The sequence below is a fragment of the Rhodococcus sp. PD04 genome (assembly GCF_035918275.1).
Lineage (GTDB): Bacteria > Actinomycetota > Actinomycetes > Mycobacteriales > Mycobacteriaceae > Rhodococcus > Rhodococcus rhodochrous.
Window position 1 is genome coordinate 5,165,465 of sequence record NZ_CP142143.1, and the last position, 56,105, is coordinate 5,221,569.

Annotated in this window: 58 protein-coding genes (2 of these 58 running past the window's edge); 31 read left to right on the plus strand and 27 right to left on the minus strand. The window is 68.0% G+C overall.

Annotation, left to right across the window (positions count from 1 at the left end):
- Positions 1-823, plus strand: the 3' portion of a protein-coding gene (locus U9J23_RS23735; RefSeq protein ID WP_059384392.1) for a zinc-dependent alcohol dehydrogenase. 359 nt of this gene lie to the left of the window's left edge; 823 of the gene's 1,182 nt are visible here — the last part of the coding sequence; the start codon falls outside the window, past its left edge; it ends in the stop codon at positions 821-823.
- A 59-nt stretch (positions 824-882) separates the two neighbouring features.
- On the opposite strand, the gene U9J23_RS23740 is transcribed toward U9J23_RS23735, so the two are convergent.
- Positions 883-1,308 (minus strand): Hsp20/alpha crystallin family protein, encoded by a 426-nt coding sequence (locus U9J23_RS23740; RefSeq protein WP_059384391.1) that lies wholly within the window; start codon positions 1,306-1,308, stop codon positions 883-885.
- Between the two features lie 165 nt (positions 1,309-1,473).
- Here U9J23_RS23740 and U9J23_RS23745 point away from each other — a divergent pair, with 165 nt between their 5' ends.
- From U9J23_RS23745 to U9J23_RS23755, 3 genes are all read left to right on the plus strand, one after another.
- Positions 1,474-1,830, plus strand: a complete 357-nt coding sequence (locus U9J23_RS23745; RefSeq protein WP_059384390.1) for a MerR family transcriptional regulator — start codon at positions 1,474-1,476, stop codon at positions 1,828-1,830.
- 371 nt (positions 1,831-2,201) lie between these two features.
- Positions 2,202-2,414, plus strand: coding sequence for a hypothetical protein (locus U9J23_RS23750; protein ID WP_143533348.1), 213 nt, complete (start codon positions 2,202-2,204; stop codon positions 2,412-2,414).
- Between the two features lie 57 nt (positions 2,415-2,471).
- The gene (locus U9J23_RS23755; RefSeq protein ID WP_272266160.1) at positions 2,472-3,365 is read left to right on the plus strand and encodes an AAA family ATPase; all 894 of its coding nucleotides are present in this window, start codon (positions 2,472-2,474) and stop codon (positions 3,363-3,365) included.
- A gap of 54 nt (positions 3,366-3,419) precedes the next feature.
- Here U9J23_RS23755 and U9J23_RS23760 read toward each other — a convergent pair whose 3' ends face one another.
- The 5 genes from U9J23_RS23760 to U9J23_RS23780 are packed head-to-tail and all read right to left on the minus strand — an operon-like array spanning position 3,420 to position 7,976.
- Positions 3,420-3,851 carry an OsmC family protein gene (locus tag U9J23_RS23760; RefSeq protein WP_272266162.1) on the minus strand — a complete coding sequence of 144 codons (432 nt, stop codon included), beginning with the start codon at positions 3,849-3,851 and terminating at the stop codon, positions 3,420-3,422.
- 26 nt (positions 3,852-3,877) lie between these two features.
- Entirely contained in the window at positions 3,878-5,215 is a 1,338-nt protein-coding gene (locus tag U9J23_RS23765) for an LLM class flavin-dependent oxidoreductase (protein WP_272266351.1), read from the minus strand.
- A 50-nt stretch (positions 5,216-5,265) separates the two neighbouring features.
- A complete protein-coding gene (locus tag U9J23_RS23770; RefSeq protein WP_272266164.1) occupies positions 5,266-6,345 on the minus strand; it encodes an NrtA/SsuA/CpmA family ABC transporter substrate-binding protein in 1,080 nt (359 codons plus the stop codon).
- 42 nt (positions 6,346-6,387) lie between these two features.
- Entirely contained in the window at positions 6,388-7,140 is a 753-nt protein-coding gene (locus U9J23_RS23775; protein WP_272266166.1) for an ABC transporter ATP-binding protein, read from the minus strand.
- Entirely contained in the window at positions 7,137-7,976 is an 840-nt protein-coding gene (locus U9J23_RS23780; RefSeq protein ID WP_272266167.1) for an ABC transporter permease, read from the minus strand. Before U9J23_RS23780 ends, U9J23_RS23775 begins: the two co-directional genes overlap by 4 nt.
- A gap of 220 nt (positions 7,977-8,196) precedes the next feature.
- On the opposite strand from U9J23_RS23780, the gene U9J23_RS23785 reads away from it, so the two are divergent.
- The 3 genes from U9J23_RS23785 (at position 8,197) to U9J23_RS23795 (ending at position 11,236) form a co-directional block, all read left to right on the plus strand.
- Positions 8,197-8,832 carry a GntR family transcriptional regulator gene (locus tag U9J23_RS23785; RefSeq protein ID WP_272266168.1) on the plus strand — a complete coding sequence of 212 codons (636 nt, stop codon included), beginning with the start codon at positions 8,197-8,199 and terminating at the stop codon, positions 8,830-8,832.
- A 126-nt stretch (positions 8,833-8,958) separates the two neighbouring features.
- Entirely contained in the window at positions 8,959-10,101 is a 1,143-nt protein-coding gene (locus U9J23_RS23790) for a vWA domain-containing protein (RefSeq protein WP_272266169.1), read from the plus strand.
- On the plus strand, positions 10,094-11,236 hold the full coding sequence (locus tag U9J23_RS23795; protein WP_272266171.1) for an XdhC family protein: 1,143 nt from the start codon (positions 10,094-10,096) through the stop codon (positions 11,234-11,236). The genes U9J23_RS23790 and U9J23_RS23795 overlap by 8 nt, the downstream gene beginning before the upstream one ends.
- Here the strand turns inward: U9J23_RS23795 and U9J23_RS23800 are convergent.
- Complete coding sequence (locus U9J23_RS23800; protein WP_272266173.1) at positions 11,224-12,039, minus strand: mycofactocin-coupled SDR family oxidoreductase; 816 nt, start codon at positions 12,037-12,039, stop codon at positions 11,224-11,226. The genes U9J23_RS23795 and U9J23_RS23800 overlap by 13 nt on opposite strands.
- A 141-nt stretch (positions 12,040-12,180) precedes the next feature.
- Here U9J23_RS23800 and U9J23_RS23805 point away from each other — a divergent pair, with 141 nt between their 5' ends.
- The 4 genes from U9J23_RS23805 to U9J23_RS23820 are packed head-to-tail and all read left to right on the plus strand — an operon-like array spanning position 12,181 to position 16,836.
- Positions 12,181-12,669: a (2Fe-2S)-binding protein gene (locus U9J23_RS23805; protein ID WP_088899510.1), complete on the plus strand. Its 489-nt coding sequence runs from the start codon at positions 12,181-12,183 to the stop codon at positions 12,667-12,669.
- 2 nt (positions 12,670-12,671) lie between these two features.
- Positions 12,672-15,071: a xanthine dehydrogenase family protein molybdopterin-binding subunit gene (locus U9J23_RS23810; protein ID WP_272266177.1), complete on the plus strand. Its 2,400-nt coding sequence runs from the start codon at positions 12,672-12,674 to the stop codon at positions 15,069-15,071.
- Positions 15,068-15,922 (plus strand): FAD binding domain-containing protein, encoded by an 855-nt coding sequence (locus U9J23_RS23815; protein ID WP_085468609.1) that lies wholly within the window; start codon positions 15,068-15,070, stop codon positions 15,920-15,922. The genes U9J23_RS23810 and U9J23_RS23815 overlap by 4 nt, the downstream gene beginning before the upstream one ends.
- A 53-nt stretch (positions 15,923-15,975) precedes the next feature.
- Complete coding sequence (locus U9J23_RS23820) at positions 15,976-16,836, plus strand: SRPBCC family protein (RefSeq protein WP_272266179.1); 861 nt, start codon at positions 15,976-15,978, stop codon at positions 16,834-16,836.
- A gap of 71 nt (positions 16,837-16,907) precedes the next feature.
- Here U9J23_RS23820 and U9J23_RS23825 read toward each other — a convergent pair whose 3' ends face one another.
- Positions 16,908-17,831, minus strand: coding sequence for a LysR family transcriptional regulator (locus U9J23_RS23825; protein WP_272266181.1), 924 nt, complete (start codon positions 17,829-17,831; stop codon positions 16,908-16,910).
- Positions 17,832-18,116: 285 nt separating this feature from the next.
- Between U9J23_RS23825 and U9J23_RS23830 the strand changes: the two genes are divergently transcribed.
- From U9J23_RS23830 to U9J23_RS23865, 8 genes are all read left to right on the plus strand, one after another.
- Complete coding sequence (locus tag U9J23_RS23830) at positions 18,117-20,192, plus strand: sensor histidine kinase (protein WP_106201636.1); 2,076 nt, start codon at positions 18,117-18,119, stop codon at positions 20,190-20,192.
- Positions 20,193-20,249: 57 nt separating this feature from the next.
- The gene (locus U9J23_RS23835) at positions 20,250-21,143 is read left to right on the plus strand and encodes an amidohydrolase (protein WP_059384374.1); all 894 of its coding nucleotides are present in this window, start codon (positions 20,250-20,252) and stop codon (positions 21,141-21,143) included.
- A gap of 206 nt (positions 21,144-21,349) precedes the next feature.
- Positions 21,350-21,850: a cysteine dioxygenase gene (locus U9J23_RS23840; protein ID WP_059384373.1), complete on the plus strand. Its 501-nt coding sequence runs from the start codon at positions 21,350-21,352 to the stop codon at positions 21,848-21,850.
- Positions 21,851-21,933: 83 nt separating this feature from the next.
- Positions 21,934-22,845: an ABC transporter substrate-binding protein gene (locus tag U9J23_RS23845; protein ID WP_272266185.1), complete on the plus strand. Its 912-nt coding sequence runs from the start codon at positions 21,934-21,936 to the stop codon at positions 22,843-22,845.
- Between the two features lie 16 nt (positions 22,846-22,861).
- On the plus strand, positions 22,862-23,971 hold the full coding sequence (locus U9J23_RS23850; protein WP_272266187.1) for an ABC transporter ATP-binding protein: 1,110 nt from the start codon (positions 22,862-22,864) through the stop codon (positions 23,969-23,971).
- On the plus strand, positions 23,968-24,612 hold the full coding sequence (locus U9J23_RS23855; protein ID WP_272266189.1) for an ABC transporter permease: 645 nt from the start codon (positions 23,968-23,970) through the stop codon (positions 24,610-24,612). Before U9J23_RS23850 ends, U9J23_RS23855 begins: the two co-directional genes overlap by 4 nt.
- Positions 24,613-24,628: 16 nt before the next feature.
- On the plus strand, positions 24,629-25,303 hold the full coding sequence (locus U9J23_RS23860) for an ABC transporter permease (RefSeq protein WP_106200959.1): 675 nt from the start codon (positions 24,629-24,631) through the stop codon (positions 25,301-25,303).
- Positions 25,304-25,407: 104 nt separating this feature from the next.
- The gene (locus tag U9J23_RS23865) at positions 25,408-25,881 is read left to right on the plus strand and encodes a hypothetical protein (RefSeq protein WP_085468617.1); all 474 of its coding nucleotides are present in this window, start codon (positions 25,408-25,410) and stop codon (positions 25,879-25,881) included.
- Between the two features lie 301 nt (positions 25,882-26,182).
- Here U9J23_RS23865 and U9J23_RS23870 read toward each other — a convergent pair whose 3' ends face one another.
- Complete coding sequence (locus U9J23_RS23870; RefSeq protein ID WP_059381861.1) at positions 26,183-27,055, minus strand: alpha/beta fold hydrolase; 873 nt, start codon at positions 27,053-27,055, stop codon at positions 26,183-26,185.
- 211 nt (positions 27,056-27,266) lie between these two features.
- Positions 27,267-28,541: a glutaminase gene (locus tag U9J23_RS23875; protein WP_272266193.1), complete on the minus strand. Its 1,275-nt coding sequence runs from the start codon at positions 28,539-28,541 to the stop codon at positions 27,267-27,269.
- An 87-nt stretch (positions 28,542-28,628) separates the two neighbouring features.
- Between U9J23_RS23875 and U9J23_RS23880 the strand changes: the two genes are divergently transcribed.
- Positions 28,629-29,312, plus strand: a complete 684-nt coding sequence (locus tag U9J23_RS23880; protein WP_106200958.1) for a phosphodiesterase — start codon at positions 28,629-28,631, stop codon at positions 29,310-29,312.
- On the opposite strand, the gene U9J23_RS23885 is transcribed toward U9J23_RS23880, so the two are convergent.
- Both U9J23_RS23885 and U9J23_RS23890 read right to left on the minus strand, forming a co-directional pair.
- On the minus strand, positions 29,305-29,799 hold the full coding sequence (locus U9J23_RS23885; protein WP_085468620.1) for a hemerythrin domain-containing protein: 495 nt from the start codon (positions 29,797-29,799) through the stop codon (positions 29,305-29,307). The two genes, U9J23_RS23880 and U9J23_RS23885, sit on opposite strands and share 8 nt — an antisense overlap.
- A 70-nt stretch (positions 29,800-29,869) precedes the next feature.
- Positions 29,870-30,736 carry a LysR family transcriptional regulator gene (locus U9J23_RS23890; RefSeq protein ID WP_189637487.1) on the minus strand — a complete coding sequence of 289 codons (867 nt, stop codon included), beginning with the start codon at positions 30,734-30,736 and terminating at the stop codon, positions 29,870-29,872.
- A 76-nt stretch (positions 30,737-30,812) separates the two neighbouring features.
- On the opposite strand from U9J23_RS23890, the gene U9J23_RS23895 reads away from it, so the two are divergent.
- Together U9J23_RS23895 and U9J23_RS23900 are read left to right on the plus strand one after the other, a co-directional pair.
- On the plus strand, positions 30,813-31,802 hold the full coding sequence (locus U9J23_RS23895) for a bile acid:sodium symporter family protein (protein WP_059381865.1): 990 nt from the start codon (positions 30,813-30,815) through the stop codon (positions 31,800-31,802).
- A 134-nt stretch (positions 31,803-31,936) separates the two neighbouring features.
- The gene (locus tag U9J23_RS23900; RefSeq protein ID WP_326600828.1) at positions 31,937-33,154 is read left to right on the plus strand and encodes an alpha/beta hydrolase; all 1,218 of its coding nucleotides are present in this window, start codon (positions 31,937-31,939) and stop codon (positions 33,152-33,154) included.
- 3 nt (positions 33,155-33,157) lie between these two features.
- Here U9J23_RS23900 and U9J23_RS23905 read toward each other — a convergent pair whose 3' ends face one another.
- Positions 33,158-34,354, minus strand: coding sequence for a 4-hydroxybenzoate 3-monooxygenase (locus tag U9J23_RS23905; protein ID WP_326600829.1), 1,197 nt, complete (start codon positions 34,352-34,354; stop codon positions 33,158-33,160).
- Between the two features lie 103 nt (positions 34,355-34,457).
- Positions 34,458-35,216 carry an IclR family transcriptional regulator gene (locus U9J23_RS23910; protein ID WP_326600830.1) on the minus strand — a complete coding sequence of 253 codons (759 nt, stop codon included), beginning with the start codon at positions 35,214-35,216 and terminating at the stop codon, positions 34,458-34,460.
- An 82-nt stretch (positions 35,217-35,298) separates the two neighbouring features.
- On the opposite strand from U9J23_RS23910, the gene U9J23_RS23915 reads away from it, so the two are divergent.
- The 4 genes from U9J23_RS23915 (at position 35,299) to U9J23_RS23930 (ending at position 38,294) form a co-directional block, all read left to right on the plus strand.
- Entirely contained in the window at positions 35,299-35,658 is a 360-nt protein-coding gene (locus tag U9J23_RS23915; protein WP_326600831.1) for an ArsR/SmtB family transcription factor, read from the plus strand.
- Positions 35,655-36,734, plus strand: a complete 1,080-nt coding sequence (gene arsB / locus U9J23_RS23920) for an ACR3 family arsenite efflux transporter (RefSeq protein ID WP_326600832.1) — start codon at positions 35,655-35,657, stop codon at positions 36,732-36,734. The genes U9J23_RS23915 and arsB overlap by 4 nt, the downstream gene beginning before the upstream one ends.
- The gene (locus U9J23_RS23925) at positions 36,731-37,138 is read left to right on the plus strand and encodes an arsenate reductase ArsC (RefSeq protein WP_326600833.1); all 408 of its coding nucleotides are present in this window, start codon (positions 36,731-36,733) and stop codon (positions 37,136-37,138) included. Before arsB ends, U9J23_RS23925 begins: the two co-directional genes overlap by 4 nt.
- A gap of 205 nt (positions 37,139-37,343) precedes the next feature.
- Complete coding sequence (locus U9J23_RS23930; protein ID WP_174479605.1) at positions 37,344-38,294, plus strand: DUF808 domain-containing protein; 951 nt, start codon at positions 37,344-37,346, stop codon at positions 38,292-38,294.
- Positions 38,295-38,317: 23 nt separating this feature from the next.
- Here the strand turns inward: U9J23_RS23930 and U9J23_RS23935 are convergent, their stop codons facing one another.
- The gene (locus U9J23_RS23935) at positions 38,318-38,923 is read right to left on the minus strand and encodes a phosphoribosylanthranilate isomerase (protein ID WP_016692166.1); all 606 of its coding nucleotides are present in this window, start codon (positions 38,921-38,923) and stop codon (positions 38,318-38,320) included.
- 48 nt (positions 38,924-38,971) lie between these two features.
- Positions 38,972-39,331, minus strand: a complete 360-nt coding sequence (locus U9J23_RS23940) for an Rv2640c family ArsR-like transcriptional regulator (RefSeq protein WP_059381873.1) — start codon at positions 39,329-39,331, stop codon at positions 38,972-38,974.
- Positions 39,332-39,421: 90 nt separating this feature from the next.
- On the opposite strand from U9J23_RS23940, the gene U9J23_RS23945 reads away from it, so the two are divergent.
- Entirely contained in the window at positions 39,422-39,919 is a 498-nt protein-coding gene (locus tag U9J23_RS23945) for an ArsI/CadI family heavy metal resistance metalloenzyme (protein ID WP_272266208.1), read from the plus strand.
- Between the two features lie 75 nt (positions 39,920-39,994).
- Here U9J23_RS23945 and dnaB read toward each other — a convergent pair whose 3' ends face one another.
- The 5 genes from dnaB to rpsF all read right to left on the minus strand — a co-directional run bounded on the left by dnaB (position 39,995) and on the right by rpsF (position 45,316).
- Positions 39,995-43,219: a replicative DNA helicase gene (dnaB, locus tag U9J23_RS23950; RefSeq protein WP_272266210.1), complete on the minus strand. Its 3,225-nt coding sequence runs from the start codon at positions 43,217-43,219 to the stop codon at positions 39,995-39,997.
- Between the two features lie 469 nt (positions 43,220-43,688).
- Positions 43,689-44,144 (minus strand): 50S ribosomal protein L9, encoded by a 456-nt coding sequence (gene rplI, locus U9J23_RS23955; protein WP_026061132.1) that lies wholly within the window; start codon positions 44,142-44,144, stop codon positions 43,689-43,691.
- A 17-nt stretch (positions 44,145-44,161) separates the two neighbouring features.
- Entirely contained in the window at positions 44,162-44,404 is a 243-nt protein-coding gene (gene rpsR / locus U9J23_RS23960) for a 30S ribosomal protein S18 (protein WP_006550800.1), read from the minus strand.
- Between the two features lie 41 nt (positions 44,405-44,445).
- Positions 44,446-44,964, minus strand: coding sequence for a single-stranded DNA-binding protein (locus U9J23_RS23965; RefSeq protein ID WP_006550801.1), 519 nt, complete (start codon positions 44,962-44,964; stop codon positions 44,446-44,448).
- Between the two features lie 64 nt (positions 44,965-45,028).
- Positions 45,029-45,316: a 30S ribosomal protein S6 gene (gene rpsF, locus U9J23_RS23970; RefSeq protein ID WP_006550802.1), complete on the minus strand. Its 288-nt coding sequence runs from the start codon at positions 45,314-45,316 to the stop codon at positions 45,029-45,031.
- Between the two features lie 154 nt (positions 45,317-45,470).
- On the opposite strand from rpsF, the gene U9J23_RS23975 reads away from it, so the two are divergent.
- Genes U9J23_RS23975 through U9J23_RS23985 form a run of 3 tightly spaced genes read left to right on the plus strand, consistent with a single transcriptional unit; the run spans position 45,471 to position 47,805 of the window.
- Positions 45,471-46,814: a glycosyltransferase 87 family protein gene (locus U9J23_RS23975; protein ID WP_059381876.1), complete on the plus strand. Its 1,344-nt coding sequence runs from the start codon at positions 45,471-45,473 to the stop codon at positions 46,812-46,814.
- Positions 46,811-47,398 (plus strand): GNAT family N-acetyltransferase, encoded by a 588-nt coding sequence (locus tag U9J23_RS23980; RefSeq protein WP_059381877.1) that lies wholly within the window; start codon positions 46,811-46,813, stop codon positions 47,396-47,398. The genes U9J23_RS23975 and U9J23_RS23980 overlap by 4 nt, the downstream gene beginning before the upstream one ends.
- 26 nt (positions 47,399-47,424) lie before the next feature.
- Positions 47,425-47,805 (plus strand): DUF2752 domain-containing protein, encoded by a 381-nt coding sequence (locus U9J23_RS23985; protein WP_085468626.1) that lies wholly within the window; start codon positions 47,425-47,427, stop codon positions 47,803-47,805.
- Between the two features lie 3 nt (positions 47,806-47,808).
- Here U9J23_RS23985 and U9J23_RS23990 read toward each other — a convergent pair whose 3' ends face one another.
- The 3 genes from U9J23_RS23990 to U9J23_RS24000 all read right to left on the minus strand — a co-directional run bounded on the left by U9J23_RS23990 (position 47,809) and on the right by U9J23_RS24000 (position 52,303).
- Positions 47,809-48,366, minus strand: a complete 558-nt coding sequence (locus U9J23_RS23990; protein WP_272266217.1) for a hypothetical protein — start codon at positions 48,364-48,366, stop codon at positions 47,809-47,811.
- A gap of 120 nt (positions 48,367-48,486) precedes the next feature.
- A complete protein-coding gene (locus U9J23_RS23995) occupies positions 48,487-50,466 on the minus strand; it encodes a WD40 repeat domain-containing protein (protein ID WP_326603013.1) in 1,980 nt (659 codons plus the stop codon).
- Complete coding sequence (locus U9J23_RS24000; RefSeq protein ID WP_228525957.1) at positions 50,357-52,303, minus strand: nSTAND1 domain-containing NTPase; 1,947 nt, start codon at positions 52,301-52,303, stop codon at positions 50,357-50,359. Before U9J23_RS24000 ends, U9J23_RS23995 begins: the two co-directional genes overlap by 110 nt.
- A gap of 173 nt (positions 52,304-52,476) precedes the next feature.
- Between U9J23_RS24000 and U9J23_RS24005 the strand changes: the two genes are divergently transcribed.
- Complete coding sequence (locus U9J23_RS24005) at positions 52,477-52,758, plus strand: response regulator transcription factor (protein ID WP_085468627.1); 282 nt, start codon at positions 52,477-52,479, stop codon at positions 52,756-52,758.
- Between the two features lie 215 nt (positions 52,759-52,973).
- Here the strand turns inward: U9J23_RS24005 and U9J23_RS24010 are convergent, their stop codons facing one another.
- The 3 genes in view from U9J23_RS24010 to U9J23_RS24020 are tightly spaced (at most 27 nt apart) and all read right to left on the minus strand, a layout consistent with a single transcriptional unit that may run on beyond the window.
- Positions 52,974-53,456, minus strand: a complete 483-nt coding sequence (locus U9J23_RS24010) for an RNA polymerase subunit sigma-24 (RefSeq protein ID WP_106200951.1) — start codon at positions 53,454-53,456, stop codon at positions 52,974-52,976.
- Between the two features lie 27 nt (positions 53,457-53,483).
- Positions 53,484-55,076 (minus strand): glycosyltransferase family 87 protein, encoded by a 1,593-nt coding sequence (locus U9J23_RS24015; RefSeq protein ID WP_059381881.1) that lies wholly within the window; start codon positions 55,074-55,076, stop codon positions 53,484-53,486.
- 9 nt (positions 55,077-55,085) lie between these two features.
- Positions 55,086-56,105, minus strand: partial view of a transglycosylase domain-containing protein gene (locus U9J23_RS24020; protein ID WP_272266354.1) — the 3' portion only. The gene runs 1,554 nt beyond the window's last position; the window shows 1,020 of its 2,574 coding nt (coding positions 1,555-2,574); the start codon falls outside the window, past its right edge; it ends in the stop codon at positions 55,086-55,088.

The window sequence follows — 56,105 nt, forward strand, 5'->3', positions numbered from 1 at the left end:
CTACTCGAAGCTCTACGGCAGCGTGCCCGGCGGGCAGGCCGAATATCTGCGCGTCCCCCATGCCGACGCCACCCACATCAAGGTCCCGGAAGGGCCGGCCGACGACCGTTTCGTCTACCTCTCCGACGTGCTGCCCACCGCGTGGCAGGCCGTCGAGTACGCGGAGATCCCCGACGGCGGCAGTGTCACGGTGCTCGGCCTCGGCCCCATCGGTGAGATGGCCGCGCGCATCGCGGCGCACAAGGGTGCTCGCGTGATCGGCGTGGACATGGTTCCCGAGCGACTGGCCCGCGCGGCGTCCCGCGGTATCGAGGTCGTCGATCTGCGCGAGGTCGACAACAACCCCGGCGACATGATCCGTGACATGACGAACGGGCGCGGCACCGATTCTGTGATCGACGCCGTGGGTATGGAGGCGCACGGCTCGCCCGTCGCGAAGCTCGCCCAGAGTGCCGCCGGTTTCCTGCCGTCGGCGATCGCCGAGCCGTTCATGGAGAAGGCCGGAGTGGACCGTCTCCACGCGCTGTACACCGCGATCGACGTCGTGCGGCGTGGTGGCGCGATCTCGTTGAGCGGTGTGTACGGCGGGGCGGCGGACCCGATGCCGATGCTCACCCTGTTCGACAAGCAGATCCGTCTCCACATGGGTCAGGCCAACGTGTTGAACTGGGTCCCGGAGATCCTGCCGCTGCTGACCGACGAGGATCCGTTGGGGGTCGACGACTTCGCGACCCACCGCCTCCCGCTCGACGACGCGCCTCACGCGTACGAGATCTTCCAGAAGAAGCAGGACGGCGCCATCAAGATCGGCCTGAAGCCGTAGGAGCCGCGAAGAAACCGGGCCCGGGGGGCGCTTCCCCGGGCCCGGTCGTTCGCGTCGACTCAACTTGCGATCGCGGCCTGACCGTTCCTCTCCGCGTCGATGACGGTGATCTTGCGGGGCCGGGCCTTCTCCGCGACCGGGATCGTCACCCGCAGAACGCCGTTGCGGTAGTGCGCTTCGATCCGATCGGTATCGAGGGTGTCACCGAGGAACAGACGTCGGGTGAAGACACCTCTGGGCCGTTCGGTCGAGACGAACTCCTGGTCGCGATCGACCTCCGGACGTTCGGCGCGGACGGTGAGCACGTTGCGTTCGACGTCGAGTTCGATCGAGTCGACCTCGACACCGGGGAGATCGAACTCGGCGATGAAGCGGTCGTCCTCCCGCCACGCATCGAGCGGCATCACCGCCGGTCGGGCCATGGTGCCGAGCACCTGCTGCGCGAGACGATCGACGTCGCGGAACGGGTCGGTGCGCATCAACATCTGTCTGTCACCTCCGACTGTCCGGCCGTTCGTTACGGCCACACTCTCAAATTATCTATGCCATCCGGCACAGATTTATTATGGCCCCGGTGATACACTTCGGTCAAGGCCGCGGATGACCGCGGTGCGACCCGAGAACACCGACTCCGCCGACCGGAGGAAACGATGACGTTCGATCCGCTCCTGCGCGCGACGCCTGATCGGTCGCCCCGCGCCCAGCGCGGGGTCTACGGCATCTCGGTGGCCGCCGAACTCTCCGGACTCGACCCGCAGACCCTGCGCCTGTACGAACGCCGAGGGCTGCTGAACCCCGCCCGCACGGCGGGCGGGACGCGCCGCTACAGCGACAACGATCTCGAGACCGTGCAACGGATCGTCGAACTGGTGGGCTCCGGCATCAATATCGCCGGAGTCGCCCGGATCCTCGAACTCGAAGCGAGCAATGCGGCGCTGAGAGAGGACAACGACCGTCTGCGCTCCGCACTGGACAGCAGGCCTCCTCCCTCGCCACCGACCTCTTGAACCTCTTCTACCTGCACAAACAACATGAAGCCCGGACCGGCTCACGAGAACCGGGCTAAGATTCGAGAACGCCTCAGAAGTGCGTAGGAGTGCGTCCGGCCAAGGGACGCACCGATAGCAATAAGGGGTGACCCCAGTGCGCAATGCACAACACGATTCACCGAGAACCGGACAGGGACAGCAGGACACGACATCCCGGCCGAACCACATCGCGGACGACACGATCCGCTGGCCCGACCCGAGCCCCCTCGACGGATGGTGGGCCCGCGTGATGGGCAAGCCGGTTCCCTGAGAGGAACCGGCACGGCCGGACGATCCGACCGTGCGACGACATCGATTCGCCGAGTTGATCGATCGATATCGAGGTGGACATGATGCCGCACCGCGACCCGCTCTCCGGTGACCGGTGGGTCTTCCGTTGCGACCATTGCGATCATTGCTACCGGACCGTTGCACAGAGCAGGCCGCAGGCCGAGCTCTATGCCCGTATGAACGGCTGGACCACCGCACCGACGATGTTGTGCCCCGGATGCGCAACGCTGTTCGCCGGTGAGATCGCGCCGCTCGCGCACGTCGAGGGCTGAGCCGACCGATCGTTGCAGTCGCCGGTCGTGGGGCGGGTGAGCATCTAGGCTCGCCTCATGACCGGTGACGCGACACGCATCGACTCACCCGAGAAACTCTCGGCTGCTCTCGGGACCACGGGTTATCTCGCCGACGACGGACTGGCGACCGTCGCCTTCCTCGCGATGCGTATGGGCCGGCCGCTCTTCTGCGAAGGCGAGCCCGGAACCGGGAAGACCTCGCTCGCAGCGGCTCTCGCCCAGGCCCTGGATCTGCCGATGGTCCGGTTGCAGTGCCACGAGGGCATCGACGCATCGCAGGCCCTCTACGACTGGGATTTCCCCCGGCAGCTGCTCCATCTGCGGTCGCTCGAGGCGGCGAGCGACGGCGCGCTCGATGCGGACGCTGCGGAACGCTCCCTCTACACCGAGCGCTATCTCCTCGTCCGCCCGTTGTTGCAGGCGCTCACCGACTCACCGTGCGTGCTGCTCGTCGACGAGATCGACCGCGCCGACGACGAGTTCGAGGCGTTCCTGCTCCAGTTGCTCGACGAGAACGCGGTGACGGTCCCCGAACTGGGTGAGATCCGCGCGGAGGTCCCACCGCTGGTGGTACTCACTTCCAACCGCACTCGCGAGGTGCACGACGCACTCAAGCGCCGCTGTCTGTACCACTGGGTGGAGCATCCCGATCTCGAACGCGAGATCGCGATCCTGCAGCGGCGGTTACCCGGTCTGGGGCACCCCCTCGCCGAGCAGATCTCCCGCGCGGTGCGTTCACTCCGCGAACAGGATCTCCTGAAGCCACCGGGGATCGCCGAATCCCTCGACTGGGCGCGCGCACTGGTCGCCCTCGACCGCGACGTCCTCGACGCGACGACCGCCGCGGCGACACTCGGTGCCGTGTTGAAGTACCGCGAGGACATCGACCGGGTCACCCGTGCCGGACTCGACAACCTGGCGGTCGGATGAGAGCGGGGGACGACAGCGGTGGGATGACGATCGCCGTCATCCCACCGCCGGCCGTCATTCCGTGAACAGGCGCCCGTTGATCGTCAGTTCGATCCCGCTCCCCCGCTTGATCGTGTTGTAGATCGGGCAGGCGGCGACGAACTTCCGGCCGAGCGCGAAGGCGTCCTCGTACTCGACTCCGGAGACCTCGATCTCGAGTACGGTGCGGTCGTACCGGGTCGGGTCCACGGTGCCACGGGTGTGCGCGGCGCGGGTGACGATCCCGTCGATCCGCAGACCGTCCTCCTTCGCATTGTGCTCGAAGTTGGCCATCGCACAGGAGGTGAGTGCGGCGAGGAGCAGTTCCCCGGCGTGTACGGCCTCACCCCCGGCGAGGCGGGAATCGGTGACGAGATGGTTGCTGCGGGCACTGACGACGAAGCGTCCCGTCTCGGTGGTCACCGTTCCCGTGACCACGGCGTCGTGCTCCGTCCCGTTTCCGGTCACAGGGGTATCCGTCCGTCCGGCCGTGCTCATCCCTGTGCCCCGGAACGCCGCTGCCATTCACCGGAGGCGGGACGGGTCAGCCCCAGATTCTCCCGCAGGGTCGAGCCCTCGTACTCGGTGCGGAAGATGCCGCGCTTCTGCAACTGCGGCACGACCTGCCGGGTGAAGGACTCGAAGCCACCGGGCTGGTAGGGCACCTGCAGGGTGAACCCGTCGGCGGCACCGTCCTCGAACCAGTCCTGCAGGCCGTCCGCGACCTCGTCCGCGGTTCCGATGAAGTTGCCCTCGTACCGTCCGCCGTACTGCTTGCCGAGCTGCCGCAGTGTCAGCCCCTCGCGCTCGGTGATCTCCCGGACCTCGTGGTAGTGCCCTGCCACACCGGGCACCTCGACCTCGGGGAGACGCTCGTCGAGCGGGAAGGTCGAGAGGTCGACGTCGAGGTGGTATGCGAGCGTGGACAATCCACCGATCGGCGGGACCAGCTCGAAGATCTCGTCGGCGAGTTCCTTCGCGCGAGCGGTGGTCGGTCCGACCACCGGCGTGATCGACGGGAGGATCTTGATCTCCTCCGGATCGCGCCCGAACGTCGCGGCACGCTCCTTGATCTCCGTGTAGAACGCCTGAGCCGATTCCTTGGACGCGTGGCTGCAGAAGATCACGTCCGACCAGCGGGCTGCGAAGTCCTTGCCCTTCGAGGACGCGCCGGCCTGGATGAGCACCGGATATCCCTGCGGCGGACGGGGAACGTTGAGCGGTCCCTGCACCGAGAAGTAGCGGCCCTTGTGGTCGACCCGGTGGACCTTGTCGGGGTCGGCGAACAGAGGCTGCTCGACGTCGAGCACGAGCGCGTCGTCGTCCCAGCTGTCCCAGAGCTTGCCCGCCACCTCGAGGAATTCGTCGGCTCGCTCGTACCGCGTGGAACGGTCGAACTGCTCGTCCAGGTTGAAGTTCCGCGCCTCGGATTCCTGGAAGGAGGTCACGATGTTCCAGGCCGCGCGACCGCCGGACAGGTGGTCGAGGCTGGCGAACGACCGTGCCACGGTGAACGGTTGCGCGTAGGTCGTCGAGACCGTCGCGGCGAGGCCGAGGTGACGGGTCACGGCCGCCATCGACGCGATGACCGGCAGCGGATCCACCCGCAGGGATCCGAGGGCACCGTACCGCAGTTGCGAATCGGTGCTGCCGCCGAAACGATCGGGCACGGAGACGATGTCGGCGAAGAAGGCGAGGTCGAACCGGCCGTCCTCGAGGGTGCGTGCCATGTTCTGGTAGTAGCTCGCATCGAGCCAGCCGGGCACCGAGTCGGGCAGGCGCCACCCGCCGGGTCGGCCCGGTCCCGCGGTGATGAACGCGGCGAGGTGCATCTTCTTGGTCACGAGAACTCCTGACTTGCTGTGTACCGGAACGGGTCCGGTCAGACCTGTGCCAGTTCGGCGGTGACGGCGGCACGGACGGAGTCGAAACGACTGTCGGACAGCCAGCTCCGCACATCGACCGTCTCCGGGTACACCCCGAGTGCATGGAAGTTGTCGGCGAGGTCCTGGGTCCCGTCGATCGCAGCGGTGTCCACCGCGGTGAACTCGCCTGCGCCCGAGTAGGACAGGCGCCGGTCGACGACGAGATCGCGGTAGACCTCCTTCTCGAGCTGCGAGTCGCCGAAGCCTCCGAGGGCGGCGAACTCGTCGACCGCGACGTCGGGCTGCGCCTCGATCCAGCGCTGCGCGTCGCGGACGTTGCGCGCGAGCTTCGCGGCGATCTCGGGGTGTTCGAAGGCGAACTTCTCGCTGGCGACGAAGAACGCGTAGTCGTAGGTCTTCACGTCGGGCAGCGTGTCGGCGTCGTGCTTGCGGCGGGCCAGTTCGATCGTGGGCTGCCAGTTGATCCACGCGTCGACCTTGCCCTGCGCGAAGGCTGCTTCGGCGTCGGCGGCGGTGAGATTGCTGTACTCGATGTCGTCGAGGGTCAGTCCCGCGGTCTCGAGGTACTTGACGAGGCTGTAGGTTCCGGTGGTGCCCTGCTGGTCGGCGACCTTGCGGCCCTTCAGATCCGCAGCGCTCCGGATGTCGGACCCGTTGGGCACGAGGATGTCGACCTCGTTGCTCGGCAGCGGGTAGGCGACGAGCGGCACGAACGGCACGTTGCCGCCGATGCCGTAGATCACCGCGGTGGCGGTGGCGAAGGAGAAGTCGATGCTGCCGGCCTTGATCGCCTCCATGACCGGAAGGGACGCCGTGAAGCCGGACTGGAAGTTCACCGGCACACCGAGATCGGCGGAGACATCGAACCCGCCGATGTTGTGGGAGAGCACGGCGCCGGGCTCGGCCTTGCCGTCGCCGATGAGCGCGTACCGGACCTCCGTGAGCTCACCGTCGTTCGCCGAATCGTCCGAACTGCACGCGGTGAGGGCACCGAGGCCGGCGAGTCCGAGCGCGCCGATACCTGCGGCACGCAGGAATCCGCGGCGATCGAGGACGGGGCGGGGCAGAGCGTTCATGATGCGGGGGGACCTTTCGATGGTTCCGGGAACAGTGAGGGGTCAGGATCCGGTGGCTGCGTGCACCGCGCGGTCGGCCTCGAGCAGACCGTCGAGCAGCTCTTCCTTCCACTCCGCGAGCTGTGCGTCGCCGCGGTGACGCGGACGTGCCTGGGGTACACGGAGATCACGTGTGATGCCTTGCGGGGTGAGCAGCAGGACGCGGTCGGCGAGTACGAGCGCTTCCTCGACGTCGTGGGTGACGAGCAGGACCGTGCGCGGATGTTCGGCGAGGATGTTCTCGAGGAGCTGCTGCATCGTGACCCGGGTGATGGCGTCGAGCGCACCGAAGGGTTCGTCGAGCAGCAGGACGTCGGGGCGGTGCATCAGCGCGCGGGCGAGCGCGACACGCTGGCGTTGTCCGCCGGACAGTTCTGCGGGCCAGGCCTTCTCACGGCCGGCGAGACCGACCTGTGCGAGCAGCTCGGCAGCCTTGTCCCGCTGCCCCTTCGTGCCCAGGGCGACGTTGTCGAGCACCGACTTCCAGGGCAGGAGACGGTCCTCCTGGAACATCATCCGCGCGGTCGGCCCACCCGCCGGTACGTCACCGATCGGGGTCATGGTGCCCGAGCTGGGCTCCTCGAGTCCGGCGAGGATGCGCAGCAGGGTCGACTTGCCGACGCCGCTGGGTCCGAGGATCGCGACGAAGTCGCCCGGGTCGATGGTCAGGTCGAGATCGCGGAGAACCTGGTTGTCGCCGTAGCGGCGTCCGATGGAGACCAGTTCGAGCCCGACGAGTCCGCGTGCGGTGGTCATCGTGCCGCCTTCCGGTAGTTCGGGTTCCAGCGCAGCACGCGGGCTTCGATGAAGCGGGTGATCTGGTCGGCGAGCAGACCTGCGCCGGCGTAGAGGACGATCGCGAGCACGATGCGTTCGTTGCGGAGCATGTCGCGGCCGTTCTGCGCGAGGTAGCCGATGCCTTCGCGGGTGGCGATGGTCTCGGCGATGACGAGGGTCAGCCACGCGACGCCGAGGGCGTACCGGATGCCGGTGAGGATCATGGGCATCGCGCCGGGGACGATCACCTCGCGGATCAACTGGCCGCGGCCGAGCCCGTAGGACTTCCCGAGCTGGATGAGCTTCTCGTCGACCGTGCGGATACCGCTGACGGTGTTGAGGTAGACCGGGAAGATCACGCCGAGCGTCACGAGCAGGACCTTGGGCATCTCCCCGATCCCGAAGGCCGCGATGAGCAGCGGCACGAGGGCGAGATGAGGCAGCGCGCGCACCATCTGGAGGGTGCGGTCGAACAGGCCTTCGGCGATGCGGGACAGGCCCACGGCGAAGCCGAAGGCGAGACCGATCGCGGCACCGACGACGAATCCGACGGCGATACGGCGCAGGCTCACGAGGATGTGCGACTGCAGTTCGCCGGTGGACCACAGCGACCGCGCGGCGTCGAAGACGTCCGTGGGCGGCGGCAGGATCGCCGCCGAGATCACGCCGGTGCTCGACGCCCATTGCCATCCGACGAGGACGAGCACGGGCACGACCCAGGGCAGCAGGGTCGTCCAGTGCGGGGTGCGCAGGCGGCCGAGGCCGCGGTTCGGCGCCGTGACGGCGGGCGCGACGGAGACGGTGGCGTCGCTCATCGCCGGTTCCCGAGGCCGGGTCGTGCGGTGTGGTCGGTCATGTCTTCTCCCTGTCGGTGATGCGGTCGCACGGCACGCTACGTCCGAATGAACGCAAATGTCGTCATTTGTATACACATGAATCCAAAAGGTGTACAAAGCATGCACCCCGTGGTAGTCCTGGTCCGGCGGTCCGGGATCCGAGACCGGCGCCACACGAGTCGGCAGGGGAGGACACGAGATGGCGGCCACGGCGGGGAATCCGTACCGGGAACTGCGAAGACGGATCCTGGACGGGGTGCACCCGCCCGGCGATCTGCTCGTTCCCGCCACGGTGGGTGAGCAGCTGGGCGTCTCCCGGACCCCCGTTCGCGAAGCCCTCATCCGCCTCGAGATCGAAGGCCTCGTGACGAAGGTCTCACGCGGATTCCGGGTCCTCGAACGCAGCCAGGAGGAGATCCTCGACATCTGCGAAGCACGGATCGCCCTCGAATCGGCCGTCGCACTGTCCGCTGCGCAACGGCGCACCGAACTCGATCTCGCGAGACTGCGCCGCAGCCTCGACGAGGCCCGTGCGGAACAGTCCCCGGCCGACCGCCTGCGACTGCATGCGGAATGGCACGTGGCGCTGCGGCTCGCCGCGCACAACCCCACCATCGTCGAGCTGATGGAACTGCTCGACGCCCGGCTGCACGTCTACGACGGCAAGGCGTCACGGACCCCGGCGAATCTCGACCTCATCGAACGCGAACACGAGGCTCTCTACGAGGCCGTCGCCGAAGGAGACGGCGAACGCGCCCAGGAGTTGATGGTCGCGCATCAGAGACGCACCCGCGACCTGCGGATCGCCGAGATGGCCGAGTCGTCGGGCCGCTGAGGACTCCGATCGGCTCACCGGGGCTTTCGCACGATCTGTCGCATCCGACAGCCGGGACGCGGCACGCGCAGTACCGTCGGCGGTCGAGACCCTTCGCGGGCTCGTGGGACGTGGACAGGAGGGCGAGTGGCCGCAGGTCGTAGCGCACCCGCGACGGATCGGCTCGCGCCCGGTCCGGTCGTCGGGCTGGCCGGTTTCTGCCGCGCCCTCGCCGCCGCCGGTCTGCCCGTCGCCCTCGACGCCACCGCCACCTATCTCGACGCCCTCGCACACGTCGACGTCGGGGATCCCGTGCAGGTCTACTGGGCGGGCCGCGCCACCCTGTGCCGCACGCCGGACGACACGGCCCGCTACGACGCGGCCTTCGTCCACTGGTTCGGCGACACCGTCCCCACCGGCTCGCGCACCCACGGGCAACGCACCCGCACCGCGCGGATCGCCGCGCTGACCCGAGGTGAGGGTGCCGAGGGCGACTCCGGTGACGACGCGCCACGACTGCAGGTCGCGGCGGACGACACCGACGTCCTCCGGCACCGCGACGTGGCCGAACTGACGACCGCCGAACGCGCTCACCTCGCCGAACTGCTCGCGCGGCTGCAACCCCGTCCCCCGACGCGTCGGGGATTGCGGTCGAAGCCCTCCCGCCGCGGGCCGGTGGACCCGCGGCACACCCTGCGCGACATGCTGGCGAGCGGAGGCGAACCCGTCCGGCCGCGGCACCGTGCACGGGCGACCAGACCGCGCCGGGTGGTGCTGCTGATCGACGTGTCCGGTTCGATGACTCCCTACGCCGACGCGCTTCTGCGGTTCGCGCACGTCGTCACGCGTGCCGCGCCGTCGTCCACCGAGGTGTTCTCCCTCGGCACGCGGCTGACCCGCCTGTCGCGTGCGCTGCGTGCCCGCGACTCGCAGATCGCGCTCGCCGGGGCCTCGCGTGCGGTACCGGACTGGGCGGGCGGGACACGTCTCGGCGACACGCTCGGCGCGTTCCTGGATCGTTGGGGGCGCAGGGGTTTCGCGCGCGGCGCGGTGGTGGTGATCTTCTCCGACGGCTGGGAGCGCGGCGACGCCTCGCTGCTCGGGGAACGCATGGCGCAGCTGCATCGCCTCGCGCACCGCGTGCTGTGGGTGAACCCGCACGCCGGCGGCGCCGGATACGAACCGATCCAGTCGGGTATCTCCGCGGCCCTGCCGCACATCGATCGTCTGCTCGCGGGACACAGCCTTGCGACACTGGAAGAACTTCTCGAGGAGGTTCGGCGTGCGTGAAATTCTGGACGAGCTCGACCGGCGGTACCGGGGCGGGGAGGCCGTCGCGGTGGGCACCGTGGTCTCGACCTTCCGATCGGCGCCCCGGGGACCGGGTGCATCGATGCTGGTCGCGCAGGACGGCACCGTCACCGGCAGCGTCTCGGGCGGGTGCGTCGAAGGCGACGTCTACGAACTCGGCCGGTCCGTCATCGACAGCGGGCAGCCGGTACTGCAGCGCTACGGCGTCTCCGACGACGACGCCTTCTCCGTCGGTCTGACCTGCGGCGGCATCATCGACGTCTTCGTCGAACGGATCGACGCCGCATCCTTCCCCGCCTTCACCGACCTGCTCGACTCCGTCCGGGCGGGCGAACCCGTCGCACTCGCGACCGTCACCGCCCATCCCGATCCGGCCGTGCGGGGACGACGGCTGGTCGTGTGGCGCGACCGCGCCGACGGACAGCTCGCCTCGTCCCGCATGCACGACGCCGTCGTCGACGACGCGCGCGGACTGCTCGAGGTGGGACGCTCGGGCACCCTCCACTACGGCACCGACGGTGAGCGTCGCGGCGAGGGGATGTCGGTGTTCGTCAACGTCTTCCAGCCCCCACCGCGGCTGATCGTGTTCGGGGCGATCGACTTCGCGTCGGCGATGGCCCGGCTCGGCTCCTTCCTGGGCTACACGGTGACCGTGTGCGACGCGCGCGGAGTGTTCGCCACCGAGGCCCGCTTCCCCGGCGCCCACGAGGTGATCGTCGACTGGCCGCACCGCTATCTCGCGGCCGAGGCCGAGGCCGGACGCGTGGACGCCCGCACCGTCATCACGGTGCTCACCCACGACCCGAAGTTCGACGTCCCGCTCCTCGAGGTCGCCCTACGGCTCGACGTGGCCTACGTGGGAGCTATGGGGTCGCGCCGCACACACGACGACCGGATGGAGCGTCTGCGGGAGACGGGACTGACCGAGGAGGAACTGGCACGCCTGTCGTCGCCGATCGGTCTGGACCTCGGGGCCCGAACCCCGGAGGAGACCGCGGTGTCGATCGCCGCCGAGATCATCGCGCTGCGCTGGGGCGGGGGTGGCGGCCGCCTCGCGGAGACACGCGGACCGATCCACGCCCACGAGGAGCACATCGGCGCTCAGAAGTACTGAGCACCACCGTCGATCGCGAAGCTCTGGGCGGTGACGAAGGCGGACTCGTCGGACGCGAGGAAGGCGACCATGTTCGCGATCTCGTCCGCCTCGGCCATGTACTTGTTCAGGAAGGGCATGGTCATGCCGCCGAGCCGGGGGTTGCTCTCGGCCGTCTGGGCGATGCGGTCGCGCATCGAACCGGATCCCATGGGTGTGTTCACCGCGCCCGGGTGGATGCTGTTGACCCGGATGTCGTGCTGTCCGAGTTCGGCGGCGAAGGCCCGCGCCATCCCGACGAGGGCGTGCTTGCTGGTCGTGTAGTGCACCATGAACGGCTGCAGCTTCACGCCGGCGAGCGAGCTGGTCACGACGATCGAACCGCCGCCGCGGGTGATGAGGTGCGGGGCGGCCGCGGTGATCGTGTTCCACACGCCGGTGACGTTGATGTCGAGGGTGTCGCGGAAGCTCTCGGGGGTGATCTCGTCCCACGTCTGCGGGATGCAGATACCCGCGTTGGCGACCACGACGTCGAGCCCGCCGAACTGCGCGACACCCTCCTCGAGCACCGCCTTCGTGCCGTCGAGATCGCGGACGTCGCACTGCACCAGATGCGCCTTCGCGCCCTCCGCCTCGACCAGCCGGCGGGTCTCGTCGAGGTCCTCGGGCGTGGGGGAATCGTAGGGGACGCCCGGCAGCGGACCGGCGAGATCGATACCGACGATCTGCGCGCCCTCCTGCGCGAGCCGGACCGCGTGGGCACGGCCCTGACCGCGCGCGACTCCGGTGATGAAGGCGACCTTGTCCTCGAGGCGGCGGGTCATCCGGTTTCCTCTCGTGACGGCTTCCGCCTCCGATCGCGAGCACGAAGGCGATTTCGGCGATTCGGGTCCTTTCTACGCGCGATATGCAGCAGAGTGTCAGTGATCTGTATCACTGCGCTACGCGAGGTACTTGGAGGATCGATGCGCATCACTGTCACCGTAGACGGAACGCAGTACACGGACGACGTGGAACCGCGACTGCTTCTCGTCCACTACCTCAGAGATCGGCTCGGGAAGGTGGGCACGGTGGTCGGCTGCGACACGAGCAACTGCGGCGCCTGCACCGTGTTGCTCGACGACCGCAGCGTCAAGTCGTGCTCGATGCTCGCGGTACAGGCCGACGGACACTCGGTCACCACCGTCGAAGGGCTCTCCGAGAACGGCAGCCTGCATCCGGTCCAGGAGGCGTTCCGCGAGAAGCACGCCCTGCAGTGCGGCTTCTGTACGCCCGGGATGATCATGGCGACCATCGATCTGCTCTCCGAGAACTCCGATCCGAGCGACGAGGACGTGCGGCACGGCCTCGAAGGAAATCTGTGCCGCTGCACCGGATACCAGAACATCGTGGCCGCTGCGCGTGACGCCGCCCAGCGACTGCGCGAGAACCCGGCCGCCACGCAGGAGGTATGACGATGACGAGCACCGTGGATCCCACCACCGACGAGGGAACCGGCGAGTCCGAACTCGGCCGGGCACGCCGCCGCAAGGAGGACGAGCACCTCATCACCGGCCGCACACGCTGGACCGACAACATCGTGCTCCCCGGGATGCTGCACGCCGCGATCCTGCGCAGCCCGGTCGCGCACGCCCGTATCACCGGTCTCGACGTCTCCGAGGCCCGGGGCAAGCCGGGGGTCGTCGCCGTCTACACGGGTGCCGACCTCGCCGAGGAGCAGGGCAGCCTGCCGTGCGCGTGGCCGATCACCGAGGACATGAAGACCCCGAACGCCCCGGCCCTGGCCGTCGACACCGTGCGCTTCGCGGGTGAGGCCGTCGCAGTCGTGGTGGCCCGCAGCGCATACGAGGCCCACGACGCCCTCGATGCGATCGACGTCGACTACGAGGACCTGCCGGTCGTGCTCGATCTCGAGAGCGCGGCCCAGGGCGGCGACCTCGTCCACCCCGATCTCGGCACCAACGTCAGCGCGACGTGGGTGTTCGACTCCGCCGAGGCCGGCAGCGGCGGCAACGTCGAGGACGCGATCCGCGACGCGGAAGTGGTCGTCGAACGGACCTTCCGTCAGCAGCGGCTCATCCCCGCCTTCATGGAACCGCGATCGGTCGTCGTCGACCCCACCGCCTCGCAGATCACCATGTGGTCGGCGACCCAGGTCCCGCACGTGCTGAAGCTGATGCTCGCGATGACCCTCGGTCTCCCCGAGCACAAACTACGTGTCATCGCCCCCGATGTGGGCGGCGGGTTCGGCGGCAAACTGCAGGTCACGCCCGAGGAGGTGCTCACGCTCCTCATCGCGCGTCGCCTGCACAAGCCCGTCAAGTACACCGAGACGCGCAGCGAGTCGATGCTCGCCGCGCACCACGGCCGCGACCAGGTCCAGAAGCTGACCCTCGCCGCACGCCGCGACGGCACCGTCACGGGCCTGAAGGTGGAACTGCTCGCCGACATGGGCGCCTACCTGCGCCTCGTCACCCCGGGTGTGCCGATCCTCGGCGCGTTCATGTTCAACGGCATCTACAAGTTCGACTCGTACCGGTTCGCATGCACCAACGTGTTCACCAACAAGGTGCCCACCGACGCCTACCGCGGCGCCGGACGCCCCGAGGCCACCTTCGCGATCGAACGCATCATGGACGAGCTCGCCGTCGAACTGTCCATGGACCCCCTCGAGCTCCGCGAGAAGAACTGGATCAAGCACGAGGAGTTCCCGTTCGACACCGTCGCGGGCCTGACCTACGACTCGGGCAACTACGAGGCCGCGACGGCCAAGGCGCGAGAGTTGTTCGACTACGACGCATTACGACGTGAACAGGCCGAACGACGCGAACGCAACGATCCGGTGCAGCTCGGTATCGGTGTCTCCACGTTCACGGAGATGTGCGGCCTGGCCCCGTCGCGGGTGCTCGGTTCGCTCTCCTACGGCGCCGGCGGCTGGGAGCACGCCGCGATCCGCATGCTCCCGACCGGCAAGGTCGAGGTCGTCACCGGTTCGTCCGCCCACGGTCAGGGCCACGAGACGGCGTGGAGCCAGATCGTCGCCGACCGGCTCGGAATACCGTTCGAGGACATCGAGATCCTGCACGGCGACACGCAGAGTTCACCGCGCGGTCTCGACACCTACGGTTCCCGCTCGCTCGCGGTCGGTGGCATCGCGGTCGTGAAGGCCGCCGAGAAGGTGGTCGCCAAGGCCCGGCCGATCGCCGCACACCTGCTCGAATGTTCCGAGGACGATCTGGATTTCGAGGGCGGACAGTTCCGCGTGAAGGGAACGTCGAAGTCCGTCGGCCTCACCGACGTCGCGCTCGCGGTGTTCGCCGCGCACGACCTGCCCGACGGCATCGAACCGAACCTCGACTCCGAGGCGACCTACGATCCCGACAACTTCTCGTTCCCACACGGCACCCACTTGTGTGCGATCGAGGTCGACACCGAGACGGGGCACGCACGCATCCGCAAGTACGTGTGCGTCGACGACGTCGGGCACGTCGTGAACCCGCTCATCGTCGAGGGACAGGTGCACGGCGGACTCGCCCAGGGCATCGCCCAGGCCCTGTACGAGGAAGCGGTGCACGACGAGTCGGGCACATTGCTGAGTTCGTCGTTCGCCGAGTATCTGCTGCCCACCGCGGTGGATCTGCCGCCCTTCGTCACCGATCGCACCGACACGCCGGCACCCGGTAATCCGTTGGGTGTCAAGGGTGTCGGCGAGGCAGGAACCATCGCTTCCACCCCGGCCGTCGTCAACTCCGTTCTCGACGCGGTCCGGCCGTTCGGCGTCACCGACGTCGAGATGCCCTGTACACCGATGCGGATCTGGCACGCGCTCCGCGACGCCCGAGGAGGCACGAAATGATCCCGGCCCCGTTCGACTACGTCGCCCCCTCGAGCGTCGACGAAGCGGTCGCCGCGCTGACGGAGGCCGGTGAGGACGCGAAGGTCATCGCCGGTGGGCAGAGCCTGATGCCCGTCCTGCGGCTGCGAATGGCGGCACCGACGGTGCTCGTCGACCTCGGCAGGATCCCCGAACTGCGGGGTATCCGCGACGACGGCGACGCCCTGGTGATCGGCGCGACCACCACCCACCACGACGTGCTGCACGACCCGCTCGTCGCGGAGCACGCACGGCTGCTGGCAGAGGCGACGGCGACCGTCGCCGACCCCCAGATCCGGCACCGCGGCACGTTCGGCGGGTCGCTCGTGCACGCCGATCCGGCCGGGGATCTCGCGGCGCCGGCGGTGGCGCTCGAGGCGACGTTCACCGTGGCCGGACCGTCCGGGCGTCGCACCATCGCGACGGACGACTTCTTCCAGGACTACTTCACGACCGCGGTCGAACCCGGAGAGATCCTCGTCGAGGTCCGGATCCCCAAGCACACGGGATGGTCGGCGCGCTACGAGAAGTTCCATCGCGCAGCCCAGCAGTGGTCGATCGTCGGGGTCGCGGCGACCCTGCAGGCGACCGGCGGCACCATCGAACAGGCAAGGGTCGCCCTCACGAACATGGCGGCCGTCCCGGTCCGGGCACGCGGAGTCGAGGAATCGCTCATCGGTAGGCCGGCAACGGCCGAGACGATCCGCGAGGCCGCCGAGCTCGCCACCGACGGCACGGCTCCCATGACCGACGGGAACGCCGACGCCGAGTATCGGAGCCACCTCGCCCGGGTACTCACCCGACGAGCGGTCACCACTGCCTCCGGGGTCTAGGCGTTCCAACGCCGAACACCGAGATCCCGGACCACTTGTTCGGAAAGGACCTCATGCAACTCGAACACACACTGTCCGTTCCCGCGCCGGTCGACGAGGTGTGGACCGCCCTGCTGAATCCGGAGAAGGTCGCGCCGTGCATGCCGGGCGCGACGCTCACCGGGGTCGACGGCGACACGTTCACCGGGACCGTCAAGGTGAAGCTCGGACCGGTGGCGCTCACGTTCAAGGGCACCGGCGTGTACGTCGAGAAGGACGAGAGCGCCCGCCGGGCGGTCATCGAGGCCAATGCGAAGGACACCCGGGGCAACGGCACGGTGGCCGCGACCATCACCGTCACCCTCACCGGCGACGGCGACCGCACCGACGGCGTCGTGAACACCGACATGAAGATCACCGGCAAGCCCGCCCAGTTCGGGCGGGGGATGATCTCGGATGTCGGTGGGAAGATCCTCGAGCAGTTCGCGGACTGCCTGTCGAAGAAGCTCGGACCCGAAGCGGCCTCCTCCACGTCCTCCTCCTCCTCCGCGGCGACCGCTGAGGCAGCCGAGTCGCAGCCCAACGAGTCCGTGCCGGCGAGCCCTCCGCTCACCGCCGCGGGTTCGGGCGACGAACCTGCCGGTGGAGCATTCGTCGGGCCCGGCGCCGGGGACGGCGACTCCGCGCAGGCGCGGCCGAACGAGTCGGTGCCGCCCAGCCCGGCGAGCGCCTCACCGGCACCGGCGATGACGTCGACGCCTCCCACACCGTCGGCGACCCCCTCCCCGGCCGCACCTCCGCAGCCCGAGGCCGAACCGCTCGACCTCATGCAGTACGCGAAGGGATCGGTCGCGACGCGAATCGCGCCGGTGGGAGTGATCGCGATTCTCGTCGTGGTCATCGCGGTGATCCTCCAGCGTCGATCGGGACGCTGACCCGGCCGGATCCACTCGAACGCTGCGGATCGGACCCCGTCGAACGGGTCGGTCCGCAGCGTTCGTCGTTGTCAGCCCGCCTGGGCTGCGACGCGGCGACGCCCGACCGGGTCGAGCTGCGCGCGGAGCCAGGCGTGCGCGGGATCGGCATCCCGTTCGGCGTGCCACACCGCGAATTCGCGCAGCGGCGGCAGCTGGAAGGTCGGTTCCAGGATGCGCAGGGACGCCACCTCGGCGAGGTGCCGGGCCATGCGCTCGGGCAGGAAGGTGATCATGCGGGTGTTCTCCAGGGCGTACGGGAGAACCGCAAGGTTGCCGCTGGTCGCGCCGACGCGGGCCACCACCCCCGCACGCAGCAACGCGCGGCCGAGGTTGGTGTCGTCGGAGTACTGCGCGTAGGACAGCAGCGGGTAGCGGCCGAGCACTTCGCGTGTGAGCTTGGTGCCGGTGTAGGGGTGGCCCGACCAGACGGCGCCGACGAAGCGGTCGGACAGCACGACCTGCCTCCGGCAGGTCTCGAATTCCGGGGATTCGAGGACGTATTCCGGCAGCACCGCGAGGTCGATCTCGAACCGGCGGAAGGCATCGAGACCGGCACCGTTGACCGGCAGCAGATCGAAACGGATGTTGGCGGGGGTGCTCCCCCGCACCAGCAGGCGCAGGAGGGTGATCTCCGCGTAGTCGCCGGTCATGATCGTGAAGGTGCGCGAATCCGTCGCGGGGTCGAAACCGGGTGCGGCCAGCACGGATCGCTCGAGGGTCCGCAGCACCTCGCGGAGCGGTTCGACGATCGCCTGGGCCCGCGCGGTGGGACGCAGTGTGCGGCCGCACTTCACGAGAAGCGGATCGTCGAATTGCTTGCGCAACCGGGCGAGAGCCGTACTCGTGGCGGGCTGTGACATGTTCAGTCGCCGCGCCGCACGCGTGACATTGCGTTCGGAGAGCAGGACATCGAGGACGACGAGCAGGTTGAGATCGACCCGTCGCAGATCCATGCGCCCCCCTGACATCGAAACCCGGCGGAACGGGAAATTCCGGCGGCATCGTAGCGCACGACCGTGATGTATACGCAAGGTCGAATACCAGCTATCGGACTTGGACAGTGATCTTGTGAGCGCAACGAAGTACTACCTACTCTGACCCACGTCCTGACGGCAGCGAACCGTGATTCGCCCTGGCCCGAATTTCGAAGGTGAAATTCTTTCTTGCCGAAGTCCAGTTTCGGCCGGCCGCCGGCTCAGGCAGGTAGAGAGGTTCGGGGGCGAAACATTGTGGGTCTCATGAGGAAATTCCGGCAACACACGCCGGACAACTGGCGTCTGTGGCGCAGGATGACCGCGGTCGTCGCCGTCCCCCTCGTCGCCGCCACCCTGTACGGCTCGCTCCGCGTCTACGACCTCTACCAGGAGAACGACGCCTACAGCGCTGCCGCCGAGAACGTCTCCATCCTGCCGACGCTCGCCGACTACGCCACCAGTGTCGCCGGTGCCGCCGCAGCGACGATCCTGTCGATCCCCGTCGACAACGGCGCCCAGGTCGCCCGCGAATCCGCCGCGACGCTGCGCGATCACATCGACACCAAGGATCTCGATCCGCAGATCGCGGCGATGATCAACCGCATGCTCGCAGAGGGCGAGAGCCTGCTCGACAGCGCGTCGTCGGGAACACTGGCGCCGACCGTGGCCAGCGAGCGCGCCGAAGGATTCGTCAGACGCGCCCAGGCCGCATACCGCGCCATCACCACCACCACGGACGACCCCACCGTCCAGCGCGAGAGCGCGACCCTTCTCGATCTGTGGCACACCCAGTGGTCCCTGCTCGACCAGGTCCTCGCGTACTCCGCGCTGAGCGCCGGAACCGACGGCGCCCTGCTGATGTGGAACAACGCCCTCGGTGTCGAGTCCGCGCGACTGGCCGTCCTCCGCGACACCTTCGTCGAGAACGAGGCCGCCGACGCCTCGAAGGTGGACGGTCTCATGTCCCAGCTCGAGAACCGACGCAGCCTCACGGCCGACCTCGACAACGAAGAAGGCAACGTCGCCGCCCTGCGCGGGTCGATCTTCGAGAGCCTCATGGTCTACCAGGAGCAGGTCGCCGGTTCCGCGACCCGAGCCGTGGCCACCCTCGACGACCTCGCGGCCGAAGCACGCGCCGAAGCCCTCAAGAACGCCATCGGTATCGCGATCGTCCTCGCGCTCGCCCTCGGACTGGCGATCGTGATCGCGATGTCGCTCGTCCGACCGCTCCGCCGACTGCGCGACGACACCCTGCGCACCGCCGAACAGGATCTGCCCGCCGCGCTCGCCGCGATCAAGGACGGCGCCGAGATCGAATCCGTCACACTCGATCCGGTCCGCGTCCACACCCGCGAGGAGATCGGCGAGGTGGCGCGCGCCGTCGACAGCATGAACGAGGGCGCCCTGCGTCTGGCCGGCGAACAGGCCCAGCTGCGCCGACAGGTCAACGAGATGCTCGAGACCCTCGCCCGCCGCAACAAGACGCTCGTGGAACAGCAACTGGCACTGATCGATTCGCTCGAACACGAAGAGCGCGACCCGACACGTCTGCAGAACCTGTTCGCACTCGACCACCTCGCCGCCCGCATGCGGCGCACGGGCGACTCGCTGCTCGTCCTCGCCGGCACCCGCCAGCGTCTCGGCCGGGTCCCCGACACACCGCTCGTCGACGTCCTGCGCGCGTCCGTCTCCCAGGTCGAGAACTACCAGCGCGTGAACATCGGCAATGCGCCCGACGGCAATCTGGTCGGCAGCGCCGTCACCGACGTCGTCCACATGATCGCCGAGCTCCTCGACAACGCGCTGCGCGCCTCACCGCCCGAGAGCACCGTGGCGTTCGCGTTCTCCCGCGCCGTCGACGGCGGACTCCTCCTCGAGATCGCCGACCGCGGAATCGGTATCCCCGCAGATGAACTCGCCGACATCAACATGCGGCTGGGTGCGGACGGCGAAACCGGATCCGGTGCCGCACGGCGAATGGGTCTGTTCGTGGTCGCACGTCTCGCCGACCGTCACGGCATCACGGTGCGCCTGCGTCCGACCTTCGACTCGACCACCAATGCCGGCATCACGGCGAGCATCTACCTGCCGACCAGCCTGCTCAAGGGCACCGGCAGGAACTACGACGATCCGTACCGGATCGATCGACCGCGTCGCCTGCCCGATCCTCCCTCGGAGTACGGCGAGCAGTTCCACGCCGACCCGGCGTCCGGATCGCAGCCGGTGGTCGGACACCGCCATTCGGCACCCACCCCCGCTCTCGCGACGCCCGGGACGAGTCCGGGTATCCGGCGCGGACAGTTGCACGAACGATGGGTCCCCCGCGGCGCGGGACAGTAGGCGACACAGGCCGCGCGGACAGCGGACAGCGGGCGGACGGTCTGCCATCCTGACGGCATGACCGTTCCCCGCGTCGACGTCCACCAGCACGTCTGGCCGGCACCGCTGGTCTCGGCGTTACGGGCACGCACCCGTGCGCCGCGGCTCGTCGGATGGACGCTGTACCTCGACGGTGAACCCCCGTACGAGGTGCGCCCCGAGGATCACGCGATCGACCGGCGGGCCGAGCTCGCGGCGCAGGACGGCATCGACCTGGCGCTGGTGTCGCTGTCGAGCCCGCTGGGGATCGAATCGTTGCCCGCGGCCGACGCGGCCGGCCTGCTCGACGCCTACCACGAAGGAGTGCTGGCGCTGCCGCGCCCGTTCGGGGCGTGGGCGGCGGCGTCGGTCGACGATCCCGATCCCGCGGCGCTGCGCGAGGTGCTCGGGGCGGGCTGTGTCGGTCTGCAACTGCCCGCCACGGCCTTGGCGGACGCCGAGGGCTACGCACGGTGCGCGCCGCTCCTCGACGAGCTCGACCGCGTCGGCGCTCCCCTGTTCGTGCATCCCGGACCGGCTGCGGCCGATCCGTCGGCTCCGCCGTGGTGGCCGGCGATGGTGTCGTACGTGGCGCAGATGCACACCGCGTGGTTCGCCTGGCACGAGTACGGGGCCCCGCGCCTCCCCGGCCTGCGGGTGGGGTTCGCGATGCTCGCCGGGCTCGCTCCGTTGCACACCGACCGGATGGCCGCGCGCGGCGGTCCGGCGACGATCCCGTCGGCCGGAGTGTTCGTCGACACCTCGTCGTACGGTCCCGAGATCGTCGACGCGGTCACTGCCGGGCTCGGCCACGACCGCGTCGTGCTCGGCTCGGACCGCCCGTACGCTGCACCGTTGTTGTTCGACGACGAGCGCGACGAGCTCGTACGGCGACACAACCCGGCCCGGCTGTTCCGAACGTCACACGAGTGAAAACCTTGACAGCGCCGCATTCGGGCGCTGAAGTGATCGGCATGCATCTTCCGGCGACCCTGCGACATCGCAGGCTTCATGTGGACTACGTCCGCATCGCCGGTGGTTTCTGTGGCTGTCGCGCCTGTCGTTGAACCCGGCCCGACCCCTTTCTTCTGCTCGGACGACATTTCGCTCCCGTCCGCCTCCTGCCTCGAGGAACCACGATGCCTGCTGCTCTTCTCCCCACCTCCGTGCGCGCCGATCTCGCCGGAATCGTCCGTGACATCGCTTCGGACGTCTCCCGCTGGCGACCGCTCGTCCGCTTCGACGAGACCGAACGCTGGTACACCCGGCTCGACGTCGCCGACGACTACGAGGTGTGGTTGCTGAGCTGGCTTCCCGGGCAGCGCACCGGCATCCACGATCACGGCGGAAGCGCCGGCGCGTTCGCCGTCGCGCAGGGACAGGTCCGGGAGGACACCGTCGACCAGCCGTGGTCGGAAGATCTTCCCGGGCAACACGTGACGATCTCCCGCAACCGTCTGGCGGCCGGCACCACGCGTCGCTTCGACGGTCGGCACGTGCACGAGGTCGTCAACGACGGCCCCGCCCCGGCGGTGACCGTGCACGCCTATGCCCCCGCACTGGACTCGATGAGCCGATACCGTCTCGAGAGCGGCATCCTCACCCTCGCGACCTCGGAGCGTGCCGGCGACGACTGGTGATCCACTCGTGACAAATCCGGCACAGTGGGTATCCGCCGGGATAGAGTCGAAAACCGACCGTGCCGCATCCGAGGGAGCAACCCGTGAAACGCTTCGCACGCACCACCGCACTTCTCGCCGTGTCCGCATTCGCCCTGGCCGCCTGTTCCGGCGGTGGAGACGAGGATCCCCTCGCCGGGGATACAGCGGACGGAGGCGCGATCGTCGTCGGTTCGGCGAACTTCCCGGAGAACGTCCTGCTCGCGGAAATCTACTCGCAGGCACTCGAGAGCGCGGGCTCCGAGGTCACCCGCCAGTTCAACATCGGCAGCCGCGAGATCTACTACGACCAGGTCGCCTCGGGTGCCATCACGCTCATCCCGGAGTACAACGGCGCACTGCTCGCCCGGATCGATCCCGACAGCACCGCCTCGACGACCGAGGACGTCAATACGGCCCTGTCCGAAGCCCTTCCGGACGGACTCGAGATCCTGGCCTCCGCCCCCGGTGAGAACAAGGACGCCCTCGTCGTCACCGAGGAGACCGCGCAGCAGTACAACCTGGTGAGCATCGCCGATCTCGCGCCGGTCGCCGGCGAACTCGTCCTCGGCGGACCGCCCGAGTTCGAGACGCGTCAGCAGGGTGTCGTGGGTCTGCGCGAGGTGTACGGGGTCGAGTTCCGCGAATTCGTTCCCACCGACACCGGTGGCCCCATCACCATCCGCGCGCTCTCGGACGGCACCGTGCAGGCCGCGAACATCTTCACCACCGATCCGTCTCTGAGCACCGAACCGTTTGTGGCGCTGGAGGACCCGGAATCGGTCTTCGGAGCCCAGAACGTCACCCCGCTGGTACATCGCGCCGATCTCGACGACGACGACGTCGCGAAGATCGACGCCGTGTCCGACAAGCTCACCACCGACACCCTCGTCGTTCTGGTCAGCCAGGTGGTCACCGACGGCCGCGACATCGACGTCGTCGCCGAGGAGTGGCTGCAGCAGAACGATCTGAACTGACGGAAGTCGGTGCCGCGTGATCACATTCGACAACGTCGAAAAGCGTTATCCCGACGGGACCGTCGCCGTCGACGGACTTTCGCTGGAAGTCCCGACGGGTACCCTGACGGTGTTCGTCGGGCCGTCGGGCTGCGGGAAGACCACCTCGTTGCGCATGATCAACCGGATGGTCGAACCCTCGGGCGGGCGTATGCTCGTCGGGGGCCGCGACGTCCGGGACGAGGATCCCCGGATCCTGCGCCGCGGCATCGGATACGTCATCCAGCACGCCGGACTGTTCCCCCATCGCACGGTGGTCGACAACGTCGCCACCGTTCCCCGGTTGCTCGGCGCGAGTCGTAAGGAGGCCCGCGCGACCGCGATGGACGTGCTCACCCGGGTCGGACTCGGAAACGAACTGGCGCAACGTTATCCGTCGCAGTTGTCCGGCGGGCAGCAGCAGCGTGTCGGTGTGGCCCGCGCGTTGGCCGCCGACCCCCCGATCCTGTTGATGGACGAGCCGTTCTCCGCGGTCGATCCCGTGGTCCGCAAGGATCTGCAGGACGAACTCCTGCGCCTGCAATCGGTGCTGGCCAAGACGATCGTGCTCGTCACCCACGACATCGACGAGGCGATCAAGCTCGGCGACCGCGTGGCCGTCCTGCGGCCGGGTGGGGTGCTCGCCCAGTACGCGACCCCGGAGGAGCTTCTCACCTCCCCCGCCGACGATTTCGTCGCCGGATTCCTCGGCGTCGACCGCGGTGTGCGGCTCATGTCGTTCTTCTCGTCCGCCGACCTGCCGCTGCGCACCGATCCGATCGTCACCCGCGATGCCGCCGAACTCGCCGTCGGCGACGGCTGGCTTCTCGTCGTCGACGACGACGGACGCCCGGCGGGGTGGCGCGACGGCAGTGCCGATGCGGAATTTCTGTCGGCCGGAAGGCCGTTCCTTCCCGGGCGGGATCCGCTGCGCGTCGTGCTCGACGCGGCCGTGCTCTCACCGTCGGGCCATGCCGTGGCGGTGGACGACGACGGACGTGCGCTCGGGGTGATCAGTGGCGAAGAGGTGGCCGCGGCGGTCCGTGCGGCGCACAACAACCGGGAGGCCGGCACCCCGTCTCCGCTCGAGATGCGGAAGTCGCGGTGAGCCTGCGGATTCCCGGCTATCTCGGGACGTTCTGGGAACTGCTCGGCGATCATCTCGTCATGGCGCTCGGCGCGTCGCTGCTCGGCCTCGTCCTCGCTCTGCCGCTGGGCCTGGCGTGCGTGCGGTGGCCGCGGGTGTACGCTCCGGTGCTTACGGTGTGCAGTGTTCTGTATTCGATTCCGTCGCTTGCCTTCTTCGTCCTGCTCATCGCGTTCACCGGCATCAGCCGGACCACGGTGATCCTTCCACTGGCCGTCTACGCGCTGGCGGGCCTCGTCCCGAACGTCGTCGACGGATTGCGCGCCGTGCCCGACAGCGTCCGCCAGTCGGCGGTGGCGATGGGGTTCTCGACGCCACGCCGGTTGCTCACCGTCGACCTGCCGCTGGCGATTCCCGCGGTCATCGCGGGACTGCGAGTGGCCACTGTCGCGAACATCAGCATGGTGAGCGTCGGAGCGCTGATCGGCATGGGTGCCTTCGGGGCGTTGTTCACCGCATCGGTACAGCTCGATCGTCTCGATCTGGCGATCATCGGCATCATCGCGACCGTCGTGATGGCACTGGTCGTCGATGCGGTGCTCGTGCTCGTCCAGCGTCTGTCCACACCGTGGATGCGCCGTACCTCGAAGGTGTCCCGATGACGACGAAGGGACGCCGATGACCACCCTGCTGCACTATCTGGCCGAGTACTTCGGCGACGCCGCGAACTGGTCGGGCGCGTCCGGGATCCCGACGCGACTGGCCCAGCACTTCGGCTACACCCTGCTCGCGTTCGTGATCTCGGTGCTCCTCGCGTTGCCGATCGGTCTGTGGACCGGGCACACGGGCCGCGGCGGTGTGCTCGTGTCGCTCACTGCGAACGCCGCCCGCGCCCTCCCCACCTACGGCCTGCTCGTGTTGCTGGTCGTGCTGTACGGGATCGGGCTTGTTCCGGTGATGGTGCCGTTGGTGGCGCTCGCGATCCCGCCCATCCTGTTGAACTCCTACGAAGGGATCCGCGGGGTCGATCCGGCGCTGACCGACGCCGCCCGCGGGATGGGGATGACGTCGTCCCAGATCCTGCTGCGGGCCCAGCTCCCCGTGGCTCTGCCGCTGGTCCTCGTCGGCCTGCGCACCGCCGCGGTGCAGATCGTCGCGACCGCGACCATCGCCGCGGCGGTGAGTTTCGGTGGGGTGGGAAGACCCATCGTGGATGGTCTCGCACGCAGCGACTATGCCCTGGTCGTGGGCGGGGCCGCTCTGGCCGGGATCTGCTCGCTGGTGATCCTCGCGCTCTTCGCGGTCCTCGGTCAGGTGCTCGTCTCACCCGGTGTCCGGGCCTCGCGCGACTAGCCCGTAAGGCCCCTTCGGACGCCTCCTGAAAGGCCGAAAACCTGTCGGTGGCCCGGAGCACACTGGAGGTAGAGACGAAGTCCTATCGAGGAGGCGCAGGTGCGATGTATGCACAACGCGAAACCTACTTCGGCTGGACGTCTCGGCGCGTACCTCTGTACGCAGCCGCGCAGCCCACTGCATCCCCGGCCGGCCAGGCCGCATCCGGTCCGAGCATCCGTCCCGACGACGAGAGCGTTCCCTCGGGTGTGACGCTCGACCGCATCCTGCCCGAGTCCGTACTGCACGGCCGTCTGGTCGCGTATCACGACGCGGACGAGGACAGGGACTACGTGGCCGTGGCGGTCGGCGCGGTGGCGGGTGAGAACGATGTGCCGGTCCGGGTGGCCGAGGAGGAGACTCTCGTCGTCTCCGCGGCCCGCAGCGTGATCAACGGGATCCTCGTCGGCACGGAGGACGACGACCTCGACGAACTGGAGGTCGCCCGTCAGCTCCGCTTCGGCGGGCCGGTCCGCGACCTGCTGGAGTACATCGGTGCCCGGTCGGTCGTGGTCGACTGGAGTCCCGCTGTGGCGTGATCCGGCAGAGCCGTGGCGTGATGTGACCGAGTCCCCGTGATCGCCGATGTGTGACGCGCCGACACACACATCTGCAACGACTCGGCATTCAGGTGGTACGGTCGTAGGTGTCCCCGTGACCAAAACGTAATAATTCGGGGATTATCGCAGCCCTGGTGTGGGTACCCGAGCCTTCGGGTTCCACTGGGAGGGTGACCGGAAGTGGCGATGCCGGACTGATAGCTACGCCCGTCGGGGGCAGCCCGGCATCGCCACTTTCGACCCACACTCTCCGGGACCGGATTCTTCCGAGCCCCGCTTCTCAGTTCTCCGTTACCGCTACGGCTGCGGCCGTCGCCGCGAGAGCGGCCGGCGCCTCGACCGCGAGGAGATGACCCACCTCGGGAAGCGCCACGAAATGCGCACCCATGTCGTCGGCCAGCTTGTTCAGCGCGTCGACCTGCACGAGGGGATCCTTGCTTCCCACGACGACCTCGACCGGGCGCCCGCGCCAGCGGCGCAGCACGGCCCGCTCGATGCGGGGCATGTTCGTCAGCGACGTGCAGTACGCGCCGACACGGCAGGACCACCGCAGGGTCTGTTCGTCGGGCCGGTAGTCGCATCCCGCGAGTGCTCGAAGGTACCGCTCGGTGTTCTCGAAGTTGGGCTCGTTGCGCCACTGCAGGCCGGGAATGAGGGCGCGGTTCCACCGGACGCGCGGGACGAGACCCAGCGGCGCGGCGATCACCAGCTTCTCGATGCGGTCGGGATCCTCCACCGCAGCAGCCACGGAGGCCGACCAGCCGAGACCGATCACGGGAACCCTCTCGACGCCGAGTGCATCGAGCACCTCGACGAGCCAGTGGCCGTAGACGCTGTGGATCCGGCTGTCGGGCCGGCTGCCGGCGCTCGCACCGGGAAGGCCCGGCACATCCACGAGCACCACCCGGTGATGCTCGCCGAACTGCTCGGCGAGCAGACGCAGCCCCGCCGCCGGGAGGTCGCCACCCGCGAGCACCACGATCGGCGGTGCGGTCGCAGGACCCGTGGTGAGCACGTAGGTGTCGCCCAGCGAGGTGCGGGCGACGTGCTCCTCGACGGGACGCTCCCAGTAGGTCAGCAGTCCTGCGCACGCGTGGTGGATCACGCTGCCGTCTCCGGGGCAGCGGTAGGGCGAACGTGTCAGCAACGCCATCATCCTCCTACCCGGACGATTCCGGGGACGACGAGGGATTCACGGGTGAACGGCATGAATGGATCTTCTTTCGTGGGGTACGAGCGTCTTTCGCCGACCAGCCTCGGGCACACCGCACGACACCGTAGCCCAGTGCTCGGTGTGGACGCCACCCGTGGTTCCGGAAAATTTCACAGCCGTCCCTCACGTCACTTTCGTGCCGAATGCCCTTTCACCCCTGCGCCTCCAGCTCCTCCCACGAGGCGTGGACCTGCGGTCGGAAGCCGTAGCCGGTGTCGGGCTCGGGCAGATGCCCTTCGGGGTCGATCACGACGACCTCCACGCCGTCCCGGTGGAGCCGACCGATCATCTCCAGCAACATCCTTCGGCCGACCGGCAGGATGGTGCGGACGAGGGACAGGTCGAAGACCAGGCGTTTCGTCTCCACCGGCTCGTCGACCACGGCCGTCACGAGACCCTCGGAACTGGTGAACTGGAGGTCGCCCTGCAACTCGAGGAGGGTGAGAGACTCATCACCCTCACCGATGACATGTCTTCTGCGCAACACCGAGTGTGCGACCATCGGCGCGTCCATCAGATGCAGGTTCATATCGCGGGAGAGACGACCGAAGGCGGCGACCCCCTGGACGCTGGTGCCGTGGTCGTCGAGGCGCGGCGAGTACGCAGCAATACCCAACTGTCCCGGTAGGATTCCTATGATTCCTCCGGACACGCCGCTCTTGGCGGGGATGCCGACGGTGGAGAGCCAGTCCCCCGCCGCGTCGTACATCCCACAGGTCGCCATCACCGACAGCACCTGACGCACCACGTCCCGCGAGAAGATCTCCTCGCACGTCACGGGTTGCACACCGCCCGCCGCGAGCGTCGCGGCCATCATCGCGAGGTCCTTGGTCGTGACCGTCACCGAGCACTGCCGGATGTACCCCTCGACGATCTCGTCGGGATCGTCCTCGAAAACCTCGTATCCCCGAAGGAGGTTGGCGATGGCGACATTGCGATAGGAGTTCTCGAGTTCCGAGGCCGCGACCTTCTCGTCGATCGCCAGGTCGCGACCGGCCAGGGACGACAGCAGGGAGCGGATGTCCTCCACCGAGTCCTCGACCGGCCTGTCGTCGAGCACCAGGGCGTGTGCGGCGAGCGCACCCGCGTTGATCATCGGGTTCAGCGGACGGCCCGTGTTGCGTTCGAGGGAGACCTCGTTGAACGCCTCCCCGGAGGGTTCGACGTCGATCACGTCCAGTACGGCGTCGAAGCCTCTCTGTTGCAGTGCGAGACCGTAGACGAAGGGCTTCGAGATCGACTGGATCGTGAACTCGGTGTCGTCTTCGCCCACGGAGTACATCGCGCCCTCTGCGGTCACCAGGGTGAGGGCGAACCGGTCCGGGTCGGCCCTCGCCAGTTCGGGGATGTAATCGGCGAGTGTGCCCGAACTGTCGGCACATCCTCGGAGGACTTCGGTCAGATAGTCCGGCAACGGTGAACGCATGCATTCCATCGTGACCGAATCGGACGCTGCCGGGGTAGGGAGTGACGAACGCGATTGAACCGACAGACCGGCGGGTATGCCATCCCCATGACTGCTCTGTCGTCGGCGCTGTCCGTGCCGTTCCGAGTGGGATCCGCGCTGCGCGGAGCACGCGTGTTCCATCCCCGCGGCGCGACCTTCGAAGGGATGGCCGAACTCGAGTCGTCCTGGTGGCCGCAGCAGATCCCCCGCCCCACCCCGGTGATCGCCCGGGTGTCGCGGGGCATCGGCACGCCGGACGGGATGCCGGACGTACTCGGTCTCGCAGTGCGCTTCGCCTCGAAGACCGGCCCGTGGGACGTCCTGCTCGCATCGGCCTACCTGCCAGGCCGGGTGACGTTGGTGCCGGCCCGCTCGTGGTCGAGTGCCCGCTACAGCACACTCATGGCCTACCGGACCGACAGCGATCCCACGCCGCGGTGGATCACTGCCGTTCCGCGCGGACAGCATCCGTCCTCGACGACCTCTGTGCAGGCACTCGAGGCGCCGCTCGAGTTCTCCCTCCTGGTGGGTTCCGCCCGCGGCCCCCTCGAAGCGGCGGGACGCCTGACGCTGAGTCGCCGCCTGCCCGAGAAGAATTCGGAACAGCCGTCCTTCGATCCGACCGTCCACTGCCCCGGATTCGTCGATCCGTGGCCGGGCTGGCTCGTCGAGACGCGACGCGACGCCTATCGGGCGAGCCGGGCCGGACGAGGCGCCTCCCTCGCCCGGCCGCAGCACACCGTCAGCTGATCACCGCGTCGATCGTCTTCTTCAGCGCGGACGGCTGCGCCGGTGACCGCGGGGCATCCTTCTTCATCTCGAGCATGCGGGCACCGATGTCCTGCAACTGCTTACGGCCGAGCGCCTCGCGCACCCTGGGGAACCACTCGTCCTCCTCCTCGTCGATGTGATGCTCGACGTTCTCGATCAGGACCGTCGTCTTCGCATCGAAACGCTCTGCGTCGGGCTTCATTCCGGCCAGTTCGACGACGAGCACATCGGCGACATGGTGTTCCTCGTAGGACTCGAGGATGTCGTCCTCGAGATCGGGAAGCAGGGAGCGTATCTCGGGGTACATGCACTCGTTCTCGAGATAGGTGTGCACGGTGAGGGCTTCGATGATCCTGTCGACGATCTTGCCCTTCTCCTTCTCCCCCTCGGCCTTCCGGAAGTCGCGGAAGAGTTTCTTGATCTCCTTGTGGTCTTCCTTCAGCAACACGATCGCGTCTGTGGACACGGTTCCTCCTGCGGCGTGAGCACTGCCGCCCCCAGCGGGCGTGGCACAGGAATACCCATCCGCGACACCGTCACACGCGCACGCGATCCGCATTCGCGAGGATGGCCGAGCGCAGTGCCGCCTCCGGGCCGCTGAGTACGGAACGGCGCGCCATGAGCACGAACTCGATCTCACCCGCATCGGGAAGCAATCGTTGGGGGTCGCGCACCGGGACGAGACCGGGCGGTGGAAGCCGTTCGGCGTGCAACACCACGCCCAGTCCGGCGAGCGCTGCGGCGCGCAGGCCGTTGAGACTGTCGGTCGTGCACGCGACGCGGACACCGCGCCCACTGCGCTGGAGGACCTCGAGCGCGATGTCGCGGGTCAGGGCCGGCGACGGATAGGACACCAGCGGTGTCGGCTCGTCCGGATCGAGGACGTAAGCGGGGGCGGACAGGAAGACGAGGCGCTCGCGGAAGATCATCTCGCCGTGGCGGCTGCCCGGTCGGCGCTTGCCGAAGACCAGATCGAGCTCGTTGTCGTCGAGCCGACGCTGCAGATCCTCGCTCAGATCCACGGTGAGTTCGAGATCGATGCGGGGATGACTGCGCCGGAACTCGGCGAGGATCGACGGCAGCTCGTAGAGCACCAGGTCCTCGGAGACCCCGAAACGCAGCCGGCCGCTGAGCGGTGACTCCGAGAAGTGCCTGCGAGCGGCATCGTGGCGATCGAGGATCTCGCGGGCGAAGGCGACCATGTCGGCACCGTCCGCCGTGAGCTCGACGTTGTGCGTGTCGCGTACGAACAGGCGGCGTCCGATCTCCTTCTCGAGCCGCGCGACGTGCTGACTGACCGTCGACTGTCGCAGGCCGAGGCGGTGGGCGGCCGCGGTGAAGCCGCGTTCCCGCTCGACGGCGAGGAAGCTCTTCAGATGTACCGGATCGAACACGACCTCCATTTCATCATGAATCGCGATTACAGAAAACGTGGTGACCGTCTTCTGTAATGACCTCAGGCTGCCGTACCGTCGATTCGTGCTCTCCAAGATCCCCGTGCTCGGACGACTCGACCCGTTCCTGCTCGCCATCCTCGCCACCGTCGCCGTCGCTGCCCTGCTGCCCGCCGACGGGGTCGTACTCGACGGCGTGAACTGGGCCGCCAAGATCGCCATCGGGCTGCTGTTCTTCCTGTACGGCGCGCGCCTGTCCACGCAGGAGGCCATCGAGGGTCTCAAGCACTGGCGTCTGCACCTGACGATCCTCGCCACGACCTTCGTCGTCTTCCCGCTGCTCGGCCTGGCCGCGAAGGTGCTCGTGCCGTCGATCCTGACCGACCCGCTCTATCTCGGCGTTCTCTATCTGTGCCTGTTGCCGTCCACGGTGCAGTCCGCCATCGCGCTCGTCTCGGTGGCGCGCGGCAACATCCCCGGCTCGATCGTCTCGGCCAGTGCCTCGAGTCTCATCGGAATCTTTGCGACGCCACTGCTCGTCGCGCTGACGATGTCCACCCAGGGCGTCACCTTCAGCGGGTCGGCCGTGCTCGACATCGTGCTGATGCTGCTCGTGCCGTTCGTCGCCGGTCAGCTCCTGCGGCGCTGGATCGGCGGCTGGGTGAAGGCCCACGGAAAGCCGCTCAAGCTCGTCGACCGCGGATCGATCATGCTGGTCGTGTACGTGGCGTTCAGCCGCGGCATGAACGAAGGAATCTGGTCGATGATCTCGGTGGGCCGCCTGCTCGCCCTCGTCGGTGTGTGCGCGGTGCTGCTCGTGATCGTGCTCGCACTGACCTGGTACTCGTCGCGCGGACTCGGTTTCGAATACCAGGACCGTGTCGCGATCCTCTTCTGCGGCTCCACGAAGTCCCTCGCCACCGGTCTGCCCATGGCGATCGTGCTCTTCCCCGGCCAGCCCATCGGCCTGATCGTGCTGCCTCTCATGCTGTTCCACCAGATGCAGCTCCTGGTGTGCGCGGCCCTCGCCGGCCGGTTGGCGAAGAAGGCACCGGATGGGCTCGTAGCCGTATAGGAGAGCGAAGCCGAAGCTCCTGTTAGACGAAATCGAGGGTGAAATCCGCTGATTCCGGTAGCGGTGACGTCGTCGTGCCGTCACCGTGCAGGGAGAACCCCGATTCGCGAACCTCGGCTCGAAGGAGCACCGGCATGGGTCTGCTCTTCCACGATCATCTGCACGACGAGTTCGGAACCTGGCCACTGGCCTACATCCCCTACGGCGGCGCCGACTTCGGCGAGATCGCCGCAGTGGCCCGGCAGGTGGGGGAGGGTGACGACGCGGACTTCTACCGGGCGTGGGTCGAGGCCGGGGACCGTCTCGTCACCGAAGCGGAGACCTGCGCGGCCGCCGGACACGACGATTCGGCACGCGAGTTGTTCCTGCGGGCGAGCGCCTACTACGCGACCGCCTATCACCCGCTGTACGGATCTCCCGTCGACCCGCGTCTGATCGCCGCCTTCGACAAGCAGGTCGCGGCATTCGATGCCGGGCTGGCGATCGGGAACACACCCGTGAAGGCTGCCAGGATTCCGTTCGAGGGCACCACGCTTCCGGGATACCTGATTCCCGCACCCGGCCACGAGAACAGCGTGCGTCCGCTCATCGTCTTCACCAACGGATACGACGCCACGATCACCGACATGTACTTCGCGTCGGCCGTGGCAGCGCTGCGGCGCGGCTACCACTGTCTCCTGTTCGATGGACCGGGCCAGGGCGAGATGCTCTACAAGCAGAACATGCCGATGCGCCCGGACTGGGAAACGGTCGTGCGCGCGGTGATCGACCATGTGATCGCCTCACCGATCGTCGACCCCGAGCGCATCGTCCTGAGCGGATGGAGTCTCGGTGGGTATCTCGCGCCGCGCGCGGCATCCGGTGAGCATCGCCTGGCCGCGGTGGTCGCCGATCCCGGTCAGTGGAGCGTCGCGGCCGGCACCAGGGCCCTCGGGGCAGCATTCGGCCTCTCCCCCGAGGTCCTCGACGATCCTCTCTCGATGAGCGCGCAGGACGCCGACGCGATCATGTCTGCGGTGCAGTCGGATCCGTCGCTGCGCTGGAAGATCGTCGCCCGTGGATTCTGGGTCAACGGGGTCTCGGACATCCGGGAACTGTTCGCGGAGATGAACGCGTACACGCTCGACGAGGTCGGGGAGCGTATCTCGTGCCCGGTCGTGGTGACTGCCGCCGAGAGCGATGCCCTTGCACGCGGTGCAGGAACATTCGGAGATCGATTGGGCGACAAGGTGTCCCTCATCCCGTTCACCGACGCCGAGGGTGCGGGCGGGCATTGCGAGATGGGCAACCGCACCCTCCTCAACAGAAGAGTTCTCGATCGACTCGACGAGCTCCTGTCGCGCGTGCCGTGACGCTCAGCGGTCGGGCCAGCCCGTGTACGCCTCCGCGAGGTACTGCTGCCCGTACCGGGAGCCGACGACCGCGGCGAGTTCGCCCAGCGCCCGCTTGTTCTCGAACGACGTTGCGTCCTCACGGGTGTGGAGCATCGAGGTCATCCAGTACGAGAAGTTCTGCGCCTTCCACACACGCTGCAGCGCCGTGTCGCTGTAGGCGTCGAGCAGGTCGGACGAGCCGGTGGAGAAGAACGAGTCGAGCGCGCGGAAGAGCACCCGGACGTCGGCCAGGGCGAGGTTGAGTCCCTTGGCACCGGTCGGCGGAACGGTATGGCCGGCATCGCCTGCCAGGAACAGGTTTCCGTGCCGCATCGGTTCGCACACGTACGAGCGGAAGGGCAGGACCATCTGCTCGAAGATGGGGCCGCGCTCCAGTTCGAAACCGTCGGGGCCGTCGACACGCTTCTGCAGCTCGTCCCAGATCCGGTCCTCGCTCCACGTCGACGCGTCCTCGGACGGGTCGCACTGGAAGTACATCCGCTGCACCGACTCGTTGCGCTGGCTGATGAGGGCGAATCCGTGATCCGAACGCGCATAGATCAATTCGGGTGCGCTCGGCGGGGCCTCGGTGAGGATTCCGAACCAGGCGAAGGGGTACTCGATGAAGTGGTCGGTGCGGACGTCCCCCGGAATCGCCTTGCGGCAGATGCTCTGTGACCCGTCGGCTCCGACGAGGATGCGGCACCGGATCTCGACCGGCGTGCCGTCGGATTCGGTGAACCGGATCTTCGGTGCGTCGGTGGTGACGTCGAGAACCTCTGTGTCGCAGACGCTGTAGCGCACATCGCCACCGTCGCGCTTCCGCGTCGCGGCCAGGTCGACGAAGACCTCGTTCTGCGGATACAACCACACCGATTCACCGACGAGGTCCCGGAAATCGATGCGATGGCTCTCACCGCCGAATCGCAGGTCGATGCCGTCGTGGCGGTGTCCTTCGTTCAGGACACGGGTGTCGACTCCGCTCTCGGTGAGCAGCGACACCGAGCCGTGCTCGAGAATGCCCGCACGGTGGGTGGTCCGGATGGTCTCGTGATCGCGCTTCTCGACGACGATGTTGTCGATCCCCGCCTTCGCGAGGAGGTGGGAGAGCATGAGACCTGCCGGGCCACCGCCGACGATGCCGACCTCGGTGGTGACGACCGTGCGGGTTGCGTTCATGTGTTCGTCCTTCGCTGCGCGTATCCGATTCGCGTCCCGTCGAGTGTCGTGCGCCTCTCCCACCGCACACGCCGTCTTCTCGTTCAATGAGAAAACGGTCGGGTCAGTCCGGAGGTCGCTCGCCCACTCCACGCGCGATGCCGCGGGCAGCGGCCATGAGGACGGGTACGACGGCCTGCTGCCGGGACGCACCGGTGGGGACCACCACGCCGAGCGCCGCCAGGGCATGACCCGACCGCGTGAGGACGGGGACCGCGATGCCCGTGGTGCCCTCGTCGAGCACACCGTCGAAGCGCGCATAGCCCCGTCGGCGGACCTCCGCGAGCGCGCGACGGAAATCTCTCGTCGTCGCAGCGAACCGCTTCTCCACCTCGGGATGTCGTCGCCGATAGGACTCCTGCACCTCCGCAGGCGAGAACGCGAGCATCGACATGCCCAGCGACGTGTCGTGGACGGGGAGCCGGCGCGCGACCGACGCCTGGTTGACCACCGAATCGGATGCCGACAGCCGTTCGAGGACGAGAACCTCGTCGTCCTGCAGGACCGCGAGCTGGGTGTGCTGGTGCACCACCGACTGCACGTCCTGCAGGAAGGGGAGCGCCGCCTCCCGCAGATCGCGCGCGGGTGCGCTGCGCGCGACGAGTTCCCACAGGCGCAGACCGAGCCGCACCCGCCCGTCGTCGTCCCGGGTGAGCAGCCCGTGCTGCACCAGCTCGCCGACGAGCCGGTAGGCCGTGGCCTGCGGGATGCCGGACCTGCGGGCGAGACCCCCGACGGTCAGGCGGGGCTGGGTGTCGTCGAACGACTCGAGGATGCGAACGACGCGGTCGAGCATCGAGTCACCGGACGGCGAGTTGGCCATGCCGCCCATTGTTCCGTGTCCGATCCGGACGGCTTCACCATCCGGATCCGGTTGCGGATTCGACATCTGTCAATATAGACACGTGTCGAATCAAGATCCCGCGGGTGACGACGTCTGCTGCTCTCCGCTCGTGCGCGAACCCCTGACGGGCGATCGCGCCGTCGGCCTCGCCCGGATGTTCAAGGCCCTCGGCGATCCGGTGCGTCTGCGGTTACTGTCCCTCGTCGCGAGCCACGCCGGCGGTGAGGCGTGCGTATGCGATATCTCGGGATCGTTCGATCTGTCCCAACCGACGATCTCGCACCACCTCAGAGTTCTGCGCGAGGCAGGCCTGCTCGAGTGCGAGCGTCGCGGCACCTGGGTCTACTACTGGGTGGTTCCGGCCGCACTGCGGCAACTCTCCGAGGTGCTCGGGATCGAGTCGGCCGAGGTACCCGCATGAGTGAGCGCACCGCGGTGGACAGCCCCGTGATGAGCAGGATGTCGACACTCGATCGCTTCCTTCCCGTGTGGATCGGCGCCGCCATCGCCATCGGTCTGCTGCTCGGTCGCATGATTCCCGGACTCGGAGAAACCCTGGGTTTCATCGAGATCGACGGAATCTCGCTGCCGATCGCCCTCGGCCTGTTGATCATGATGTACCCGGTGCTGGCGAAGGTGCGCTACGACCGTCTCGACACGGTCACCGGTGATCGCACCCTGTTGATGTCGTCGCTGATCCTCAATTGGATCGTCGGTCCCGCACTGATGTTCGCGCTCGCGTGGCTGATGCTTCCGGATCTACCCGAATACCGCACCGGTCTGATCATCGTCGGCCTCGCACGGTGCATCGCGATGGTGATCATCTGGAACGACCTGGCGTGCGGCGACCGGGAAGCCGCGGCCGTGCTGGTCGCGATCAACTCGGTCTTCCAGGTGATCATGTTCGCCGCGCTCGGCTGGTTCTACCTGTCGGTGCTGCCCGGATGGCTCGGCCTCGAGCAGACCGGGCTCGACGTCTCCCCGTGGGAGATCGCGAAATCCGTGCTGATCTTCCTCGGGATCCCACTCGTGGCCGGTTTCCTCACTCGTCGATTCGGCGAGAAGGCGAAGGGCCGCAACTGGTACGAGCAGACCTTCCTGCCGCACATCGGACCGTGGGCGCTGTACGGACTGCTGTTCACCATCGTGGTCCTGTTCGCCTTGCAGGGCGACCAGATCACCTCGCGACCACTCGACGTCGTACGCATCGCCCTGCCGCTGCTGGCGTACTTCGCGATCATGTGGGGGAGCGGATACCTGTTCGGCGCTGTAGTAGGACTCGGCTACGAACGCACCACCACCCTCGCCTTCACCGCCGCGGGCAACAACTTCGAGCTCGCCATCGCCGTCGCGATCGGCACGTTCGGGGTCGCGTCCGGGCAGGCACTGGCGGGAGTCGTCGGCCCCCTCATCGAAGTGCCCGTCCTCGTCGCACTCGTGTACGTCGCCCTGGCTCTGCGCTCACGCTTCGCCGCACGCGCGGGAGGTGCGTCGTGACCGCCGTTCCGTCCGTGCTGTTCGTGTGCGTGCACAATGCCGGTCGGTCCCAGATGGCCGCCGGGTTCCTGAGCCGTCTCGCGGGGGACCGCATCACTGTCCGTTCCGCCGGGTCCGCGCCTGCCGACGAGGTGAACCCTGCTGCGGTCGCGGCAATGGCCGAGGTCGGCATCGACATCTCCGGTGAGAACCCGAAGATCCTCACCGCCGACGCCGTGAAGGCCTCCGACGTCGTGATCACGATGGGCTGCGGCGACACCTGCCCGGTGTTCCCCGGTACGTCCTACCGGGACTGGGTGCTCGACGACCCGGCCGGACGAGGAATCGATGCCGTGCGTCCGATCCGTGACGAGATCCGGACGAAGGTCGAGGCGCTCATCGCCGAACTGACGTCGCCGGCATGATCGAGTTCGGCAACCACATCCACCGGGTATCCCCAGATCTGTCACGCCGGGCGCCCGCACAGGTCACTCGGTGTGGAGGCAGGTCGTCCCCGACATGCTCCGGACATCGCGTTACACGTCGTCGCAGGTCCGGTAGCGTTCCGAGACGACTCGCAATCGCGTGTCGGTCGATCGGCTCGGCGCAGCCGAACTGTGGGAGGTTCCCGTGGCTGGTGGTCTCGTCGCCCTTCTGGACGACGTCGCGGTGCTTGCGAAGGCAGCCGCGGCATCCATAGACGACATCGGCGCCGCAGCCGGCCGGGCGAGCGTCAAGGCAGCGGGCGTGGTCGTCGACGACACGGCCGTCACCCCCCGCTACGTGCACGGGTTCACCCCCGATCGCGAACTGCCGATCATCCGCAAGATCGCGATCGGGTCGATCCGCAACAAGCTCCTGATCATCCTGCCGGTCGCGATGATCCTGAGTCAGTTCCTCCCGCAGGCCCTGCCGTATCTGCTCATCGCCGGTGGTCTGTTCCTCTGCTACGAGGGCGCCGAGAAGGTCTACGAAGCGCTCACCGGCGGCCACCACGAAGAAGAGGCCACCGCAGCGGAGAAGGGTCCCGAGTTCGAGAAGGCCATGATCGGCGGCGCGATCCGCACCGACCTGATCCTGTCCGCCGAGATCATGGTGATCTCGCTGGCCTCGGTCGAGGACGAACCCTTCCTGACCCGCCTGCTCGTCCTCATCGTCGTCGCCGTCCTCATTACCGTCCTGGTGTACGGCGTGGTCGCCCTGATCGTGAAGATGGATGACGTCGGCCTGGCGCTCGCGAAACGGAAGTCCACTTTCGCTCAGCGCGTCGGTCGCGGTCTCGTGACGGCGATGCCGAAGCTGATGACCGTTCTCACCGTGGTCGGCATCGCCGCCATGCTGTGGGTCGGTGGGCACATCCTGCTCGTCAACGTCGGCGAGGCCGGATTCCATTGGCCTGCGGATCGTCTGCACGATCTCGAGCACTGGTTCGGCGAGCTCGTGCACGGCGGATTCGGCGGCGTGCTGTCGTGGACCGCGGGGACCGTGGCATCCGCTCTGGTGGGCCTGGTCGTCGGTGCGATCGTCGTGCTGATCATGCACCTGATCCCGCGGCGGAAGAAGGCCGACGCCGCGCACTGACGCCGCCGGATCCCCCGGACGGGTCACTCCGAGGCGTTTCTCCGGACCGCCTGCGCGAACGCCCGCATGAGACCCGGATCCTTGACGCCGCGCTCGGCCTCGATGCCGCTGGAGACGTCGACACCCCACGCCCCGGACGTGGAAAGTGCCCTCTCGACGTTGTCGGGGTTCAGCCCGCCCGCAAGGACCCACCGGCCGGACGGCAGGGCACTGCGGTCCTGCCAGTCCCATGTCTTCCCGGCACCGGCGACTGCGCCGTCGACGAGCAACAGGTCGGCGCCGAAGTCCTCCGACAGCGCCTCGGCTCCTCCGGTGTTGATCGCGCGGATCACCGTGAATCCCGCGTCGTGCAGCACGCGCACGTCGTCGGGCGATCGCAGGTCGTGCACCTGGACGTGATCGAGATTCGCAGCCCGGGCCGTCGCAATGATCTCGTCGAGGGACGCATTCACATAGACGCCGACGGCGAGTGTTCCCGCCGGCACGCGGGTGCGGAGCGTCGCGGCCCGGTCGGGAGAGATGCGACGAGGGCTCTTCACGAGGACGAAACCGACCGCGTCGACGCCCAGTTCGACGGCGAGATCGACCGTCGCCTCGTCCTGCAGTCCGCACATCTTGATGAACGTCATCACTACCTTCCTCGCCGCTTCTCCATCTCGAGGATATGTCTGCGACCGTCAGCGGCAGCAGTTCGGATCCAGGACGACCCTGAGCGCCTCGAGGGACTCGGAGCAGGCACGGTGATAGACGTTCATCCCGCGCCGCTCGGATTCGACCATGCCCGCCTTGCGCAGTTGTCCGAGGTGATGACTCACCGTGGATTCCGCCAGATCCACACCGGCGGCGAGATCGCACGTGCACACCGCACCTTCGTCGGCGGTGAGCAGGATCGACATGAGCTTGATGCGCACCGGGTCGGCCAGGGCCTTCAGCCGCAACGCGACCTCGAGGGCGGCGTCGTCGCTCATCGGCGCGGCCGATACCGGCTCGCAGCAGATCGGGGCGCGGACATCGATCACGGGCAATGCTTTCGGCATGATTCGAGCCTAACTACCTTCTTGACATATGTCGAAATACAGGAGCATCCTGTGAGCGGTAATTCGATATATGTCACACAGGAGGAAGTCATGTCACGCATCCAGTTCGCCCTCAACGTCGAGGACCTGCCCGAAGCGGTCGCCTTCTACTCGACACTGTTCGGCACCGAACCGGCCAAGCTCGAACCGGGCTACGCCAACTTCGCGATCGCCGATCCGCCGTTGAAGCTGGTGCTGTTCGAGAACCCCGGCAAGGGCGGCACGATCAACCACCTCGGGGTCGAGGTCGACTCGTCCGAGAAGGTGCACACCGAGATCGCCCGATTGACCGAGGCGGGCCTGTTCGCCGACGAGGAGATGGGCACGACCTGTTGCTACGCCACGCAGGACAAGGCGTGGGTGACGGGTCCGGCAGGGGAGAAGTGGGAGGTGTACACCGTCCTGGCGGATTCGGAGACCTTCGGGTCGAGCCCGCAGCATCTCGACGGCCCGCGAGAGACCGGCGACGTGGCGTGCTGCACCGCGGGCACGGCAGACGAGCGCCAGAACGAACCTTCGACGACAGGAGTCGCACCTACCTGCTGCTGAACGTCGTTCGCCGAAGGTTCCACGTCCTCGGGACTCGATCTGTCGCCCCGCCGACGGGCGGGGCGACGACTCGTATCAGCCGCGCGCCATGTCCACGAACCGCGACAGGTGCAGCTGGTGCGCGACGGTGATGGTCGCGGTCGGGCCGTTACGGTGCTTGCCGACGATGAGGTCGGCCTCGCCACCACGCGGGTCGTCGCGCTCGAACGCGTCGGGGCGGTGCAGCAGGATGACCATGTCGGCGTCCTGCTCGAGGCTGTTGTGCACCGCGATGCCGTCGGCGACGAAATTGTGTGTGCCGGGCACCGTTCCGTCGTAGACGTCCTGCTCGCCGAGACTCGTGACGGAGACGATCTCGTCCCAGAACACGTTGTTGGTGGCGACCATGTCGATGTCGGCCGTGTCGAGGACATCGGCGACCCGGGCGAGCCGCGAGCGTGCACCCTCGGTGGTGCGCGGGGTGGCGGACGCGACCGGCCCGATCGGAGCGAGCTGCTCGACGGCGAGCAATTCGCCGAGCTCGGCTTCGATCTCGGGGGTGACGGTGTCGGGGCTGTGCTTGACGAGCTTCGGTCCGAGCTGCGCCAGGACCCACTGCGCCGCGGTTCCGTGCTTGCCCACGTCGTGGAGGAAGACCGCCTGGTTCTCCGCCCCGGTGACCGTGAGGTCACAGCCCTCGCCGGCATCGGTGATCCGCGCGAACACGCCGATGCGCAGGAGCAGGCGCGCGAGGTCGTCGGCGAGACGACGATCCGCCGACCGGTAGCGGACGACGGCGGCGGCAGCGCCTGCGTCCCATGCGACCTCACCGCTGTCTTCCCAGATGTGGCAGACGAGCTCGGCGACCTGCTCCTTGGGGAGCGAGAACGCGCGGGTGGGGATCAGTCGGCCGGCCACGGCGGTGTCCGCGAGAGCTGCCACCTCGTCGTCGGATGCGGGTATCACGTCGAGGGGTGCGGGCACCGCACGCGGCACTGCGACACGCTCACCGGCGACCAACTCGCCCAACGGCATCCAGCCGTCGATGGTGAGGAAGGGATGGTTCGCGGTGGCTTCGACACGACGCCCCGAGGCCAGCTCCAACCGGAAGACTTCCTTACGGCCGCTGGGGAAGACCTTCACCATAGGCCGGACGACCATCCGCATGCGTTCGTCGAGCGACCACACGAGGGGCTGTTCGCCCGACTCGAGCAGCTCGCCGAGCGTGACCTCGGCACCGGTGTCGGCGCGCATGATGCGCGTGGACGCCGGCAGGCAGCCCGACTCACGGAGGTCGGAGACCTGCGGCCGCTTGTCGGTGCGCTGCTCGGGACCACGGTTGAGCTGACACACCGCGACGACCGGAACCTCGAGTTCCTTCGCGAGAAGCTTGAGGCTACGCGAGAATTCGGAGACCTCCTGCTGACGCGACTCGACCTTCTTGCCGGACGACATGAGCTGCAGGTAGTCGATGACGATGAGACGGATGTCGTGTTTCTGCTTGAGCCGCCGCGCTTTTGCGCGGATCTCCATCATCGTGAGGTTCGGTGAGTCGTCGATGAACAACGGCGCTTCGCTGATCTCGCTCATGCGGCGGGCGAGACGCGTCCAGTCGTCGTCGGTCATGCGTCCGGATCGCATGTCACCGAGCTTGATCTTCGCCTCCGCGGACAGCAGACGCATGACGATCTCGGTCTTGCCCATCTCGAGCGAGAAGATGACCGACGCCATGCCGTGCTTGATGGAGCACGACCGCATGAAGTCCATGCTCAGCGTGGAGTTGTGTGTGGGCACCATCGCGCGACCCGCGAGGTACATGTGGTCGCCGTCGACCTCGACGCACCGCACCGGGACCGAGGGAACCGGGCGGACGGCGACGATGCGGCGCTCGCGCGGCACGGTGGCGCGGCATTCCTTGTGCCGCACGGCCTTACTGGGCAGGACGAAGACGTCGTCGTCGGTGGTGAAGGAGATCTCGGTGCCGTCGAGCACCGGCGCGTAACCGAGGCCCGACAGGAGTTCGGCGACGCCCTGCGCCAGTCGCTCGGACGAGCCGACGAACCGGATGGTGCCGTCGTCGTCGATCTCTCCACCGGCGTCGAGCAGACCCGCGAGGAGTTCGCGACGCTGCGGTTCGGATGCCCGCTGGTATTCGGCGGGGATGTGGGCGCCGAGCGCGACGAGGGCGCTGGTGAAGCCACCTTCGCCGTCGATACGCATGTGCAGTTCGGGATCGGACGACGGGCCGCCGAGCCACGCACCGAGCGTGAAGGGGGAGACGGGCAGCTCGGTTGCCGGGAACGACAGTGCCTCGGTGTTCGCGACGGTGTGCCCGGCGTCGGCGGTGGCGGCGAGTTCGCCCGTGGTGCGGATCGCGCCGTCGCCGGTGCGCCACTGGTGCTGCTCGTCGGCGACGATCACGGTGCCGTCGGAGAACACGACGTCGAAGCACGGACGGCCGTGCATGACCTCGGTGGCGGCGAGGACGCGGGTGGGGCGGCCGTCGGCGCCGAGGAGTTCGTCGCCCACCCCGACCTCGCCCATCGTGGTCCAGCCGGTGGGGGTGGGCAGGGGAGTGTCGAGGGCGAGCGCTTTACCCACACCGGGACGCGCGGCGACGATGATCATCTGGCCGGCGTGCAGCCCGTTGGTGAGCTCGTCGAGTTCGGCGAAGCCGGTGGGCACGCCGAGGGAGATACCGCCGCGGCTGGCGATGGAGTCGATCTCGTCCATCGTGGGCTGCAGGAGTTCTTCGAGCGGCACGAAGTCTTCGGTGGTGCGTCGTTCGGCGACCTCGAAGACCTCCGCCTGCGCGCGGTCGACGATCTCGGCGACGTCCTGGCCGTCGGCGCCGGCGTAGCCGTACTGGACGATGCGCGTGCCCGCCTCGACGAGACGACGCAGGACGGCCTTCTCAGCGACGATCTCGGCGTAGTAGCCGGCGTTGGCCGCGGTGGGGACGGTCTGGGTGAGCGTGACGAGATAGGCGGCTCCGCCGAGACGCTTGAGTTCGCCGCGCCGGTCGAGCTCGGCCGACACGGTGACCGGGTCGGCGGGTTCGCCACGGCTGTAGAGATCGAGGATCGCGTCGTACACGGCCTGGTGGGCCGGACGGTAGAAGTCGCCGGGCCTCAGCACTTCGAGGACGTCGGCGATGGCGTCCTTGCTCAGCAGCATGCCGCCGAGCACGGACTGCTCGGCCACGAGATCCTGAGGGGGCTGTCGACCGAAGTCTCCACTCGGTTCCTCGGGAGGTCCCGAATATTCGGGATTTCCACGATCGTCAACGACGGCCACTGCAGTGCCTGCCTTCCTCCACATGTCCCCGTCCGGCGCGCTGTGCTCCGGCGGATACCTGCACGCACTCCCGGTGTCGGTACCCGGGGTTTCGTGTCCGGTTCTACTCGCCCCTACCGACATCCTGTGTGTGGAGTCGTGCGCCCGACGTTAGGGATCCGGATGACCCGCCACAACTCGGGTTGTGCACACAGTTGGGGATGAATTGTGGAAAGAGGAGGACAGCCTTGTGCACCGGATGTGTACAACCTGGGGACAACACATCTCACATCTCCCATAACTGCAGGTAGGAACGGAAAAATGCCTGTTCACACCTGTGGAGAAAAAGAATTTCGGCGTGTCGGAGGGCCGGGCGTGTTCACCCATTCGTTCCCCGAACGACATTCCGAGGAGTCACAACGGTGTGGTTTACCCCCCGGTTTATCCACAGGCTGTGCACAGACGACGAGGAGCCCCACGCCGACCAGGCGCGGGGCTCCTCGAGGGGCCGGAATCAGGCAGCCACGACGTTCAGCGTGAACTTCGCGGTGACATCCGGGTGCAGCTTCACGACGATCTGGTGCTTGCCGGTCGCCTTGATGTGAGCCTTGGGCAGCTCGACGATGCGCTTGTCGACAACCGGGCCACCGGCAGCCTTGAGAGCACCGGCGACGTCGGCAGCGGTGACCGAGCCGAACAGCTTGCCCGAGTCGCTCGAGGTCTTGACGCTCAGCGAGACGTCCTCGAGGCCCTCGATGGCGGCCTTGAGCTCCTGGGCGTGCTCGAGGCCACGCACGGCGCGAGCCTCCTGAGCACGGCGGATGCCCTCGACCTGCTTCTGGGCACCACGGGTGGCGACGATCGCCAGGCCGCGGGGCAGCAGGTAGTTGCGGCCGTAGCCGTCCTTGACCTCAACGGTGTCGCCAGGCGCACCGAGGTTGTCCACGTCAGCAGTAAGGATGAGCTTCATCGTGTCCCTCCCTTTCCTCAGCGAGTCGTCGAGACGTAAGGGAGCAGAGCCACCTCACGAGAGTTCTTGACAGCAACAGCGACGTCGCGCTGGTGCTGCACGCAGTTGCCGGTGACGCGGCGAGCGCGGATCTTGCCGCGATCGCTGACGTACTTGCGCAGCAGCGTCGTGTCCTTGTAATCGATCTGCACGTTCTTTTCCTTGCAGAAGGTGCAGACCTTCTTCTTCAAAACCTTCTCGCGCGCGGGCGACTTAGGCATGGTCGTTCTCCGTAATTTTGGATGTTCCGATCGAGGTCGGATCAGAACGGAGGCTCGTCGTCCCCGGAACCACCGAAGGAGCCCGACTGCGGGGCGTCGCCCCACGGGTCGTCTCCACCGACGTTCGTGTTCTGAGCGGGACGGCCACCGCCCGATCCACCGGAGGAACCACCGAAGCCTCCGCCACCGCCACCGCGACCGGCCTTGGTGACCTTGGCCGTGGCGTAACGGAGCGAGGGGCCGATCTCGTCGACCTCGAGCTCCACGACAGTGCGCTTCTCGCCTTCACGCGTCTCGTAGCTGCGCTGCTTGAGCCGGCCCTGCACGATCACACGCGAGCCGCGAGTCAAGCTCTCGGCCACGTTCTCCGCTGCCTCACGCCAGATGTTGCAGCGCAGGAACAGAGCCTCGCCGTCCTTCCATTCGTTGGACTGACGGTCGAACACGCGGGGCGTGGATGCAACGGTGAAGTTCGCAACCGCAGCACCCGCGGGGGTGAAACGCAGTTCGGGGTCGGCGGTCAGATTGCCGACCACGGTGATGACGGTGTCGCCTGCCATGTGGTTCCTCCTGCAGTGTGGGGAGTCCTGATGCGCCAGAGCCTACGGCCCGGCGCCGACAGGCTCACTTGCCGTGGCGCAGAACCTTGGTGCGGAGCACCGACTCGTTCAGGCCGAGCTGGCGATCCAGCTCTGCAACGGCAGCAGGCGTCGCGCTGATGTCGATCACCGCGTAGATGCCTTCGCTGTTCTTGGCGATCTCGTAGGCGAGACGGCGCTTACCCCACACGTCGACCTTGTCGACCTTGCCGCCTTCCTGGCGAATGACGTTGAGGAACGTCTCCAGCGAGGGAGCGACGGTGCGCTCGTCCAGGCTGGGGTCCAGGATGATCATCAATTCGTAATGACGCATAAGACCTCATCACCTCCTATGGACTGTGAACGGTCACGGACGTTCCGTGACAGGAGGGTCGTTGCGTCAGCAACCCATGAAGGGTACACGACGGCCCGGCGACCAGCGAAATCGCCGACCGTCGCGGGCAGGGGTTTTGTCCTAGGGTGAGGACATGCGCACGAGCTCCGGGACCGTCTCGCTCGTCGCCGTCCTGACGTGCGCGGTGATGATGTGGTTCGGCTACCTGAACAAGGCCCGGTGCGCCGGCCCCACCTTCGACGCCGAGGGCCGCACGCTGCGGTTCGAGGACATCAAGGACGCCGACGTCTGTTATTCCGACATCCAGCAGTTGTGGATCGGCCGCGGCATCAACCTCCACGTCTTCCCCTTCGTCGACGGGGGCATCACCTCGTCGGGAGCGCTGACCGGGGGCACCGTCGAGTACCCCGTGCTCAGCGGGGTGCTCATGTGGATCGGGGCCATCGGCGCCCACACCGACGCGGAGTTCCTCCTGCAGTCGGCGCTGTTGCTCGCCCCCTTCGGGCTGGTCACCGCGTGGTTGCTCGCCCGGATGGCGGGGTGGGCGGCGCTGTTGTGGTCGCTCACGCCGCCGCTCGTGCTCTACGCCTTCCTCAACTGGGACCTGCCGGTCGTGGCGGTCACCGTCGCCGCCGTCGCGGTGCTGACGATCGAACGCTGGTCGCTGCGGACTCGAGGAGTGGTCGCGGCGGTGCTGCTGGGCGTGGGCTTCTGTCTCAAGCTCTATCCGGGCATCTTCGTGCTGCCGCTCATCGCCTACGTCCTCACCGGCGGGAGCTCGCCCGATCGGAAACGGGACGTCCCCGGCGCCCTCGCCGTCGCGGGCGCGGCGGCAGCGACGGTCGCCGCGATCAACCTGCCCTTCGCGGTCCTCGGTTACGAGGGCTGGCGGGCGTCGTTCGCCTTCCAGCAGAACCGGGAAGCGGACGGGACCAGCAACTCCATCTGGTACTGGGGTCTGCGGCCACTGATGGGCGGCTACCAGGAATACGAGAACACTCCGCAGTACAACGACCTGGTGGCCCAGTTGTCGCCGGCGCTGGTCGCGCTGTCGTTCGCACTCGCCCTGTGGCTCGGATGGCGCCGATATCTCCGCGACGGCATCTACCCGTGGCTCGGCGCCGGGGCCGCGATGCTGTGCGGTTTCATGCTCTTCCACAAGGTGCACTCACCGCAGTACACGCTCTGGCTGCTGCCGATGCTGATCCTGCTGCGCGTGCCGTGGGGTCTCGTCGCCGCCTATCTCCTCGCCGACCTCGCCATCGGCATCGGCATCTTCCGGTGGTTCGCCGCGACCGCCGGCGAAACAGACATGGCCCTGCCGCTCACGCTCGTCCACATCGGCGTGTGGGGACGTGCGGTTTTGCTGGTCGTGCTGTTCTTCGTCTTCCTGCGCGTCCCGCCCAGAACTCCGTGGCAGCCGGCCGAACGAACGGGCTACGCTCGCCGTCCGACGACGACCGGGAGAGCGCGATGAACGACGACTGGACGGACCATCCCGTCCTCGAGGGTCCCCGTATCCGACTCGAGCCCCTCGCCGACGCGCATGCCGAAGGGTTACTGAAGGCCGCCGACGATCCCGGCGCGATCTTCGCCTGGTCGCACCTCGTGATCCGCGACCTCGACGACGCGCGGACGTTCGTGCGCGAGGCCGTGGCCGATCCGTCCCGGCTGCCCTACGCGATCGTCGACAGGGCGACCGGCGAGGTACTGGGATCGACGTCCTACTACCTGATCGAACCGGCTTACCGCACGCTGGTGATCGGTTACACCTGGTTGTCGACACGAGTGCAGCGGACCCACGTGAACAGCGAGTCGAAACTGCTTCTGCTGCAGCGCGCATTCGACGACCTCGGAGCCGTGCGCGTGACCTGGCACGCCGACGAACGCAACACCCGCTCGCGCGATGCCCTGCGCCGGCTCGGCGCCACCGAGGAAGGCCTGCTCCGCAAGCACCGCAGACGCCGCGACGGCAGCTGGCGCACCACCGCGCTGTTCTCCCTCACGGACGACGAATGGCCCGGGGTACGCGCCCGGCTCGAGGAACGCCGGGTGCGATGAGGACGAGGCGCGCGCTCGCAGCCCCCATGGCGGTCGCCGTGGGCGCGGTCGCGTTGTGTGCGGCGGTGGCGTGGGCCGACCCGACCACGCCGGGCGGGATCATTCCGCCGTGCCCCACCTATTCGCTGTTCGGAATCCTGTGTCCCGGTTGCGGTTCGTCACGGATGCTGTACTCGCTCGTCCATCTCGACGTGCCGGCAGCGTTGCATTACAACGCCCTCGGTCTCGTCGCGCTGGTCGTGCTGACCGTGGTCTTCGGTCTGTGGACGTGGAGCCGGGTGCGGGGCACACCGATGCCGCGGTGGACGCGATACCGGTGGACCCCGCACCTCGTGCTGGCCCTGACGGCGGTGTGGTTCGTCGTACGCAACATCCCGGTCGCGCCGTTCACCGCCCTACGGATCTGACCGTCAGAGGATCGGGCAGTTGACCGTGTACTCCCACGCCGTCCCGGGCTCACCGGTCACTCGGACGAGAACCGAGGACGCACTCCCGGCCGGCACGTTCACCACAGCCGATCCGGTGCCTTCGTTGATGCTGTCACCGATACGACCGGTGTCGTGGATCTGGGAACCACCGTAGAACACCTGGATTCGGTCGGGAACGTCGAAGGTCTCCCAGTCCAGCAGGAACGACGTGGGACCACTGCGACCCAGCTCGTGGTAGGTGCTGGTGACACCTTCCCCTCCCGACTGCCGCGACTGATTGCACTGCTGGGTCGACGGCAAGGACGATCCGTTGCCCAGGATCGCGCTACCCAGATCGATCGCTCGTCCACCCAGATCCACCACGCTGCCGGGCAGTTCGGACACGCTGCCGGGCAGATCGGCGACACTGCCCGGCAGATCGTTGCTGCCGGCGCTGCCCGTGGGAGCGGACGAAGCGGCAACGGGCGCACCGAATGCGACCACCGCCACCGTAACGGCCGTCAGAACCGCGCGCAGACCCGACCTACGATTACGAGACATGCTTCCTCCGATGATCGATGCGTTGAACCCCCGTCAGGACGTTCTCACGCCGTGCGACGCGTGCGTATCCTGCAATCGGATGAATCCGGCTCGGTCGGAACATCTTCCGTGCCGCCCGATTCACGCCGTGCCGCCGCACGGCGGCCGGTAGGGCACACCGGGCAGGTGCCGTTCCCATTCGTCCTCGGTCACCGGAGTGCCGACGGTGGAACACAGTGTCGCCGAGACGGCCTCGGGATCGAGTTGCCACAGCCGCACGGAACGGTCCGGGCCGCCTCCGACGAGCACTGTTCCGTCGTGCGCGAAGGTGGCGTCGTAGACCCGGCTTCCGTAGGCGGTGAGCACCGCGTGGGTGGTGGGGGAGTCCGGTCGGGTGACATCCCAGATCCATGCCGCGCCGTCGCCGACGCCGGCCGCGAGACGGTCTCCGTCGGGGGAGAAGTGCAGCGAGTACACCGCGTCCGCCGGCCCGGTGATCCGCGCCAGTTCGCGTGGAGCAGCGGGGTTCGCGACGTTCCACAGGCGCACACTGCGGTCGGCGCTCGCCGCGGCCAGGATCTCTCCGTCACCACCGAACGCGACCGTCTGCGCCTGACTCTCGAATCCGGACAGCTCGGAAATCCGCGTCGGATCGGTGGGATCCGAGAGATCCCACAGTTCGACGAGACCACCGGCGCTCGCCACGGCCACGATGTCGGCAGAGGGATGCCACGACAGCATGTACGGATAGTCGTCGGCCTCGAAGGTTCCGACGACGCGCGGAGCCGTCGGATCGGAGACGTCGACGAGCGCGACCTTCTCGTCCTCCGTCGCCGCTACTGCCACGACGGGCCGGCCGGGAGCGAACTCGACCACTCCGACGACGCCCGTGACGACGCTCTCGGCCGTCCCTGCGAACTGCGGTACCGCAGGGTCCGCCAGATCCCACAGGTGCACGGATCCGCCGGATGTTCCTGCAACAGCGAGCGATCCGGTCTTCGACAATGCTGCGGCACCGCTGAAGCGGTCCTCGACGGGCGGACTCAGGGACGGCAGTTCCACCGCCGCACCGGGATCGGTGATGTCCCACAGCGGCAGGGAATTCGAGCGTCCCTGACCGAAGAGGACGAGGGTGCCGTCCGCATCGACGGGAGTGACGTAGACGGCCTCCTCCGCGGGCAGGACCGGGCCGGGCACCGGCCACCACCCGACCGAACCGTCCAGTGCCGCGGTGAGCACCGCACGGCCCCCGTCGGCGAAGTCGACGGAGGTCACGGGATTCGAACCGGGCAGTGTCGTGATCGATTCCGCGGCCTCGGGAGTCGCTCCGTCCGCCCAGATGCGGACCGTGTTGTCGGAACTGCCCGCGACCAGGTGACGTCCGTCCGGGGCGAACGCGACGGCGTTGACATAGCTGGTGAAACCCTCGAGAGCGGCCAGCGGAGCGGGTGCCGCGGGATCGGTCGTGTCCCAACGCAGTACGTGACGTCCGGTGGTGCCGGCCGCGACCGTGCGGCCGTCGGGCGAGAATGCCACCGACAGGAGATGTTCGGTGCCCCCGTCCGGCAGCGTCTCGAACACCGGTCGCGCGCCGGCATCCTGCGCCTGCGCATCCCACACGCGCATCGACATCTGCCTACCGGCCACGACGAGCCACCGGTTGTCGGGCGAGAAGACCGGATACACAGCGCCTTCGGCCGGATGATCGAGCGGGGGCAGTTCCGTCACCTCGTCGGCATCCGTATCCCATCGCAGGACCGTGCCGGAGCCCGTCCCGGCCACGAGTCGACGTCCGTCCGGGGAGAATTCGAGCGAGTAGGCGGTGTGGTCGGAGTTCGCGAGCACCGCCCGCTGCCGCGGGGAGGTGCGATCACGGATGTCCCACAGCCAGATTCCGCCCTGACCGCCCACCGCGACGGCGTCGCCGTCCGGTGACACCGCGAGCGCATAGAGTTCGGCGGCGCCGTCTCCCGCGCCGAATTCCGCGGTCGGGGTGGTCGACGGTCCGGTCTCACCCACCGCCCACAATCGCACCGTGCCGTCGGATGCAGCACCGACCACAGTGCCCCCGTCCGGTGTGCTGCGTGCCTGGAGGGGGCCGGCCGGTCCTGCCAGACGCACGGGGGTACGTACACCGGTGGTGTCCAGCAGTGCCGAGCGCGCCTCCACGGTGTCGGCGACCCGGTAACCGGCCAAGGCGAGTTGGGCGGCGACAGCGGGTTCGGTGGCCGACAACTGCGACGAGACGGTCGCGATCTGGCGCGACATCGCGTCGTCGCGTGCGCGCTGGGCGTCGGCGCGTTCGGTGCGCGCTGATTCCGGCTGCGGTGGCGACGATCACGAGCACGAGGGCGATCACCGCCGTCGCGGTGAGGGCGCCCACGAGCCGCCGGAGCACCCTGGTCCGGCGACGTTCCGCCTCGACCTCGGCGTCCCGGTGCGCGACGCTCCGGGCGAGGAATTCCCGTTCCGTGTCGTTGAGCGCGTCGGCGTTGTCGTCGACGCGACTCCAGTCGTCGTGGAGGACGAGCCGGCCACCGCCGAGCAGGGTGGTGTCGTCTCGGTCGCTGTCCTCCCACACCTGTGCGGCACGGGTGAGTTCGCGATGGACGGCGAGGCCCGCCCGGTCGGCGTCGATCCATCCGCGCAGCCGGTCCCATGCGGTGAGGAGAACCTCGTGGCTCAGCTGGACGGAATCCTCGTCGACCGTCAGCAGGCGAGCGTCGGCGAAACGGTCGACGATCTCGTCCACGGCGTCGACGTCCCCGAAGGACAGTTCGTTGCGGGGAGTGCGTCGACGCGTCTGGGTGTCGTCGTCGACATTGACGAGACGCAGGAACACCCGGCGCGTGAGTCGTTGCTGTTCGGGCGTCAGTTCCGAGTACAGCTCCTCGGCGGTCTGCTGGACCGCGCCGGAGATACCGCCGACCGCGGTGTAGTCGGCGACGGTGAGAGTCCGGCGCTCGGCCCGTTGCCACAAACGCAGCAACGCGTGGGAGAGCAGTGGGAGTGTGCCGGGCTCGTCCTTCGTCCGCGACGCGCGGGGAGCGAGGTCGGTCAGCAGCACCTTCACCAGTTCCGGTGGGACGGTCACCCCCGCCTTGGCCGCCGGTTGCACGATGACGGATTCGAGTTCGGCTGCCGACATGGGTGCGACGACGACGGGCCCGGACTCGAGGATCGGCACGAGGTGCGGTTCCCGTGCGGCGAGTCCGTAGAAGTCGGCCCGGAGTCCGAGGACCACGACGATGTCGTCGGCCGGCTGCGCGAGGTGTTCGAGGAAGTCGTGGCGGTCCTCTTCCTCCCCGGCCGTCCACAGTTCCTCGAACTGGTCGACGACGAGAACGGTCGGGTGATCGACCTCGAGGGCGTCGGAGAGCGTGTCCGGTCCTGCCGTCGCGGGGGTCAGAACGACGGGTGTCCAGTCGCGGAGATCGGTCTCGTCGGAAGCGACGGCGGCGGCGACACCGGCCCGCAGCAGAGACGACTTGCCCGCGCCGGAAGGACCGACGACGAGGATCACCCGCGGGCCCTGCCCGGCGACGGCGGCGCGGATCCGGCGGAGAACGTCGTCGGTGATGTCGTCGCGGCCGAAGAACCACTCGGCGTCGTCCTCCTCGAAGGAGGACAGACCGCGATAGGGGACCGGACCGGTGTCCCGGCGCTTGGTCCGTGCCTGCCGGGCGCGACGCGCAGCCGCGATCCAGGTGTCCGCCCCGGTCTCGTCGGTGACCCCGCACGCCGCGAGCACGGCGCGGAAGGACGGCTCGCTGGCGCGGGTGGGCAGATGCTGTCCGGAGAACCATCCGGCAACCGTGCCGTGCAGTGCTCCGGACGCGTCGACGACGTCGCGGATGGACAGTCCCGCTCGGGTTCGCAGGGCGGTCAGGGCCCGGCCGAACTCGGCCCGGGAGGTGATCGAGGCCGGATCTGCCGCCTCCACAGTTGTTTCCGTCATCTACGGTTCCCTCGGGAAGAATCTGCGTTTCCGCAGTTCAGCGATGTATGGCTGTACGGAGTTCGTACGGGATCACGCGCGGGCGTAGGCCTTCGCATCGACCGCGACGAGGATTCGGGGTGGCGCATTCGCGCCGGTTCCCAGACTCTTCGTCAGCCGAGAGGCGGTTCGCCGTGAACGCTCAGCACCGTTCGCCCTCGTTCCACGAAATGCGTGTCGGCGGCCTCGTGCGGCCTCTGCTCAGTGCCCGCGAGAAGGAAGTTCTGCTCACCTGGCTGGCAGCGGATTCGAAGACCGAAGCAGCGAGGCGGCTGTTCATCTCGGTGGGCACGCTGAACACGCACCTGCAGCGGATCCGCCTCAAGTACGCGGCAGCCGGACGGGACGCCTCGACGAAGGCGAGTCTGCTGGCACGCGCGCTCCAGGACGGCCTGACGACGTTGGACGAGTGGTGATACCGCACGAGGGTGGTGCCGTGCGAATGGTGACGCGCCGGCGCGCGTGAGGTCAGGGGTCGTCGGAAGTGCAGGGCACGGCGAACCTCCAAGGCGCGGTCGACAGGCCCCCGACAGTCCCGTAGCAGAAATGGCAAATCGGATATTAGCGACAAATCACCCGGGATGTGTGGTTCGTCCGTTCGCCTGTCGGTATGGACTCCGCCGGCCCGGTCTCAGGCTGCGCGCAGGGAACTCAACGCGGCGTGCTGCTCGACACCGACCCGCCCCGGCGCCACGGCGAGAGCCACCGCGGTCTGCCGCGAGTCGAGGCCCACAATGGTGCGGAGGATGAGGATCTCCTGCTGGAGCCGGGTCAGAGGGAAGGCCCGCGGGTTCGTGAACGCGGCATCGGCCGCGTCGACGACCACCGTGTAGGCCAACCGCAGGAAAGGCCGATCGGCTCCGGACGGCGCGGTGAGTTCGGCGAGGATCGCCCGGCAGGCGGCCAGGGCGAGACGATCGGCATCGGCGAAGGTTCCTCCGGCGGCTTTCGCGCGGGCCCGGAAGTAGGCGATCACGAGCGGATGCAGGTCGCGCAGGAGACGTGGGATCGCGGCGGCGTCGCCGGCCGCGACCGTCCACGCCAGCTCACACGTCGTGAACTGCGATGCGGTGACATCCGTCCCCGCTCCGAATCTCCGTCCGCCGGTCGCCATTCTCCCCCCTCGTACTCGTCTCCGAGCCTAGGGCGCCGACGAAGCCTCCGACATACATCGTTCGGATGATTCTTCTCTCGTGACCCGATGGTGAGCAGGTCGCAACCTGGCGGGCAACCAGCGCGGCGGACGGTCGGGAGCCTGATCGAGCACCCCACCCACCGGATCGTCGACGAAGCCGTATCGCACGGGATCCCGCACCGGACGCCGGATCTGCCACAACACGACCGCGCACAGCGCCACGACGGCGACATCGCGCAGGAAAACCGTGGCGGTGAACCACTGCTCCGGCAGCCCCTTCTGATCGGGACCGAGGTAGTAGTACATGCGCGGAACCCACACCAACGCATCGATCGTCATCCAGGCGACCAGTGCGCGCCGGTGGGGTACGGCCAGCACGGCCAGCGGCACGAGCCACAACGAGTACTGCGGACTCCACACCTTGTTCGTGAGCAGGAATGCCGCGACGAGGAGGAAACACAGCTGCGCGAGGCGGGGGCGACGCGGCGCGGTGAGCGCGATCCACCCGATCGCGGCGCAGGCCGCGGCGAACAACACGAGCGAGACCCCGTTGAAGGTCGAGGCCGACCAGGCCGGCCAGCCCACGAACGAGTGCAGCACGTTGTAGATCGAATCCGGATCCGCTCCGCGATCGGAGTTCAGCCGGAAGAACTCCGCCCATCCGCGCGGGTACAGCACCATGATCGGCAGGTTCACCACCAGCCACGCCGCGGCGGCCGCTCCCGCAGTGCGGACGAACGACCGCAGATGGCCGGTCCGCAGGCACAGCACCAGCAGCGGACCGAGCAACAACAACGGATACAACTTCGTCGCCGCGCCGAGGCCGAGCAGGGCGCCGGCGAGAACCGGTCGACGGCGTGCCCACGCCAGCAGGCCACCGGCGGCGAAGGCCGTGGCCAGGGCGTCGAAGTTCGTGAAGGCGTGCACCACGACCAGCGGTGACGCCGCGACGAGCGCGGCATCCCAGATCCTGCGGCCCGCCGACATCGCGGTGGCCCACACCGTGACGAGCCAGGCGAGCGCGAGACCGACAGCGACGACGGCGAAGTAGATCGCGACCTGCAGTGCGTCGGGGAGCCACGGTGTGGCGTCCCACGCCTTCGCGATGCGCATCGAGCCGTACTGGTAGAGACCGGCGAGCACCGGATACTCCATGTACCGGGTCTGCATCTGCCCGTCGGGGCCGGGTTCCTCCCACGACGTCCGGTACGGGAAGGCGCCCTCGGCGAGCCGTTCGGCACCGTAGAGCGGAACGATGTCGGAATAACACATCGCCACGTACTGCCGGTTACCGCTCCAGTCCAGGCCGAGCGCGCCGTCGGGACCGACGGGCCCTTGCTGCACACAGGCCGCCTTCGTGAACCAGCCGAAGGCGAGGAAGACGACCGCGAGCAGCAACATCGCCCGCAGGGGAGTGAAGAAGCGGGTGCGCCCGAGCACGGCGTGCCGGCCCACCGGACCGCCGATGACGGCGGTCAGGCGCGACACCGTCGGGTCGGTGCGCCCGGGGGTGTCGCGCCAGTCCAGGGAACGACGCTCCTCGGCCGGTGGTGCAGGGGACACCACCGGCCGGGCGTCGGATCCCCGGTCGTCGCTCACGCGGCGAGGCTACCCGGCCGGAGCGTATTCGAACGCGCCCTGAGGGCTACCGCCCTGCGCGCCCTGGAATCCGCCTCCCTGCGCGCCCGGGATCGCGGGGCTCTCGAGCCCCGGGATGCGGTTCTGCGGAGGCGATCCACCCTCGTCGGAGTCGTCACCGGTACCACCGCCGCCGGTTCCGCCACCGGTGTCCCCGCTCTCATCCTGCTGACCACCGGGACCGGGACGGGTGGGCGCGTTCTGGGTGGTCGTCTGCGGGGCGACACCCGGGACAGGAATCGTGACGCCGGGGAAGATCTCCACGTTCTGCGTGGTGATCTCCGGAACCTCGGGAAGGCTCGGCACGACACGCGAGGTGGTGGTCTCCTCACGGGTGGCCGGAGCCGTCGTCGTCGCGGTCCACGCCGGCACGCCGGACACACCGGCGATCGGCTCCGGCTTCGGGAACGACTCGACCTCGGTGCCCTCGAGAGCGCCGTCCATCGTGTCCTTCCAGATGTCCGACGGGATACCCGAGCCGTAGATCATGCCGCCCCAGCTGTTCTCGAGGGGCAGGCCCTCCTCGGTGCCGACCCACACCGCCGTCGCCAGCGACGGGGTGTAACCGACCATCCACGCGTCCTTGTTGGAGCCGGTGTCGCCGAGCTGGGCGGTACCGGTCTTCGCAGCGGACGGGCGGCCGCCGGCCAGGGCGTGACCGTTCGAATACGCGGCGATCGGGGTCATCGCGGAGGTGGTGTTGTCGGCCACCGCCGCATCGACGACCTGCTCACCCGCAGGGGTGCCACGGTCGAGGAGAACCTCACCGTCGGACGTCACGACCTTCTGCACGAAGTACGGCTCGTGATGACGGCCGGACGCCGCGAGCGTCGCATACGCCGAGGCCATGTCGAGCACACGCGACTGGTACTGGCCCAGCACGATGCCGTAGTTGGGACCGATGCCACCCGGCTCGGTGAGCGTCTCACCGATGCCCGGCAGTTCCTTCGCGATACCCAGCTTGTGCGCCATGTCGGCGATGGCCTGCGG

Coding starts and splice junctions, on each gene's coding strand:
- U9J23_RS23765 (WP_272266351.1), bottom strand. CDS start 5,215: ATGCACCTCGCCGCGTTCATCACCGCGGGACCGGGCCGACCCGGCGGG.
- U9J23_RS23805 (WP_088899510.1), top strand. CDS start 12,181: ATGCGCATCACTGTCACCGTAGACGGAACGCAGTACACGGACGACGTG.
- U9J23_RS23945 (WP_272266208.1), top strand. CDS start 39,422: ATGTCACGCATCCAGTTCGCCCTCAACGTCGAGGACCTGCCCGAAGCG.
- U9J23_RS23905 (WP_326600829.1), bottom strand. CDS start 34,354: ATGAACGCAACCCGCACGGTCGTCACCACCGAGGTCGGCATCGTCGGC.
- U9J23_RS23940 (WP_059381873.1), bottom strand. CDS start 39,331: ATGCCGAAAGCATTGCCCGTGATCGATGTCCGCGCCCCGATCTGCTGC.
- U9J23_RS23780 (WP_272266167.1), bottom strand. CDS start 7,976: ATGAGCGACGCCACCGTCTCCGTCGCGCCCGCCGTCACGGCGCCGAAC.
- U9J23_RS23775 (WP_272266166.1), bottom strand. CDS start 7,140: ATGACCACCGCACGCGGACTCGTCGGGCTCGAACTGGTCTCCATCGGA.
- U9J23_RS23975 (WP_059381876.1), top strand. CDS start 45,471: ATGCGCACGAGCTCCGGGACCGTCTCGCTCGTCGCCGTCCTGACGTGC.
- arsB (WP_326600832.1), top strand. CDS start 35,655: ATGAGTGAGCGCACCGCGGTGGACAGCCCCGTGATGAGCAGGATGTCG.
- U9J23_RS23980 (WP_059381877.1), top strand. CDS start 46,811: ATGAACGACGACTGGACGGACCATCCCGTCCTCGAGGGTCCCCGTATC.
- U9J23_RS23865 (WP_085468617.1), top strand. CDS start 25,408: ATGTATGCACAACGCGAAACCTACTTCGGCTGGACGTCTCGGCGCGTA.
- U9J23_RS23740 (WP_059384391.1), bottom strand. CDS start 1,308: ATGTTGATGCGCACCGACCCGTTCCGCGACGTCGATCGTCTCGCGCAG.
- U9J23_RS23815 (WP_085468609.1), top strand. CDS start 15,068: ATGATCCCGGCCCCGTTCGACTACGTCGCCCCCTCGAGCGTCGACGAA.
- U9J23_RS23860 (WP_106200959.1), top strand. CDS start 24,629: ATGACCACCCTGCTGCACTATCTGGCCGAGTACTTCGGCGACGCCGCG.
- U9J23_RS23870 (WP_059381861.1), bottom strand. CDS start 27,055: ATGGCGTTGCTGACACGTTCGCCCTACCGCTGCCCCGGAGACGGCAGC.
- rpsR (WP_006550800.1), bottom strand. CDS start 44,404: ATGCCTAAGTCGCCCGCGCGCGAGAAGGTTTTGAAGAAGAAGGTCTGC.
- U9J23_RS24000 (WP_228525957.1), bottom strand. CDS start 52,303: ATGACGGAAACAACTGTGGAGGCGGCAGATCCGGCCTCGATCACCTCC.
- U9J23_RS23900 (WP_326600828.1), top strand. CDS start 31,937: ATGGGTCTGCTCTTCCACGATCATCTGCACGACGAGTTCGGAACCTGG.
- U9J23_RS23745 (WP_059384390.1), top strand. CDS start 1,474: ATGACGTTCGATCCGCTCCTGCGCGCGACGCCTGATCGGTCGCCCCGC.
- U9J23_RS23935 (WP_016692166.1), bottom strand. CDS start 38,923: ATGACGTTCATCAAGATGTGCGGACTGCAGGACGAGGCGACGGTCGAT.
- U9J23_RS23990 (WP_272266217.1), bottom strand. CDS start 48,366: ATGTCTCGTAATCGTAGGTCGGGTCTGCGCGCGGTTCTGACGGCCGTT.
- rplI (WP_026061132.1), bottom strand. CDS start 44,144: ATGAAGCTCATCCTTACTGCTGACGTGGACAACCTCGGTGCGCCTGGC.
- U9J23_RS23880 (WP_106200958.1), top strand. CDS start 28,629: ATGACTGCTCTGTCGTCGGCGCTGTCCGTGCCGTTCCGAGTGGGATCC.
- U9J23_RS23890 (WP_189637487.1), bottom strand. CDS start 30,736: ATGGAGGTCGTGTTCGATCCGGTACATCTGAAGAGCTTCCTCGCCGTC.
- U9J23_RS23910 (WP_326600830.1), bottom strand. CDS start 35,216: ATGGCCAACTCGCCGTCCGGTGACTCGATGCTCGACCGCGTCGTTCGC.
- U9J23_RS24010 (WP_106200951.1), bottom strand. CDS start 53,456: ATGGCGACCGGCGGACGGAGATTCGGAGCGGGGACGGATGTCACCGCA.
- U9J23_RS23835 (WP_059384374.1), top strand. CDS start 20,250: ATGACCGTTCCCCGCGTCGACGTCCACCAGCACGTCTGGCCGGCACCG.
- dnaB (WP_272266210.1), bottom strand. CDS start 43,219: ATGTGGAGGAAGGCAGGCACTGCAGTGGCCGTCGTTGACGATCGTGGA.
- U9J23_RS23755 (WP_272266160.1), top strand. CDS start 2,472: ATGACCGGTGACGCGACACGCATCGACTCACCCGAGAAACTCTCGGCT.
- rpsF (WP_006550802.1), bottom strand. CDS start 45,316: ATGCGTCATTACGAATTGATGATCATCCTGGACCCCAGCCTGGACGAG.
- U9J23_RS23985 (WP_085468626.1), top strand. CDS start 47,425: ATGGCGGTCGCCGTGGGCGCGGTCGCGTTGTGTGCGGCGGTGGCGTGG.
- U9J23_RS23875 (WP_272266193.1), bottom strand. CDS start 28,541: ATGCGTTCACCGTTGCCGGACTATCTGACCGAAGTCCTCCGAGGATGT.
- U9J23_RS23810 (WP_272266177.1), top strand. CDS start 12,672: ATGACGAGCACCGTGGATCCCACCACCGACGAGGGAACCGGCGAGTCC.
- U9J23_RS23965 (WP_006550801.1), bottom strand. CDS start 44,964: ATGGCAGGCGACACCGTCATCACCGTGGTCGGCAATCTGACCGCCGAC.
- U9J23_RS23825 (WP_272266181.1), bottom strand. CDS start 17,831: ATGGATCTGCGACGGGTCGATCTCAACCTGCTCGTCGTCCTCGATGTC.
- U9J23_RS23770 (WP_272266164.1), bottom strand. CDS start 6,345: ATGAACGCTCTGCCCCGCCCCGTCCTCGATCGCCGCGGATTCCTGCGT.
- U9J23_RS23800 (WP_272266173.1), bottom strand. CDS start 12,039: ATGACCCGCCGCCTCGAGGACAAGGTCGCCTTCATCACCGGAGTCGCG.
- U9J23_RS23820 (WP_272266179.1), top strand. CDS start 15,976: ATGCAACTCGAACACACACTGTCCGTTCCCGCGCCGGTCGACGAGGTG.
- U9J23_RS23750 (WP_143533348.1), top strand. CDS start 2,202: ATGATGCCGCACCGCGACCCGCTCTCCGGTGACCGGTGGGTCTTCCGT.
- U9J23_RS23785 (WP_272266168.1), top strand. CDS start 8,197: ATGGCGGCCACGGCGGGGAATCCGTACCGGGAACTGCGAAGACGGATC.
- U9J23_RS23830 (WP_106201636.1), top strand. CDS start 18,117: ATGAGGAAATTCCGGCAACACACGCCGGACAACTGGCGTCTGTGGCGC.
- U9J23_RS23840 (WP_059384373.1), top strand. CDS start 21,350: ATGCCTGCTGCTCTTCTCCCCACCTCCGTGCGCGCCGATCTCGCCGGA.